30 protein-coding genes and 2 pseudogenes are annotated in these 52166 nt (G+C 45.4%); 23 read left to right on the top strand and 9 right to left on the bottom strand.

Annotation, left to right across the window (positions count from 1 at the left end; genetic code table 11):
- A partial coding sequence (locus NLX73_RS24615) for a non-ribosomal peptide synthetase (RefSeq protein ID WP_302055553.1) occupies positions 1-10983 on the top strand: 10983 nt, incomplete at its 5' end.
- 279 nt (positions 10984-11262) lie between these two features.
- Here the strand turns inward: NLX73_RS24615 and NLX73_RS24610 are convergent.
- Positions 11263-12648 (bottom strand): MFS transporter, encoded by a 1386-nt coding sequence (locus NLX73_RS24610; protein WP_254327589.1) that lies wholly within the window; start codon positions 12646-12648, stop codon positions 11263-11265.
- Positions 12649-12759: 111 nt separating this feature from the next.
- Here NLX73_RS24610 and NLX73_RS24605 point away from each other — a divergent pair, with 111 nt between their 5' ends.
- Positions 12760-13647 carry a LysR family transcriptional regulator gene (locus tag NLX73_RS24605; protein ID WP_235306330.1) on the top strand — a complete coding sequence of 296 codons (888 nt, stop codon included), beginning with the start codon at positions 12760-12762 and terminating at the stop codon, positions 13645-13647.
- 171 nt (positions 13648-13818) lie between these two features.
- Here NLX73_RS24605 and NLX73_RS24600 read toward each other — a convergent pair whose 3' ends face one another.
- The gene (locus NLX73_RS24600) at positions 13819-14661 is read right to left on the bottom strand and encodes a helix-turn-helix transcriptional regulator (protein WP_254327588.1); all 843 of its coding nucleotides are present in this window, start codon (positions 14659-14661) and stop codon (positions 13819-13821) included.
- A 149-nt stretch (positions 14662-14810) separates the two neighbouring features.
- Between NLX73_RS24600 and NLX73_RS24595 the strand changes: the two genes are divergently transcribed.
- The 3 genes from NLX73_RS24595 to NLX73_RS24585 all read left to right on the top strand — a co-directional run bounded on the left by NLX73_RS24595 (position 14811) and on the right by NLX73_RS24585 (position 20105).
- Positions 14811-16871, top strand: coding sequence for a beta-galactosidase (locus tag NLX73_RS24595; RefSeq protein WP_254327587.1), 2061 nt, complete (start codon positions 14811-14813; stop codon positions 16869-16871).
- Positions 16872-17134: 263 nt separating this feature from the next.
- A complete protein-coding gene (locus tag NLX73_RS24590) occupies positions 17135-18064 on the top strand; it encodes an ArsR/SmtB family transcription factor (RefSeq protein ID WP_254327586.1) in 930 nt (309 codons plus the stop codon).
- A gap of 280 nt (positions 18065-18344) precedes the next feature.
- Positions 18345-20105 (top strand): glycoside hydrolase family 2 protein, encoded by a 1761-nt coding sequence (locus tag NLX73_RS24585; RefSeq protein ID WP_254327585.1) that lies wholly within the window; start codon positions 18345-18347, stop codon positions 20103-20105.
- Between the two features lie 153 nt (positions 20106-20258).
- Here the strand turns inward: NLX73_RS24585 and NLX73_RS24580 are convergent, their stop codons facing one another.
- On the bottom strand, positions 20259-20600 hold the full coding sequence (locus tag NLX73_RS24580; protein WP_013310350.1) for a winged helix-turn-helix transcriptional regulator: 342 nt from the start codon (positions 20598-20600) through the stop codon (positions 20259-20261).
- Positions 20601-20706: 106 nt separating this feature from the next.
- Here NLX73_RS24580 and NLX73_RS24575 point away from each other — a divergent pair, with 106 nt between their 5' ends.
- On the top strand, positions 20707-21621 hold the full coding sequence (locus tag NLX73_RS24575; protein WP_254327584.1) for an arginase family protein: 915 nt from the start codon (positions 20707-20709) through the stop codon (positions 21619-21621).
- 233 nt (positions 21622-21854) lie between these two features.
- The gene (locus NLX73_RS24570) at positions 21855-21959 is read left to right on the top strand and encodes a DUF6254 family protein (protein WP_023988604.1); all 105 of its coding nucleotides are present in this window, start codon (positions 21855-21857) and stop codon (positions 21957-21959) included.
- A 423-nt stretch (positions 21960-22382) separates the two neighbouring features.
- On the opposite strand, the gene dapA is transcribed toward NLX73_RS24570, so the two are convergent.
- A complete protein-coding gene (gene dapA, locus NLX73_RS24565) occupies positions 22383-23267 on the bottom strand; it encodes a 4-hydroxy-tetrahydrodipicolinate synthase (protein WP_367997121.1) in 885 nt (294 codons plus the stop codon).
- A gap of 108 nt (positions 23268-23375) precedes the next feature.
- Between dapA and NLX73_RS24560 the strand changes: the two genes are divergently transcribed.
- The 5 genes and pseudogenes from NLX73_RS24560 (at position 23376) to NLX73_RS24540 (ending at position 26666) form a co-directional block, all read left to right on the top strand.
- Entirely contained in the window at positions 23376-24248 is an 873-nt protein-coding gene (locus NLX73_RS24560; RefSeq protein WP_103048591.1) for a LysR family transcriptional regulator, read from the top strand.
- Positions 24249-24603: 355 nt separating this feature from the next.
- Positions 24604-25024, top strand: a pseudogene (locus NLX73_RS24555) (SDR family oxidoreductase); the annotation flags it as partial.
- Between the two features lie 107 nt (positions 25025-25131).
- Positions 25132-25632: a PDDEXK family nuclease gene (locus NLX73_RS24550; protein WP_254327583.1), complete on the top strand. Its 501-nt coding sequence runs from the start codon at positions 25132-25134 to the stop codon at positions 25630-25632.
- A gap of 448 nt (positions 25633-26080) precedes the next feature.
- Positions 26081-26371 (top strand): hypothetical protein, encoded by a 291-nt coding sequence (locus tag NLX73_RS24545; RefSeq protein ID WP_254327582.1) that lies wholly within the window; start codon positions 26081-26083, stop codon positions 26369-26371.
- Entirely contained in the window at positions 26352-26666 is a 315-nt protein-coding gene (locus NLX73_RS24540; RefSeq protein WP_254327581.1) for a hypothetical protein, read from the top strand. Before NLX73_RS24545 ends, NLX73_RS24540 begins: the two co-directional genes overlap by 20 nt.
- Positions 26667-27195: 529 nt before the next feature.
- Here NLX73_RS24540 and NLX73_RS24535 read toward each other — a convergent pair.
- From NLX73_RS24535 to aiiA, 5 genes are all read right to left on the bottom strand, one after another.
- The gene (locus NLX73_RS24535) at positions 27196-27807 is read right to left on the bottom strand and encodes a TetR/AcrR family transcriptional regulator (protein WP_254327580.1); all 612 of its coding nucleotides are present in this window, start codon (positions 27805-27807) and stop codon (positions 27196-27198) included.
- 158 nt (positions 27808-27965) lie between these two features.
- Entirely contained in the window at positions 27966-28157 is a 192-nt protein-coding gene (locus NLX73_RS24530) for a hypothetical protein (RefSeq protein ID WP_029515917.1), read from the bottom strand.
- Positions 28158-28186: 29 nt separating this feature from the next.
- A complete protein-coding gene (locus NLX73_RS24525; protein WP_029515916.1) occupies positions 28187-29575 on the bottom strand; it encodes an Asp-tRNA(Asn)/Glu-tRNA(Gln) amidotransferase GatCAB subunit A in 1389 nt (462 codons plus the stop codon).
- Between the two features lie 45 nt (positions 29576-29620).
- Positions 29621-30943: an MFS transporter gene (locus tag NLX73_RS24520; protein WP_254327579.1), complete on the bottom strand. Its 1323-nt coding sequence runs from the start codon at positions 30941-30943 to the stop codon at positions 29621-29623.
- A gap of 14 nt (positions 30944-30957) precedes the next feature.
- A complete protein-coding gene (gene aiiA / locus NLX73_RS24515; protein WP_165179822.1) occupies positions 30958-31716 on the bottom strand; it encodes a quorum-quenching N-acyl homoserine lactonase AiiA in 759 nt (252 codons plus the stop codon).
- Positions 31717-32566: 850 nt separating this feature from the next.
- Between aiiA and NLX73_RS24510 the strand changes: the two genes are divergently transcribed.
- The 11 genes and pseudogenes from NLX73_RS24510 to NLX73_RS24460 all read left to right on the top strand — a co-directional run.
- Positions 32567-32815: a hypothetical protein gene (locus NLX73_RS24510; RefSeq protein WP_254327578.1), complete on the top strand. Its 249-nt coding sequence runs from the start codon at positions 32567-32569 to the stop codon at positions 32813-32815.
- A gap of 129 nt (positions 32816-32944) precedes the next feature.
- On the top strand, positions 32945-33550 hold the full coding sequence (locus tag NLX73_RS24505) for a hypothetical protein (protein WP_254327577.1): 606 nt from the start codon (positions 32945-32947) through the stop codon (positions 33548-33550).
- A 56-nt stretch (positions 33551-33606) separates the two neighbouring features.
- Positions 33607-33867: a hypothetical protein gene (locus NLX73_RS24500; protein WP_250268339.1), complete on the top strand. Its 261-nt coding sequence runs from the start codon at positions 33607-33609 to the stop codon at positions 33865-33867.
- Positions 33868-34722: 855 nt separating this feature from the next.
- Positions 34723-34950, top strand: a pseudogene (locus NLX73_RS24495) (NAD(P)H-binding protein); the annotation flags it as partial.
- Positions 34951-35124: 174 nt separating this feature from the next.
- Positions 35125-36147 carry an NADH:flavin oxidoreductase/NADH oxidase gene (locus NLX73_RS24490; protein ID WP_254327576.1) on the top strand — a complete coding sequence of 341 codons (1023 nt, stop codon included), beginning with the start codon at positions 35125-35127 and terminating at the stop codon, positions 36145-36147.
- Positions 36148-36715: 568 nt separating this feature from the next.
- Positions 36716-37126, top strand: a complete 411-nt coding sequence (locus tag NLX73_RS24485; RefSeq protein ID WP_013310356.1) for a MarR family winged helix-turn-helix transcriptional regulator — start codon at positions 36716-36718, stop codon at positions 37124-37126.
- A 74-nt stretch (positions 37127-37200) separates the two neighbouring features.
- The gene (locus NLX73_RS24480) at positions 37201-38964 is read left to right on the top strand and encodes an ABC transporter ATP-binding protein (RefSeq protein WP_254327575.1); all 1764 of its coding nucleotides are present in this window, start codon (positions 37201-37203) and stop codon (positions 38962-38964) included.
- On the top strand, positions 38957-40807 hold the full coding sequence (locus NLX73_RS24475) for an ABC transporter ATP-binding protein (protein WP_254327574.1): 1851 nt from the start codon (positions 38957-38959) through the stop codon (positions 40805-40807). The genes NLX73_RS24480 and NLX73_RS24475 overlap by 8 nt, the downstream gene beginning before the upstream one ends.
- A 120-nt stretch (positions 40808-40927) precedes the next feature.
- The gene (locus tag NLX73_RS24470) at positions 40928-41236 is read left to right on the top strand and encodes a hypothetical protein (protein ID WP_254327573.1); all 309 of its coding nucleotides are present in this window, start codon (positions 40928-40930) and stop codon (positions 41234-41236) included.
- Positions 41237-41505: 269 nt separating this feature from the next.
- The gene (locus tag NLX73_RS24465; RefSeq protein ID WP_254327572.1) at positions 41506-41706 is read left to right on the top strand and encodes a hypothetical protein; all 201 of its coding nucleotides are present in this window, start codon (positions 41506-41508) and stop codon (positions 41704-41706) included.
- A 1968-nt stretch (positions 41707-43674) separates the two neighbouring features.
- On the top strand, positions 43675-52166 hold an 8492-nt coding region (locus NLX73_RS24460; RefSeq protein WP_254327571.1), incomplete at its 3' end, for a non-ribosomal peptide synthetase.

Here is a 52166-nt window from a genome sequence, read left to right as displayed (position 1 = left end):
ATTGGACTATTCATTAACACGGTCCCCGTCCGTATTCAAGGCGGACAAGCAACAGCATTTACAGAGCTGATGAAGCAGACTCAGCGACAGGCGCTTGCTTCGGGAACATACGAAACGTTCCCACTCTATGAGATTCAGGCACAGGCAGAGCAGAAAGTGGAACTGATTAATCATATTATGGTATTTGAGAACTATCCGGTGGATGAACAAATTGAGCAATTAGGTGAAAGAGAGGAAGCTGATTTTAAAATAACCGGAGCAGGAGCGGTTGAGCAGACGAATTATGATTTTAATATCGTGGTGTTACCGGGAGAGACGCTGCGAGTTCATTTTGGTTACAACGCCCAGGTATATGACTATGAAAGGGTAGAACAGATCCGGGGGCATTTGCTGCAACTGCTGGAGCAAATCAAGATCAATCCAGCTGGTCGGATTTGCGAGCTGGATATATTAACCCCTCAGGAACGCGAGCAAATGCTGGGTGCTTGGTGTGACACGATAGCAGCATATCCACGTGAGCAGACGATTCACGGGTTGTTTGAGGAGCAGGTCAAGCAGACACCAGAGCAGGTAGCGGTATATTTTGAAGGAGCACAAGTGACCTACCGTGAATTAAATGAGCGAGCGAACCGTCTGGCGCGAACTTTACACAGTAACGGTGTGATAGCAGACGGCCTAGTCGGCCTGATGACAGAGCGATCGATTGACATGATTGTCGGCATCTTGGGTATTTTGAAGGCAGGGGGCGCCTACATTCCGATCGATCCGACTTATCCGGAGAACCGCATCCGTTATATGCTGGACGATTCAGGTACGGAACTGCTGTTAACGCAGCAGCATTTGGTTGAAAAAGTGGAATTTAGGGGCAAGGTCCTGCTGTTGGATGCAGAACTGGGCGAAGGCAGTGCGGATGCAAGTACGGCTGAAGCAAAAGGAGAACCCGTGTCCGTATATCACAGGGATGGTACGAATTTGGACGCTATATCCGGTCCTCATAACCTAGCATATGTAATCTATACGTCTGGAACGACAGGCCAGCCTAAGGGAGTCATGCTCGAGCATCGTGGACTCTGCAATCTGCATACGTATTTCAGGGAAACATTGCGGATCAGCAGTTCCGACCGTGTTGTATCGTTCGCCAGCTTTTCCTTTGATGCGGCATGCTGGGAAATGCTTCAGGCGCTCTTCAACGGGGCCACTTTATGTATCCCGACATCAGAAACCATTCTCAGCTATGACAAGTTTGAGCAGTATATGGCGGATCATCACATTACAATTGCAACGCTGCCCCCAACCTATGCCATATACTTGAGCCCTGAACGAATGCCGGAACTACGCATCATGTTCACGGCCGGATCGGCGACCAGTACTGAGCTAGTCAGCAAATGGAGAGACGGTGTGACCTACGTTAACGCCTACGGTCCAACGGAAAATTCCATAGCAACGTCTGTTTGGCCAGTACCGGGAGGGTCCGAAGCAGGGGTATCCATCTCAATCGGACGTCCTGTACCAAATCACCGCGTGTATATGGTCGATGCACATGGGCAACTTGCACCGACAGGAATCCCAGGTGAACTGTGCGTATCCGGCCCAGGGTTGGCACGCGGATACCTGCACCGTTCAGAATTAACGGCTGAACAATTTGTGACCAATCCGTTTACAGGTGGGGAAGCGGGCTATGAACGCATGTATCGGACAGGCGACCTGGCGAGATGGATGCCTGACGGCAACATTGAGTACCTGGGTCGGATTGACCATCAGGTCAAAATTCGCGGTTACCGCATTGAACTGGGCGAAGTTGAGTCGACTATGCTGAAGGCAGATCGCATGCAAGAGGTCATCGTACTGGCACATGCCAATAGCCAAAACCAACACGAACTCGTTGCTTATTATGTGGCGGAACGGGAAGTGACGGGGAGCGAGCTTCGCAAGATGTTAAATGAAGAACTCCCGAATTATATGGTCCCTTCACATTTCATTCAGTTGCAGAACGTACCTCTTACACCAAACGGTAAAATTGACCGTAAGGCGCTACCGATACCAGAAGTTCGTTTGGCCGACCATGTTGCACCGCGAACGTGGATGGAAATAAAATTGGCAGACATCTGGCAGGATGTGCTGGGTCTACCGCAAGTAGGCATCAACGAAAATTTCTTTGAAATTGGTGGTCATTCGCTGCGGGCGACGACACTAACTTCTAGAGTTCGCAAAGATTTAAACAGACCGATGGATTTGCAAAACATATTTGAGGCACCGACAATCGAGCAATTGGCGGCCTTGCTTGAAGAACAGGATCAAATCACATATGCATCCATTCCGGTGGCGGAAAAACGCGACACTTACCCGCTTTCTTTCGCACAGACACGGATGTATGTGCTTCACCAGCTGGATCCGGATGGAATAAGCTATAACACCACATCAGCACTGAGAGTAATCGGTCCGATAGATGTGAATCAGGTGGAAGAGGTATTCCGTCAATTAATTTCACGTCATGCGTCACTCCGGACAAGCTTTGAACTGGTGAATGGTGTGCCGATGCAGCGGGTGCACGATACGATTCACTTTGAGTTGGAATATGCCACAATATCAGAACTGCGGACAGAATCCAATGAACTTATGCTTGAAAATTTAGCAGAAGAACATGCCCGTTCCTTTGTACGCCCATTTGACTTGAGGATCGCTCCGTTGCTACGTGTAAAGCTGGTTAAATTGGGATTGGACGAGGAAGGACAGGAGCCGCAGCACTTATTGATGCTTGATATGCACCACATCGTTTCAGACGGAGTATCCATTGAAATATTAGCTGGTGATTTTGCCCGCTTATATAGCGGTGAAGTATTATCTCCGCTGCGTATTCAATATACGGACTATGCTGTGTGGCAGCATAGCAAAACTCAGCAGGAGCGAATAAAGAGTCAGGGAGAGTACTGGCTGAATAGATTTAGTGGTGACTTGCCTCAACTGGATTTGCCAACTGATTTTGAGCGTCCGGTAACACGATGTACGAAAGGTGACGCTGTTGAGTTTGAAATGGGACAGGAATTGACTCAGTGTTTAAAAGAACTGGCGGTGCATACGGATTCTACGCTGTACATGGTACTTATGGCTGCATACACAGCATTGCTGCATTATTACACAGGGCAGGAAGACATCATTGTTGGTACTCCGATTGCAGGTAGACCGCATGCTGACCTGGAGCCTATGCTCGGTATGTTTGTCGGCACGCTCGCATTACGCAATCATCCTCACGCTGAACAGACGTTTTATAACTGCATTGAGGACGCCAAGACGTGTGCACTGCAAGCATATGCGCATCAGGATTATCCGTTTGAGGAGCTGGTGGAAAAGCTCGACCTGAAACGAGATATGAGCCGTAATCCGTTGTTCGACACGATGTTTGTATTGCAGAATGTGGAGAAAAAGGAAGTGAAGTTGGACAAGTTGTTCTTCCGCTCTTTTGACATAGATCAGGTTTCTGCGAAATTCGATCTGACGCTTGAAGTTAATGAGGAGGAAGCATCTATTCAACTCCAATTTCTGTACGCTACATCTTTGTTTAAACGGGAAACGGTAGAAAGCATGGCAAGGCATTTTGTACAGTTGGTTAAAACCGTTGTAGCCAATCCCAATACTAAGCTGGGCGAATTGACGCTGATTTCGGAAGAAGACAAAGGGATTCTAAAAAAACATAGGGACATCCTAAAGGCTTCTCGCTACTGGAGTACTCTGCTCGAAGGCTATGAAGAAGCACCTCAATTGCCATATGCCAATCTGATGGGGCGCAGTCCATATCAGACAGAGCATCTGGAGATTAATTTGGATGTTGAACGAACGGTGGCACTGCAGCGAATTGCACTGAATGAGCAGGTGACGACAAATACGCTACTGCAGACAGCCTGGGGAATTTTATTACAAAAGTATAACGGTACAGATGATGTGGTGTTCGCTTGTTCCATATCAAGTCCTTTGACAGATAAATTGGATTCGAAGCATTCAATTGGACTGGGTAACCACACCTTACCAGTTCGCATTCGAACCGAGGCAGGAGCTAACTTTATCGGGTTGATGAGAAGTGTGCAGCAGCAAACCGATGAATCTGCGGTATATGAACATTTGCCAATGTCTGAATTGGTTACAACGAAAGTGCAACAACTGGCCCTCTTTGGCCATAGAATGGTGTTTGAGACTACTTTGGAAGAGGCCAATACTGAGCAAGAAAGCTACGATTTAAGCATCATAGTACTTCAGGGAGATACGCTACGAATTGATTTTTCCTACAATGCCCAGGTGTATGATCATCAGAGTGTGTCGCAGATTCAAGGACATCTACTGCAGTTGCTGGATCAAATTATAGCGAATCCGGATAGTTTAATTGAGACAATGGATCTGTTGACTAAGCAGGAGCGGGAGCACATCATCCAGGTGTGGGGAAATACCACAGCAGAGTATTCGCGTGAACAAACAATTCACGAACTGTTCGAGGAACAGGTTCTGCAGACTTCGGATCAGACAGCGATATATTTTGAAGGTCAACAATTGACCTACCATGAATTGAACGAGCGCGCAAACCGTCTGGCCCGCACTTTACGCAGCTATGGTGTGAAAGCCGATAGTCTGGTTAGTCTGATGACAGAGCGTTCCGTAGAAATGATTGTGGGCATATTGGGAATTTTGAAGGCGGGGGGAGCATATATCCCGATAGACCCAACCTATCCGGAGGAACGCATCCGCTACATGCTGGACGACTCAGGTACGGAACTGTTGTTAACGCAACAGCACCTGACGGAAAAGGTGCTGTTTGGAGGCAAAGTGCTGGTGCTTGACGGTGAACAGGACGGAGTCGCTTCCGATACAAGAAAAGCGGATGTACGCGGGGAAATGCTGCCCGTATATCATCAGAACGGTTCGAATCTGGAGGCTGTATCGGGTCCAAACGATCTAGCATATGTCATCTATACGTCCGGGACGACAGGTCAGCCTAAGGGAGTAATGCTTGAGCATCACGGTCTTAGTAATCTTAAAACCTACTTCGAGCAAAAATTGAGTATTGGCTTGTCCGATCGGGTTGTCATGTTTGCCAGTTATTCGTTTGATACGTCATGCTCGGAAATAATCCAGTCTTTACTATGCGGAGCGACATTGTATATACCTTCCTCCGAGACTATTTTGAATTATGAACGTTTCGAGCAATACATGGCTGCCTGCAGAATTACAATTGCAACGCTGCCGCCAAACTATGCTGTATACCTGAACCCGGATCGCATGCCTGATTTGCGTGTTCTGCTTACAGCAGGATCGGCCTCTACCGCAGAACTGGTGTCCAAATGGAAGGACCGGGTGGCTTATTACAATGCGTATGGTCCTACCGAAAATTCCGTTGCAACGTCTCTTTGGCCGGTATCGGAAGAAAATTCTGAGTTAGGTGGAATCATATCCATCGGACGGCCAGTATCTAATCACCGCGTGTATATGGTGGATACACACGGAAATCTTTCACCTGCAGGAGTCCCTGGTGAGCTGTGTGTATCCGGTCCGGGGCTGGCACGCGGCTATCTGCACCGTCCAGAGCTGACAAAAGAAAAATTCGTAGCCAATCTGTTTGCAGCAGAGGAAGTTGGCTATGAGCGAATGTACCGTACAGGTGACTTGGCACGATGGTTGCCAGATGGGAACATTGAATATTTGGGTAGGATTGACCATCAGGTCAAAATCCGCGGGTATCGGATTGAGCTCGGTGAGATTGAAGCGCAAATTATCAAGGTGGACGGTGTTAAAGAATCTATTGTCATGGCTCGTGCAGATCAGCAGGGAGACTATCATTTGGCCGCTTACTACGTAGCTGAAAAAGAAATCAGCGGCAGTATGATGTTGAATTTGCTGAATGAGAAATTGCCGAACTATATGGTACCGTCGTATTTTATACAACTGCAGAACATGCCGCTGACACCGAACGGAAAAATTGATCGCAAGGCACTGTCGGCATTCGAGGAACATACTGATTTGACTGCAGAATATGCAGCGCCGCGCACAGCCATGGAGGCGAAGTTAGCACAAATCTGGAGAGAGGTACTCGACATTCCGTCCGTTGGAATTCATCAAAATTTCTTTGCCATTGGCGGACATTCACTTCGTGCGACTGCATTGGCCGCAAAAATTCACAAAGAACTGAATATTGAGTTACCGTTGCGTTATGTATTTGACTTTCCAACAATTGAGCAAATGGCGCAGGCTGTTCATGAATTGTCACCAAATCCATTTGCAGCGATTCCTGTTGCCGAATTGAGAGACAGTTATCCGGCATCTATAACTCAAAATAGACTATACGTTTTGAGCAGCATGAATAACTACAATATGTCTGCCATGCTTTTGATGGAAGGGGAACTGAATTTTTTAAGATTAGAAAGAGCGCTTAAGCAATTAATTCAGCGTCATGATACTTTGCGAACCTCTTTTGAATTCGTAGATGATAAACTGGTACAACGGATTCACGACCATGTCGATTTCACTTTGGAGGCTATGCAGGGACACGGAGAGAACGAAGCAAGAGCAATGATGAGACAATTTATCAGACCTTTTGATCTTGGGAAGGCACCGTTACTTCGAGCTGCTCTATTGCAAGAATCTCCACAGCGTCATTGGTTTATGTTTGACATGCATCATGTGATTTCAGATGGTGTATCCATGAGTATATTGCTGAACGAGCTGCCCGCACTGTATGAAGAAAAAACGTTGCCGGCCTTGCGAATTCAATACAAGGATTATGCGGTATGGCAGCAAGGAGATATTGGTAGCTCATGGATGGAAAAACAAGAAGCATACTGGCTGAAGCAGATGAGCGGCGACATTCCGATTTTGGGTATTCCAGTCGACTTTGAAAGACCTGCAACACGTAGCACCTCGGGCAGCACCGTTTCCTTTGCCATTTCACATCAGGACGTGGACGGTTTGAAACAAATCAGTTTGCAGGCGGGAGCTACCTTATTTATGGTATTACTTGCAGCCTACAAGACCCTATTGTTCAAGTACAGCGGTCAGGAGGATATCGTTGTTGGAACACCTATTGCAGGTAGACAGCATCACGATTTGCAGCCTGTCGTCGGCATGTTTGTCAACACGCTTGCATTGCGGAGCTTTCCTGAAGGGGACAAGTCATTTTACGAATATGTTCAGGAAGTAAAGGACCAGGTGCTTGATGCCTTTGAGCATCAGGATTATCCGTTTGAATTGCTGGTGGAGAAGCTGAATGTACAGAGGGACCTGAGTCGGAATCCGTTATTCGATACTCTTTTTGAGCTAGATAACATGGACTCTGGTACGACGGAATTCCAAGACTTGCAGGTTACTCTGTGCCCAGGCGAACAGAATATGGCAAAATTCGATTTGACACTTACGGCCATGGAAAGCTCTGAAGGTTTGGTTTTCAGCTTCACATATGCCGATAGCCTGTACAAGAGAAGCACGATTAAACGAATGGCCGATCACTTTCTCCAGTTGATTAAAGCTGTTGTAGATGAACCACAGACAAAGCTTTCTGAAATTGAGATCATTACGCCACAGGAAATCGAAATGATATTGGATGTCTGGGGAAATACCGCGGTGAAATACCCAAGTGAAAAAACCATTCATCAATTATTCGAAGAACAGGTAGAGAAGACTCCAGATCAAGTAGCTGTAGTTTTTGGAGATAGCCAGATCACATATAACGAATTAAATGTGCGTGCAAACCAACTGGCTCGCGTGCTAAGAGCAGAAGGAGTCCAGGCGGATCAATTGGTCGGAATGATTATGGAGCGCTCTATCGAAATGATTGTAGGGATTTTTGGTATTTTAAAAGCTGGTGGGGGATATGTACCTATCGACCCTGAGTTTCCGCAGGAACGTATACTCTATATGTTACAAGACAGCCATATCCAGCTTCTGATTGCAAAGCCGGAAATGGCCGTGAAGGTACCGACGGATGTGCTAGTCATTTCACCTGATAGTCATAGGCTATCCGCAGAAGACGGTTCCAATTTGGCTGAAGTATGTGAATCCGGCCATTTGGCTTATGTGATGTATACCTCCGGCACAACGGGTAAACCCAAAGGAGTGATGATTCAACACTCTAATGTCGTTAATATGACAACCGCATTTAGACAACAAGTGTATAAGAAATACAAATCGCCAATGCGGATGGCATGGCTATCGCCGTATGTATTTGATGCATCAGTGAAACAAATTTTCCCATGCCTGCTTCTCGGGCATGCGCTTCACGTGGTGCCGAGAGAGATTAGCACCAATGGTCATCGTTTGGCTGACTATTTCAGATCCCAACGTATTGATTTTACTGATGGTACACCTGCACACATGCATATGCTGACGGAAATGCAAGACTCCGTTGCAGATCTGAATGTACAGCATTTTATTTTTGGTGCAGAGGCGCTACCCGGTCATCTCGTTAAAACATTTTTGAGCACCCGGCCCGGATATCGTCCGCAAATAACTAATGTTTATGGTCCTACCGAGTGCTGCGTAGACACAACTGCATACGACATTGACGGGGAGACGATGACAGCTTGGACACATACGGTGCCGATTGGCAAGCCAATGGCTAACCAGCACGTATATATTATGGATATGAATCGGAAGTTGGTTCCGATAGGAATTGCAGGCGAGATCTACATTGGTGGTGATGGAGTAGGGCGAGGTTATATGGGAAATCGTGAGCTGACAGATGAGAAATTTATAGCAGACCCCTTCCAACCCGGAAAACGTATGTACCGCACAGGAGATTTGGCGCGATGGATGGCAGACGGAAATATTGAATATTTAGGTAGGATGGATCATCAGGTAAAAATTCGGGGTTACCGAATTGAACTTGGAGAAGTAGAAGCGCAATTAATGAACCTGCCTGTGATCCGTAAAGCGGTGGTTATTGCTCGTGAGAATGAATCAGGACAAAAAGATTTATGTGCTTATTTTGTGGCTGATAGCGATCTGACCATTCAGGAACTTAAAGCAGCGTTGGTTCCCAATCTTCCGATGTACATGCTGCCTAGCTATTTTGTTCAATTGGAGAAGATGCCGTTGACCACTAACGGAAAAATTGATCGTAAATCGCTTCCTGCGCCGGACGGAGACATTCAAACAGGTGTTGAATATGCAGCCCCGCGAAACGGCATGGAACGGCACATGGTAGATATTTGGAAGCAGAATCTGGGTGTCAGTATTGTTGGCATTGATGATAACTATTTTGATTTAGGCGGACACTCCCTAAAAGCCATTCAATTGGTTTCACAGGCTCAGGCTATTGGCATTGAAATAGGGATTAATCAGGTGTTTCAATATCAGACTATTCGCCAAATATCAGAGTATATGCGAGCAGACACTTCAATGTCGGGTATGCTAACACGTGATATTGCCGAGGCAATCGACATCATCGAAAAGGCTTATGACGTACATGCTCATTTCCAATCAACAGCTGTTGAAGGGCGAGATCAATTAACTTTGCACATAGATCCTTTCGATTCTATACAAGCAGAGGCGCTGAAGGAAGTCATTTTGTCACGCCTTCATCCTGACCTTCATCCACATCATTTGCTTCCTTTTGAAGCAGCTGCTCAAGTACCTGACTGTGAAAAGCTATACACAGATACGATGGTAGACGACGAAGCTGTGAAGCGGCATGCTGAGGAATGGCTGGAACATCTGCTGCGGATGAATGACCAATGGAACAGCACGATGCTGGCAGGGGAGCCTTTACAACGCTATGCGCTTGCTCCCGCTCAACATTATCATTTGGAGCATCCGCAATCCTCAGGAGGTGTCATTCCTTTTGATAGTTACCTGCTGGATGTAGAACGGTTATCTGCAATCATGCAACGCCTGATAGAGCGTCATGAACTCTTTAGAAGTGTGCTGGTCCAAACAGATGTCGGATGGGAATGGGAAATGTTGTCCATGAAGGAGCGCATGGATATTCCAATGATAGATTTATCGAACTACGGTGCAGAGATGCAAAATCGTATACTCTCACATATACTGCCTGTATTCTTTATGAACCCTTATGAAACAACCGGAAACTTGTTATATCGCATTGCGCTTGTTCGCCTTAATTTACGGGATCATTTGCTGCTGCTCCCTTGTTCACATCTCATCTATGATGGCATGAGCGGAGAGGTCGTTAAGAGTGAGTTGTACCGTGCATATGATGACATGAGCAATGTAAAAGAGCAACTAGCAGGAAGCTACCGTGATTATGTGAGTCAGGTTCGCAAAGGACCTCAGGGCATGGGCGATCAAGAGATTGTCGACAAATTTCGCTTGTCCGCATTTGCTGCTGCTTCGGACGCTGTAGTCCTCGCAATTGATGAGCGCAGCCATACAACGGGCACAGATGTGACAGTAGAACTTGCAGATTGGAATGATTCTGACGCAATCGGAGACATGTGGGACTTGGCTATACGACTAGCTAACCGCTTTTTCCGCAGATATTTGCAAGTGGACGAGATTCCTATTCTTCTCACCAATTATGGCCGGGCATACGAGGACAAGCAGTATTTTGATATTATAGGTGAATTTATAGACCAAATCCCTGTACTGCTTACAGATGTGGATGAACATGGGCATGAGATCAGAAACAGTATGCAGTTGGCCGTAGCGCGTAATCTGAATTTTCTAAATCTCATATACAATGATGAAATGGCTTCGTTGTATCCGCAGTCTAACCGGTATCTGAAGCATAGCCTGAATAAGCTACCTATTGTCTTCAATTACCTTGGCGAAGCGTCGGATAAATATCAGCTGTTTAAAAATATCGAGCCAGAAGAGAGGGACATCTATCGGGATTCAATCATTTTCTTTACTGTTCAGCATGTGGAGAATGTATTGCAAATCTCGTTGGAACTTCCTTTTGAAGAAAATCCAGAAATCGTTAAAGCGATGTTGGAAACAGAGCTAGCGAACTTACTAGTAACAGATGGAAATGGAATAATGTCCACCTAATTTTTCACTTTAGGCATTAAAAACAAGCTCCGAGTTCAAAATACGGAAACTGCCCCAAAGCTTTCAAATGGCTTTGGGGCAATCTAAACAAACCACAAAAGCCGCAAGTCTCCAATAACCCCGGAGATTTACGGCTTTTGTGGTTTGAATGTAGTGAAGTTTTATGTAGCAATGTCGCTGAATTAAAACTTGTTGTAGTAGATCTTTACGCCAAATAAATGACATTGGATGCATGATGATTGGTGCCGCGCAATGGTTTGAGATATGAACTTGGTGGGCCTACGACTCATGCAATTGCGCTGACTTCCAGTGCTGCCGACTCATGAATACCAAAGACAATGCAATTACCGTGAGGATAATCCCAAGCATTTGAAATCCCTTGAAGCTAAACGTACCTCCCATTACGATAGCTATCAATAATGAAGAGATAATGGTTCCCAGATATCTGGATGTATTAAATAATCCGGATGCTACACCGATTATTTCTTTTGGAGAACTTTGGAACAGGGCTGCTTGCATACCTACATTGTTCAAACCGTTGCTAATACCGAATGCAGCTAAAGCCAAACACACGCTGATAACCGGTGAAGTTGGATTCAATGTCACGAGCCACACTGACCCCAATGTCATCAGAATTGCGGACACCAGCAATGCCGGTCGGGGTCCTGATTTATCGATCCATTGTCCTGCAATTGGAGAAGTAATTAGCGAGCACAAGCCTAAGCTTAGCATGAGAATGCCTGTTTGGAACTCACTGACATGACGTACCATTTGCAAGTAGGACGGAAGCCCGAAAAAGAGCGAGTAATATAGTACATTAACGAGCATGAATTCAACATTAACCCAAGTCATCGCAGGGTACTTGGCAAATGTACGTAAAGGAATAAAGGGTGATGTCGCTTTTAACTCATGTCGTACGAATATCCCCAGCGCAACGAGACCTATCAGCCCAACAATGACATTTCCTAACGAGATATGCCCAGATGATTTTGCTGAGAGTAATCCAACGAGCAGGGTAACCAAAGCCACTGTGAAGAGGAGAATTCCTAATGCATCAATAAATTCAAACCATTTACGAAAGGACATGTTGCGTGCTACGGATGTTGGCAGTTCGTCCTTAGGAATAGTCCGCCAAGCCAATACAAAGCTGGCCACCACAAACGGAATATTGATGAAAAAGATAGCAGGCCAATTCCACCAATGAATCAAGACACCGCCAATAAAGGGGCCAATCGCTGCTGCTCCAGATAGGAATATGGACAAAACAGACAGCGCAGTTGCTGGTTTCTCTGTAATATGGATTCGAACAATAGCCATTCCAACCCCAACCATCATGCTTGTTCCGATGGATTGCACAATGCGGAACACGATGAGCCACCCGAAATTTGGTGATAATGGAGCTAATAATGATGCAATGAAGCTTACAACAAGCCCAGAAAGAAATATCCTCCTACGACCGAATAAATCGCTGGCCTTTCCCATGACAGGTTGAGCGATGCTACTTGCAATGTAGAAAGAAAAAATAATCCAGGAAACACCTGTAAAGTCAAGTTGGAACACATTTTGCAGACTTGGAATAGCAACAGAAACCATCGAAGAATTTAATGGGTTCAATAGTATCCCTAGACCAACTGAAATCATTAACCACCAGCTGCGAACGCTCATTTCTGGTCCCCCCATAGCGAATTAATGTCATCGTACTTGAAATCGGTTATTTATTCCAACGCATTTGATGTTATAATCTCATTGACTTGAGGGAATGAATGGGGGATCATAATGGAACTTCTTCAACTGCAATATTTTCTGACGGTAGCTCGTTTGGAACATGTGACCGAAGCTGCACGAAGTCTGCACGTTACTCAATCGTCGCTGAGCAAAACGATTCAACGCCTGGAGGAAGATCTGGGGGTTCCTCTATTCGATCGAACGGGGAGGAAACTGCGATTGAATGAGTTCGGAAGCAGATTCCTTCACCGTGCAGAGAGGGCTTTATTTGAATTGGAGCAGGGGAAGCAGGAGCTTAGTGATTTATCCAGCCCGGAACATGGCACTCTCGAATTGGCAGTGACCACCGCAAGCACATTACCCAATATTCTGCGAGAGTTTCGGAAAAAGCGGCCCTATATTCAATTTCATGTGCAAATGCTGACCACGCAGGAAATGGTAACGCTGCTTCATAGAGGAGAGGTCGATTTTTGCTTGTCCTCACCTCCAATAGAGGGAGATGACATCGAATGCCAAATCGTGTTTATCGACCCAATCCTTGTAGCTGTTCCAAAGGGGCATCGGCTGGCGGATCGAAGCAGTGTAACGTTGACAGATCTAAGGGATGAATGGTTTGTCGGTGTAAAGAGAGGCTACGGTACTCGCGATTTAGTGGACTCTGTATGCAAATCGGAAGGTTTTATACCTAAGTATGTGTATGAGGGGGATGAACCTGCAAGGCTTAGTACGCTTGTGGAAGCTGAAATTGGCATAGCCTTCATACCAAGCACGGCAAGAAATTCACGGGAACATCTTAAATATCTTCAAGTAGAAAATCACGAATTGGTACGGGAGATCGCTTTATTATGGCACAGGAGTCGGTATATTTCGCGGGCTGCTCTGGAATTCCGTGAGGTAGTTGTAGAATATTTCGGAGCGATATCCAAACAGACAATTTAATCCCATATATAAACGAAATAAAAAACATTAACAGAAGCGGTAGCGTAGGACATGTTAACCAAACGTCCTAAGCAGCCGCTTATTCTTTTATTCAACTGCAAAATTTGTAATTTCGATTTGTACGCTGCCATACACACATGCCCAGCTATTGAAGGAGTTTTTTAGATTGTACTAACCCATCCTTCTCAGCTGGCGAAACTGCTCCGGCGTGATGCCTGTATGCTCCCGAAATCTCTTGATAAAATAGCTGCTTTGATGAAAGCCAGTTTCCAGTGCAATCTGCTTTACAGTGAATGCCGTGGATACAAGGAGATGTTTGGCCAGCGTTATTCGGCATTGGAGTAAATATTGAGCTGGGGTACTGCCCATGATCTGATGGAAGAGCCGGCTAAAATGAAAGGAGCTATAACCTGACGTCGCAGCCATTGTCTTCAAATCGAGCATGTTTCGACAATGCATACGAATATATTCCGCCGTATGACGAATCCTCTCATGGACGGTGCCGCCGGGAGAGGTTCCTAAAATTTGGTGGGAATGGTGGACTATCTCCAGAAGAACTTCATAAAGCAGGGAAGAGATCCGTACATCATAGTCGTGACGGTAAGCTTCGGCAAGTTGCAGCATTTCTTCCATCAGTGGCTTTAAACGTTCTGGTCGGTGGAGCGAGAACAGATACGGTTCGTGAATGCTTCGACCTTGTAATAGCGAATCTACGTCCTGCCCGTCGAAATGAATCCATCGAACATCCCAGGGATCCTCGGGTTTTGTTCGATATTGCTGTGTCGTATGCTTGTCGAAAAGAAAGCCCATGCCAGGGGTAAGCTCGATTTCCTTCCCATCATGCACAATAACGCCTTTGCCTGCAAAAATGATATGTAAATTGTATTCTTTCAGTAATCCTGCATTCCTTCGCTCCCCATGATTAGGGAAGTTCTTGTAACGCCCTAATGATTCGGGAAACAGCACACCTTTATTTAAAATAGGCGAAGGAAGATAACAATCTATTTTAATCACGTATCCATCTCCTTGAGTAAGTTAGCAAAAAAGTAATTCAATTAGCAAAATCGAGTTATTCTAATCCTTTTATTCTTATATTACAATAGATACGATTATCAGAGAATCACATTTTTGTACTATCACTTCTACTGAAGGAGAATTGGAGCATGCCGAAATCCTTATCTTTAGATCGCTTTCATTTAGGAGTTTGTTATTATCCTGAACACTGGGACGAATCGTTGTGGTCGGACGATCTCATAAGAATGAAGGAACTGGGCTTCAGCATCATTCGGATTGGAGAATTTGCTTGGTCGATCTTCGAGCCGGAGGAAGGAAAGTTCGAATTCACGCTGTTTGACCGTTTCTTGGAGCAGGCAGACGCGAACGGGATTCAAGTGATCATGGGCACACCAACAGCTACGCCACCCGCATGGCTTACTTATAAGTATCCCGAGGTGCTGAACGTATCCATGGAAGGGGTCACGTTCCAACACGGTCAGCGTCGGCATTATAACTACAGCAGTCCCGTTTATTTGGAGCTTTGCGCACGTATTACAAGAGAGATGGCACAACATTACAAAGATCATCCGGCCATCATTGGGTGGCAAATTGATAATGAGCTGAACTGCGAGATAAACGTCTTCTATGCCGAGGCAGATCATCAGGCTTTCCGGTGCTGGCTAGAGGCAAAATACGGTACGTTGGAGCAACTCAACAAGGCCTGGGGGGCTGTATTCTGGAATCAAACTTACGACAGCTGGAATCAGGTCCATCTAACTCGTCCGACCGTATCCGGGTCAACGAATCCTCATCAGGCTTTGGACGAGAAGCGATTTATATCCGATAACACCATTTCGTTTGCCAAGCTACAAGTGGACATAATTCGGTCAGTGGCGCCTAATCAGTGGGTGACAACCAACGGTGTATTCGGGCATTTGGATAGCCATAAAATGACGGATCAACTGCTTGATTTTTTCTCGTACGATTCTTACCCTCAATTCAGTACCATTTATCCGGACCAAGGGGAGACGCCATTGCTGGATCGCAAGTGGGGGCTTTCTTTAAGTAACGTCAGAGGGATTTCACCAAATTTTTGCGTGATGGAGCAGCAATCCGGTCCGGGAGGATGGGTGAACAGGATGGAGATGCCATCTCCACGCCCGGGACAGATGCGATTGTGGACCTACCAAAGCATTGCTCACGGGGCAGACATGATTTTGTATTTCCGCTGGAGAACGGCAACATTTGGTACGGAAATGTACTGGCATGGAATTAATGATTATCACAATCAGCCGAATCGTCGGGTCGCAGAAGCAGGCCGCGTCGGAAAGGAGCTGCAAAAGGTCGGGGGGCGGATTCTTGGCAAACGCTACGTGGCAGAGGTTGCTCTACTTCGCGATTATGATAACGAGTGGGATGGCGAGTTGGATAAATGGTATGGTCCCTTGACAAAGCAAAGTGAGCTCGGCTGGTACAAGGCACTGCAGTATGGACATATACCTTCGGATATGGTTACAATCCGTCCGGGTATGGAATCAGAACAGCTGCGGGAACTGGCCAATTACAAGGTGCTGGTATACACGCATCCGGCGATCCTACGAGACAGTACGGCAGCTATGTTACAGAAATATGTAGAGGATGGGGGCATCCTGATCTTCGGCTGCCGCACCGGTTATAAGAACGAGTTCGGTCACTGCCGCATGCAGCCACTCCCAGGCCCTGCAGCCGCAATGAGCGGCGTCCACGTAGAGGACTTTACGATGATAAATGGGACGGCATCACCTGTATCGGTGCGATTTAAGGATCAAGCTCTTGATTTTTGGGCTCCAGGCTTCAACGATATATTGAATGTTCATGCTGATACGGTAGAAGTACTCGCAGAGTACGCATCAAGCTACTATGAAGGGAAACCGGCCTTGACCGTCAACCGTGTCGGCAAGGGACTGGTCTACTATTGGGGTGCAGCTTTTGACCTAGCATTAGCGGCTGAGCTCCTAAGACAGCTGCCGGTGACATCTCCGCTTGCGGGGTGGTGCAAAGCTCCTTCGACGGTAGAAGTCGCTATTCGTGCGGATGTACAAGAAGAGCTGCTATTTCTACTGAATTACAGCGGAGAAACGGCTCAGGTTAAACTGAGTGTTGAGACGGAGGAACTCCTTTCCGGTAGCAGGCTTACTGGTACCGCACCATTGGAACCGTATGGAGTATGGGTATTAAAGAAAGTTTAAAATGATGAGAGCATCAGCCGCTGATCTTAGTTCGAAGATCAGTGGCTTTTTATTGCATAAAGCAAGGGAATAACGTGTTGCTTTTGTGTACAGGGTTCGGCTCAATAATCGTTGTCTTTCTTATGGGTTCTTGAACCAGAAAAATCGAACATGATCGGTATTTAATACAAAAATAATGATTTAATACAATATTATTGACTATTTCAAAGCATACAAGTAAACTTACTGTAATATAATCACAGTAAAATGAGATGAGTGATGCAATGCTTGAGCTTAGTTTTGATGATCCGGACAAGCTGGTAACGGTTACGCATGCTTTATCCACCCGTTCCCGAGTTGATATTCTCCGCCTCTTGATTTCCAAAAACCTTAATATTGTAGAAATAGCGGAAGCTCTTCAACTTCCGGTATCTACGGTAGCCAACAATATCAAGGTTTTGGAGGCAGCTAGACTGATTAATACAGAGCTTCTGCCTGCCTCTCGCGGCGCGATGAAGATGTGCAGCCGCAATTATGATGACATTCATATTGCGCTAAATCTTGAAAAAGCAGTACCCAAAGGGGATGTACAGATCTACGAAGTGGACATGCCGATCGGTCATTATAGCGATTGTGAGGTTTCACCGACGTGTGGTATGGCCAATGCCGACGGGATGATCATACGTGAGGACGAACCGGCGAGTTTTTTTCACCCGAAGCATATCGGAGCCCAGATGATATGGTTCCGCAAGGGCTATGTAGAGTATTTAATGCCGCTCGAAATACCGGCAGGAGCGCGAATAGAATCGCTTGAGCTATCGATGGAAATGTGCTCAGAAGCACCGAACTACGACAACAATTGGCCTTCCGATATTTCCTTGTGGATTAATGGCGTGGAGATTGGTATGTGGACGTGTCCCGGTGATTTTGGAGACAGGCGCGGCAAGCTGAATCCTGCCTGGTGGTATGAGTGGTCTACCCAGTATGGTTTGCTCAAGACCTGGCGAGTAGATAAAGAGAAGACTGCGCTGGATATGGAGAAGGTTTCCTCGGTTACACTGGATCAGCTCAACCTGCAAAACAGCCACAAGTTGCATCTACGGATCGGAATTAAGCCAGATGCGGTGCATCAAGGTGGGCTCAACCTGTTCGGAAAGCAATTTGGAGATTATGATCAGAATATTAAAATGACTGTGAATTATGTCATGAATTGAGATATGGGTAAGGTAGATAGGCTTTAGTTGCAGGTGTTCTGTAGCTAAAGCCTTATTCAGTTTATTAGTTACATAAAATTAACTTGAAAGCGTTGACATTAAAAACGCATCGCTATATAATCCCCTAAATATACAAAAATAGTGTAACAAATTGATTTTATTGTTTGTATTTCAAAGCGGAAGTAAAGGATGACGATCGGACCTACAGATGATAGCAATACACTGTAAAGTCATCAGGCTAAGGTGACTAATTATATATCAAAGGATAGGTGGAAACTGTATGACTACAAACGCTTATATCAAAAATTATCCAAGGCCGCAATTTGTCCGCAAAGAGTGGCTGGATTTGAATGGGGAGTGGGATTTCGCCTTCGACGACGGCAAAGTGGGTGAAAGCGAGCAATGGTATCATCATTTTCCGAAGGGAGCCAAAATCCTCATACCTTTTACTTATGAAACCAAGGCAAGCGGGATCGGAGTCGAGACCTTCCATCCGGTGGTCTGGTACTGCAGGAGCGTGCAGGTCCCACAGGAGGCAATAGCGAAAAGGACAATTCTACATTTTCAGGGTGTAGATTATAAAGCGAAATGCTGGGTGAACGGGATTATGGTTGGTGAGCATGAAGGAGGTTATGCTGCGTTTTCTTTCGACATCACACCCTATATCACTTACGACTCGGAGAATAGCATCGTTCTTAAAGTGGAGGATAGTCAGAGCTGCACGCAGCCTCGAGGAAAACAGCGCTGGGTAGATCAAAACTTTGAATGCTTTTATGTACAGAGCACCGGGATCTGGAAAAGTGTGTGGATTGAATATGTGAATGAGGTAAGAATCAATGAGGTCAAGATAACACCGGATATCGACCGTCATATGATCCGCTTTGACTTTCAGCTCATGGGTATTGAGGCTAAAGATAATTTACGCCTGGAGACACGGATTGCGCTGAAAGGACAGCATGTGAAAAAGGTCAGCTTGTCTGCTGACAGGCCCTGGATAACGGCGGAGGTACATGTATTTCATGAAGCCTGTGGTCCATGGAAGCAGTGCTTGTGGTCACCGGAATCGCCCAACTTGTTCGATGTAGAGTTTGCTCTGTATGAGGATGAGAAAGAGAGCGACAGGGTGTATTCTTATTTTGGCATGCGGAAAATATCGATTGAAAACGGGCAGATTCTATTGAATAATGGCCCTCTTTACCAGCGGCTGATTCTGGATCAGGGCTACTGGCCGGAAACTCATCTGACTCCCCCTTCTGAAGAAGCTCTTATCGAAGATATCGATAAAATAGCTGCGATGGGATATAACGGGGTTCGTAAACATATGAAGCTGGAAGACCCTCGCTTTTTATATTGGTGTGATGTGAAAGGCATGCTCGTCTGGTCAGAAATGGCGTCGACCTTTGAGTTCAATGATCAGGCGGTTAGCCGCTTTACGAAGGAATGGCTGGAAATCGTGCCACAGCAGTACAATCATCCAAGCATCATAACTTGGGTCCCGTTCAATGAATCGTGGGGCATATCGACCATTGGACATGATGTAAGGCAGCAGCAGTTCACGCAAACCATCTATCATCTGACGAAGACGATTGATCCGTATCGTCCGGTGGTTACCAATGACGGTTGGGAGCATACGGTCTCGGATATTTTGACCCTTCATGATTATGTGGAGACGGGCGAAGAGTTTTTGGATCGATATCAGGACAAGAAAAGCATCGTAAACAACAGCATCTCCTTTAACAATTGGAAATATGCCTTTGCAGAAGGATATGCCTACCGAGGACAACCGATTATCATAAGCGAATTCGGCGGCATTGCCTTCCAGACGGACAAGGGCTGGGGATACGGAAACCAGGTGGATTCAGTCGAAGCTTTTATCGAACGTTTCCGTGCAATCACCGGAGCAATTAAAGCGACCCCCTATCTCTCGGGCTATTGCTATACACAGGTAACCGATGTACAGCAGGAAGTCAACGGGTTGTTGACGGAAGACCGAAAACCGAAGGTTCCGCTTGAAGTGATTCGGGAAATAAATCTGGCTTGAAGCGATAATTAAGATAATAGAATTTGCAGAACGGTTGCATGCTGTTGTTCAGCCATTGCTGGATTCACTTAACTAGAGAGTTTAAACTTGGAATAGCAATGTTGGAAAACAGGACAACTTTTCGCATGCAGGCTTTTTATTAGAAAACTGGATTTAATTATTTTGGTTTTTTGTTCCCCACTCACATAACCCTTCCAAAACAGGTAATAGCGTTTCTGCTTTATCTGTGAGACTGTACTCGACTTTAGGGGGGACTTGAGGATATTCTTTCCGATTCACCAGACCATCCGCTTCCAATTCTTTTAGTTGTGAACTCAATGTTTTATAAGTAATAGCCCCTATCTGTCTTTTCAGATCATTAAAGCGAACTGTTCGGTTTTCGGCTAGGAGATAAATAATAACCATTTTCCATTTACCACCAATCAGTGAAACTGTATAACCAAAAGGTGTATCTTGAATGTTTTTAACTTTACCTTTAAATTCAGCCATACTCATGTTTACAATATCCTTTCGGGTAGTACCTATCAAAATAGTGCGTACTACGTTTTTATTTGTGTTCAGTTTATACTAACCTTACTTTTGAAGTAAAGGAGAGAAAAACATGACTAAAAAAACAATACGTCTGTTAATGCCACAATGGCAAGGAGGAAACAATCCTAATTACTCTTTTGGAGCCGAACTGCTTGCTTGGCTAGCTCCGGATAATAATCAACCCCTTATTCATGTTCCAATTCAAGCTTATAACGGTACTCCGCTTGAAAACGAAAACGGTATGAATGGGAGAAAACAGCTACTTGAACAGTTAGAGGCTGCTCAGCATATCATTGATGCTCATAAGCCAGATCGTATTGTAATGTTTGGTGGTGACTGCTTAGTGGAACAAGCTCCATTTGCCTATTTGAACGAACGATACGGTGGGGAATTAGGTTTAATTTGGATCGATGCTCACAGTGATTTAGTTAGATATGTGGGCTATGATAACGGACATACATTACCGCTCGGAAATCTTTTGGGAGAAGGAGATGAGGAGTTCGCAAAACATGTGAAAATCCCACTAAAACCTAAAAATGTCTTTATCGCGGGATTAGCGGCTCCTACAGAACAAGAAACAGAAGTCATTTCAGAAGCGTTTCAAAGACTAGGTATAGCTCCTACAGAATCAGACACAGAAGTGATTCAAAGACTAGGGATTAAAACTGCAGGAACCAAAGAGTTAACGAATAGTACTGAATCTATTAGAGAGTGGATTAAAGAAAGTGGCATTAAGCATCTAGCTATTCACCTTGATTTAGATGTGCTTGACCCAAAAGCATTTCGTTCTTTACTGTTCGCCAACCCTGAAGCGCCCTATAATTTTTCTCCTGCGGGAACAATGCAAATGCCTCAGCTACTTAATCTGATTAAGGAACTATCTGAAGAAACAGATGTAGTGGGATTAGGTATAACAGAGCATATGCCCTGGGACGCTATTAACTTAAAGAATCTGCTTGGAGAGATACCTATTTTAAATAAGTAAGTTTATACATGGATTATAATAGAACAATGAGCTGCTTAATCATAAAAATACACCCCCGCAAACATAAAGTGCGTGAGTGCATTTGTATGATTAAGCGATTTTGACATCCTATATTTGGGATTGTGATATGTAGGAGAAAATTCAACGAATTTAGTTTTATGAATGAACAGAGCTGAGAAATGACAACTTAAGAAAGTAGTATACATCACAATTTCCAAAGGAGGATATCTGTTATGGCTCACCAGAAGAAAAGGAAAGAAGCAGCCTGGAAGTCACGAAAGCAAGAGCAGCATCCCCATGGTAAAGTCAAATCGCTCAAGGAGCTGTCCAGCGAATAGGAGTGAGGAGTATACTGCTTGAAAGAGAAGGACTGTCGGTGAAATTCATCGGCAGCCCTCTTTTTGCAATAATTTCGCTTACAGGAAATAATCCTTTTAATGTTGCAGCTGGATTTACTAATAACCATCCAGCTATTGCTTGTAAGCTTTTCAGATTGCAGACCTCATTAGGATGAAGATGCGGAGTGATCTTTCGGACATTTTAAGCTCGATAAAAGACGCGTCTACAAACACCAAATTGCTATGTGTCACATACATTTTCACTTATTTTGGACCAGTAATTTACAACGTTCTACTATAGAGGGTATCTTCTTAAATTCGTTTTTCTAAAGGTTGCCTGTTCCGGCTAAGAAATGAAGCATCTCTTGTTCGGGAGATGCTTCTTCTACGTTATGATTGGGGAGTCTGAGATAAGCTGATTTATCAGGATATGATTGAATTCAGGAGACCCTGCTTCACCTGATCCGACAGGGGCATAAGTGGCAGACGCAATTGCTCGGCGGCAATAATCTCTTGTTGGGTAAGCCACCACTTGATCGTGGCCGGGGCTGGCTCTGCAAATACATGCTGGATCATCGGTTCTAGTAGCATAAAACTGTCTCGCGACCCGTTCATGTCGCCAGCCACAAAACGTTGGTATATATCCACATACTTCTGGATATGGAGATGAGCGGATGCAAGCATACCACCGGTAGCCCCCTGGCATAGCATGGCATGGAAATAGGCATCCTCTCCGCAGAGGACAGGCTTGGTCTCGTACTGGGTCAATTTTAAGAGCAGATCAAGACCGCCCGTGCTGTCCTTGAGCCCAATTATGCCATCCAGGTCCAGCACTTTGCGTATTGTATCTATTGTCATGCGACTACCCGTGCGAACCGGAATCTCATATACTAGCACAGGCAGGCCTACACGAGATACGACACGGAAATGCTCCAATATTCCTTCCTGCGTCGGCCGGTTGTAATACGGAGTGACCACCATGGCTGCATCCGCTCCTAATTCAGCCGCCATTTCCGTCCGATGCACCGTTGAATAGGTATCGTTCGTTCCCGTGCCAATGACGATCGGAATGGTTTTGTTCATGCTCTTCAGAACATCCTGCGTCACATGTACCATCTGCTTCACTTCATCCCAGGATACGGTTGGCGACTCTCCTGTCGTACCGTTAACGACCAGACCCTGGATGTCATGGCCTGCAAGATAGGTAACATACTTCCGGTACGAATCGATGTCCAACTTATAGTCACGCGTAAAAGGTGTAATCAGCGGTATGAAAATCCCATGAATATGTTGTTCGTTCATCATCATCAGTTATCCCTTCCCGTTGAATTAAATCTAATGTAACATAGGAAACAGCATCAGAGTTATCTATAATAAACGATGATTCTAATCAAAATTTTCGATGGGGTGGCCAGATTGGATTTCATTTATCTTCAAACATTTCGGGAAGTTGCCATTCGTGAAAGCTTTACAAGAGCAGCAGAAGTGCTCGGTTACGCACAATCCAGCGTCACGACCCAGATTCAGAAGCTGGAGAAAACGTATCAAGTTAAATTGTTCGAGCGCTACAATAACAATAAGATTCGTCTTACCTCCGCCGGAGAAGAGCTGTTCAAGCTTGCTGGACAAATGCTGGAGCTTTTCGAGCAATCGAAAGAAAAATTGGCCAAGCAGGGCGGAGGCTCCATGACGATCGGTACTATGGATTCCATTGCTTCGTATTTTCTGCCGCCGTATATGCAGGCGACTCGCAAAGAATACCCAGATCTGAACATACGATTGCATACGGATCGCGAAGAGATGATTTTGCACCAGGTGAGGGAAGGGGAGGCCGATGTTGGGTTGATCCTCGCGGACGATTCAAGCAATCCGGCGTTGCAGTGGATTACCATTCGAGAAGAACCGCTTGTGCTGATTGTCCATCCGAACCATCCGCTTATCGCTAAAGAGCGAATCGACCTGAATGATCTGGTTGATGCGGAGTGGATCATGCCCGAGCATACGTGCAACTACAGACAACTGCTGGAGAGAGTGCTTCGAGCAAATGGAATCACCTATCGCGTGAGTCTGGAGCTGGGTAATCCGGAAGCGATCAAACGGAGCATCAAGACTGGAGAGGGTATATCCATTCTACCTCTAATGGCTGCGCTGGAGGAGATCGAACGGGAAGAGCTAAAGGTGTTACCCTTTGAGCATGCCGAGCTCAAACTGGAAATTCAGCTTGTTCTTCATCCCAAGAAGTGGGTGTCCAATGCATTGAGCTTTTTTATGGAGAGCATGAGAATGTAGATTTTCCTCCACATCAAAATCAATATACAGTGTGAGCGCTTCCTAGTGGATACCAGAAGCGCTCAAAGTTTAACGTGCCGAAAGATGAGAACTTAGAAAGCAAAGATGAACTAAAGTTTATTCAAATCATCGACGTATTTTTTCTGAAAAATAAGCAATCAATATTTGTATTCAAAACTTGACAGCAAGTCATTTTTTCACCAAATTAAATGCATGCGCATGTTTTTTATTTGGTAATGTGCTAAACCATTCGGTTACTTAATGTTTAATTAGAACAAGATGATCGACCTTACTGCCAAGAATGGTGATTTAAGTTAATGGGAAAGGAAAAAATATAATAATGAGGAGTGATTAGGTGAAGGTTTTGGTGGTAGGTTCAAATGGACAAATTGGACAACATCTTATCCATTTTTTGAAAGAAAACAAAGAACACACAGTCCGTGCGATGGTTAGGAAACAAGAACAAGCTGATGCTTATCAAAAACAGGGCGTTGAAACGATCCTTGCAGATTTGGAAGGGACTGTAGACTCCATTGCAGAAGCCGCTAAGGGGTGCGATGCTATAGTGTTTACTGCTGGCTCTGGTGGAAAAACGGGATATGAAAAAAACGTTGTTAATCGATCTTGATGGTGCTGGGAAAACAATTGAAGCGGCTGAAAAGGCAGGTATTGATCGTTTTATTATGGTCAGTGCAATTCAGGCGAATAACCGGAAGAACTGGCATGACAATATCCTCCCCTACTATGCAGCAAAACATTATGCGGATAGAGTGCTGGTGTGAGTAACGGTAATAATTGAGACTGATTATTCAAATTTAGGATCATAATTGATACTTTTCGTAAAGGTGGTTTGGTTACGGGTTGGAGAAGTTGGACGTGGAGTTTGGAAGATGAGTTATATCTACCAAAACGAAAAGTAAGTAACCGTGGAAGTCACTACCATCATCATATTATTGGTAGTTTTTTTAGTCAGAAAAACAAACGAACCGTTGAGTATGAGTCATTATCCGAACGTCTCTTTTACTACTATCTCGAATTGGATACAGAAGTGATTCGTTATTATGTACAACCAGTTGAAGTGTCTATCTTTGAGGAAGGGCATGAATGGTTCCATGTTCCTGATGTTTTGGTTTTTAGGCAAGGGCATATTCCATTACTTTATCAAATAAAACTGGAGCCCAAAGAAGAACGAAACAATGATCGAACAGAATTGTGTAATAAATATTGTAGAACATACGCATCAAAAAAGGATTGGGAATATCAAGTAGTTTTCCCAAAAACACCTCCGATATCTCTGTCCCGTAACCTTAAGTTTTTGAAAGGTTTTTTAAAAGAGAGAAAGTACTATTCACAATGGTATAACCCAATACAGATCCCCTCTTAATTAAACCATTGATTTATCACCTCATCGCAAAAGGAACATTAATCACCAATCTCAACGAGCTTATTTCATCCCGTAGCATAATATCACTAAACACACAGGTGAACCCCCAAGTAGAAAAAATAGATGGAGGAATGTTGTATGGCATTTAACCAAATCAGGATATATGCTTAGTGTTGTCTTTATGGGAAAAAGTTCAAGGTGGTTACCATAAATCCCCCTCATGTGTGGCTAAGGAGGCCTGATGGTGAGGATCTAGAGATATTTTTTACTGATTTAGTGAATCACCAGACTTTTGTACCGGAAGCCTCGATGAAACTTGAGAAGCAACAAGAGAAGAAGTCATACGATAATGTACTTGCAAAATTAGATCCGAAAAAAAGAGACGAGGTCAGTAAACGTTTTGATCTGATACAGCCGCTAATTTTACTCGAATGGTAATATTCAAACCGTGTCAAAATTTAATGATAAATATAAGGAACTTCTTCATGAGGATGAAGAAGTGTTTAAACTTAAGCAAGAAGAGTTAATCTCTAAAATTGTGAAAAAGTATGGCGGATCCAGGGCAACCATTATGCGCATTTTGGCAAATTATAGAAAATACGAAGACACATCGATATCCAGAGAACTTGAGAGATTAATATCAAATAAAGGAAAAGGATACACAGGAAGAAAAGATAACAAAGTGATGACAATTTGCCATCCAGAACGGCAAGAAATTGGTGAACGAAGCAGAAGTTAAATATAGCACAATCTCCGATATTATTGACCGAATTGATAAACAGGCAGTAGAAAGACTTCGAAATATAAATAAGGCTAAGACTATTTATGATGAAGTCGCCCGTGGTTATGCAAACAGAGAGGCCATATATAGGTTGGATATTATTCAGATGGATCATACACGCTTGGATATGCAGGTGATTGATGATGTAACAGGTCTTGTAATTGATCGACCCTGGATTACACTTGGAATCGATGTATTCTCTCGTGGGTATGGTGTCTATATTTATCTCATGAAAATCCATCAATCAATGTAGTAAGGAAAGCTATTTTACCATACTTTATATAAATCTATGCCCGAAGTATTACTGTATATCCGTAAGGAGAAAGATAGACTAAATTTTAATAAAATCCCCAAGTGCTGTACAAATCTCTTCAACTGCAATTTTGGAATACATAAGATGAAAACCTGCTTGTTCTCCATGGATTCTCAGGCTACTAAGCCTGCTGCTACGAAGCCTACAGGAAGTAGACGAAAGAGTACTGCTGATGATAAGAAGACCGAATAAGGAGAGCGTGCCATGGAAGTCCGATCCGGACAATTCGCATAGCAGCCATTGGCAGAAAAAAAGGGTTGTCCCATAAGTCATAAAAATGACTAGGGACGTCCTGTTCTCCAATTGTAAAACAATAAGAAACCGTTCCTGGGTAAAATGGAGGTGCCACCCGACCATTTGAAAGGATATGGTTTCTTTGTACATTCAATATACCATTATGAGATAAAAAGAGGAGTTACGCAGGACTATCTCTCATCCATGTTATGTGGCTTTGTGGCCAGCCCCTCATTTAATGTCTATTAGCTCTTAAACCTTCAATAAATATGCGGTGTAATCCATCAAGAACTCGTTGGCTTGTAAAGCCTTCATCTTGGAGATGGTAATCGATATTGTGAAGCAGGACCAGCAGGGCATCAATAGTATATGAAATGTCCACCCCGGATACGTCTCCCTGTTCAACTGCCTCATTTAGCAGATTTCTGCTTATATTGCGCATCCATTGACATAACGGAGATTGTAACGGACGATGCCCGGTTGAGGCCCGGCTGACCTCACAGAGCCAAGGAACTTTCGCCTCTAAAAAAGAGACATATCTTACGATTACATGGTAAAGCCGGTCCAAGGCAGCGGTTTCTGGGGATTGATCAAGAAATGCTTGAACTTCATCAAACAAAGGTTGGTATTCTTCATACGCGATCTCCTGACATATGTCGCCCTTATCCGAGTAGCGGCGGTATAGGCTTGCTTGTCCTACTCCAGCAGTCTTCGCAATCTGATGCATATTGACATTGTCAACACCGTTTTTGATGAAAAGTTCTCTAGCCGCCGCCAAAATTCGTCTTCGGTTTAACTCCTCTCTGGGAATTTTCAGAGAGACAGATTGCGATTCTGAATTCACCATAAACATCTCCCTTCATCATTAATTTAACTGTTATTTAACACGAAAAACGGACAATATGTCCGTTTTTCGTGTATAGGACATGTTGTCCGTCTTCATAATTATAATACATTTCGTGAAAAATTAAAAATACATTCATTTGGGTGACCGATGAGCTTTTTTTATTTCTTGGTATAGTGCTTTTTGTAAATTGGAGGCAAATGCGGTTCAATGCCCGATAGGTCCAGTTCCTTTAAACTTGCGATCGTATGAATAAACTGCTCGTATGCTTTTTTCTTGTCGCTCGTCGTATCTGTTCCGGTTTCGGTTGATGCTTTCCTGCTAACTTCAGAGTTAAGTTGCTTTTGATCCATAGATTACCCTCCATCAAATATAGTCAGGCTTACAAATCCGGATGTCTCTTGTGCCAGTCTGTATTCATTTCATAAGTATTGCCGATACCTAGTACTGTCGCTTCTTCGAAGGGGCGGCCAATCAATTGCATATTAATCGGCAGACCGGAAGGTGAGAAGCCGCAAGGCATGCTCAGGCTAGGCAAGCCAGTCAAATTGGTCGGAACCGTAAATGAGTTCAATCTGAATACACTAGCATCATCATCTGCACGCGGCGCAGTGATCGGTGTTGCCGGCGTCAACAAGATGTCGATTCCGGACAATGCATTCAAAAAATCATTGACAATTAGTTGCCGGGCCCGCTGAGACTGAAGGTAAATGGAAGCCGGAATATCTCTACTGCTTTCAAGAAACATTCGGACGTCCGGTCCATACTGTTCCAATTCTGTCTCAAGCCACTTCTCGTGGTACGAGTACATTTCCGTCATCATAATGGCCATCGTCGCACTTCTAACATGTTTGATCAGGGGCAGGCTAACTTCGATGATTTCTGCTCCCAGTTCTCGGAATTTATTGATAGCGGCCTTCATCGCAGCTTCCACTTCCGGCATCAAATCCTCGTAATAGTAGCTTGTCGGCAATCCGATACGCACACCCCTGAGACCATTCGGATACATCTTGATACCTGGCGCAGGCAGATCGACAGTCGATTCATCCTTTGGATCGAAGCCAGACATCACATCCAAGCACAGGGACGCATCCATGACACAGCGGGTCAACGGACCCGAGTGGTCCAATGACCAGGCCATTGGAATGATACCATACCGACTGACCCGACCGTACGTCGGCTTCATCCCTACGACACCGCACAAAGCAGCGGGTATGCGGATCGAACCTCCGGTATCCGAGCCTGTGCCCAGATAAGTAAGTCCAGCCGCTAAAGCAGAAGCCGAGCCGCCGCTTGAACCTCCCGTTACAAGTTCAGTGTTCCACGGATTGAGGCAAGGACCGAAGTGCGGGCTAGTTGTTGTCAATCCCGCAGCGAACTCGTGAGTCTGTACTTTGCCTAGCAGAACTGTTCCAGCCTCATGTAGCTTAGCTGCAACCGTCGAATCGTAATCGGGGACGAAGCTGTTCAATATTTTTGAACCGGCAGTTGTTCGGATCCCTTTAGTGTAATATAGATCCTTATGAACGATGGGAATCCCGTGAAGGGGCCCTTTGTACCGACCATGCATAATATCGCGTTCCGATTGCTTCGCTTGTTCAATCGCCAGTTCGGACGTTTGGGTAACGAAAACGTTCAGTTTCGGATTCAAACGTTCGATGCGGTGAAGCGCATGTTCTGTAATCTCTACCGGGGATATTTCCCTTGTTCGGATCCCCTCGGCCAGCTCATGAATAGCAGCAAAGGACAGTTGGAAATTTAATTTACTCATCTATTCATCCTCCGTATCTTTCGGACATGTCGTAAGTCTACCGAACTAATTACCATAGCTTCCGCTACGATTTGCTTTTCTTGCGAATAAGTATGTCAGGATTGCCAACAGGGAAATGGTAAAATAAACAACAGAAAAAGGCATCTTTAGATCAATCAGTCGGCCGACCAGCGCAGGGCCGAATGCTCCGCCTAGGAGATAGGCCAGTGTGAAAATACCCATCCCTACACCCAGCTCAGCCGAACGGAGTGTCGTCGAAACTAAATTGCTGCTAGAGGTGAGGACACCGTTGAATCCAATCATAAGGATAATGATCAATAAAGCGTCGATCCATGGCGGCAAATGTACGGATACCCCCAGTAGTATAAATCCGCTGATGACGAGACTTTGCGATATGACAAGCACGCGGGAGCTTCCGAAACGATCTGTCCAACCTCCGATCCGGGATCCGAGCAAGGCTGCACAGGCGGCACCGGGAAGCATCAGCAGACCGATTTTACTAGTTGGTAAATGAAAGGAATTCTTCATCATGACAGGAAGAGTAAAGGTTAACCCCGTGTTGCATACGAAGGTAAGGAATCCAATCCCTAGAATTCGTCGGTAAGGAGCATTTTTCATGAAAGATGCATCGATAAATGGATGTTCTTTTTTATGAATATGAGTACCGAACCATAGAAGAACTGCTGCTCCTGCAATGAGCATAAACCAATAGTTCGTAACCCCTAGCAATACCAACGCCAGTCCCGCGGAGAACAAAACAGCTCCGAGAAAATCGAATGAACCGCGGTCGTGTTTCTTGTCAGAAACATACTTGAATATCAAAGGGATAACAAATAGGCTCAGACTGGACACGATGAACAAAGCACGCCAGCCAAAGTATTGCTCCACGAAACCGCCGAACACAGGCCCGAAGCCGGAAGCAAAGGCAATTGTGGCGGATAAGGTTCCCAGCACCCGTCCCTTGACTGTAGGCTTAAAATACAGGGTTACTGCCGCATAAGACAGGGGAGAGATGGATGAGGCCCCTGCTGCCTGCAGCAGTCTTCCAATGATGACTTGCAAGTATGAAGCTGAAAAAAAACCGATCATAGAGCCGAAAGCTAAAAGGATTAAACCAATGACATACAGCTGGCGAAAGGAAAAGGACTCCGTTAACTTGCCGTAAGTACCGGCGCCGATAGCCATCAAAATGCTGTAACCGACCATAACCCAGCTCACCTGCGAGGAGGTCAGGGCAAAGTCAGCGGAAATCGAAGGTATAGACAAATTAAACATGGTCATATTGATGTTTCCGAAAATAATGAGCAAGCAAAGTGTCCCCATTAATTTCCGCTCATTGCCGGATAAAGCCATTGATTGAGTATCCATAGCCTGTCCCTCCATTACAGGAAGTCAGGAAAGGTGCGGCATTTTTGCGCCTGATCTCTATCGTGTCCCAAGAAAACATAGGACGGCCGAACATCCTGAATTAACTCCTGCATGCGAGTAATCGATTTGGCGGCCATCTCTTGATCGAATGTCAAGAACGGTACGCTATTCTCGAAGTTCTCCCGAGTATAAGCAACATCAATTGTCAGTAGCACTGGACCCGACTTTTCCGTTGTGACAAGGACTGATTGATGGCCAGGGGAATGACCCGGAGTGAATAAAATTTGAACCCCCGGAATCAATTCATGGTCACCCTCAATGATTTGATATTGTAAATCGGGCAGCCTGCACTCTAATGGAGAGTAATCCTCATTGTTTATGGCCGCATCATACTCTGCCCTTTGAATAAGGATCGGCGTATTGCGGAAATGCCCGTTTCCCCCAGAATGATCCAAGTGTAAATGGGAGCTAATGACCATTTGAATATCGTCAGGTCGATAACCTACACGCTTTAACACATTTACGATCGAGTCGCCGTCAGACATGTTGGGGACGACGCGCCCTTCACGTCTAGTCCCCTTGTAGTAATCGGGATTGTTGATAAAAGCGTCGGGCATTCCCGTATCGATGAGTATCGGCCCGCTGGTCGTTTCCAAAAGAAAAGACCACACAGGCATTCCGACTAATTTCCCGGGGGCAAGGGTTCGATTAACTGCCGATTGATCTAGGAAACATTCACCTACAGGTAAAAAATACAACTTTTTTATATTCATCCCAGTTTCACCCTTCATATTATAAATTCGGACAGTTTGTCCGTTTTGTTTTGATTATATCGGACAAATTGTCCGATGTCAATTTGTCATCGGCGGTTGGGCTTCGGCAAAAGCCTTACACCTGCAACAATACGCCAAGCTAAAGAATGTCGCCTAGGTGGAGTGCAAAGAAACAACGGGGCTGCGTTAAAGCCGCAGTGTACAAAAACCAAGGGGATCGCGATATCAAAGTGAGCAAGAGTATTTGCGGCTAAAGAGCCACGCAAGACAAAAGCCAAGGAGCTACGCGAAAACAGACAGCTTTTATTACTAATTTATTCAATACCAATAATATCAACAATAATATGTACTATAAAAATATTCATCTTCAGTACTTTGATTCTGCAAAATCTTTGCGATACTACTTAGAGCAGTTAAAAGAAAATAGTTGGGAAGTAATCGACTATACCAGTTCCAGCTATTACCTTTTATCAATTGATAAGTACTCAGTGGGAAATCGAAACGCTCATCATGTTATTGGACAAGAATTTGATAAAGTTGCCGTTGTAATAAACGAGCGTTTTTATTACAACGATTCTGGGCAGCTTTTGTCTACTAGAGAAGCGGGGGCACCTCCCTATCGTATGGACAAAATGCTGTACCAAATGCTAACGAGAGCACGACAGGAGATTACTGTTGTAATCTATAAAAACAAGGATATGCTGAATGCCTGTTTAAAGATAATGGGCTTAAAATGATTGATTGTAGTCAGGAGATAACAATGTTTCGGTTCAGCCATCAATCCAGCGGGAGAAAATTTTTAGAGGTAAAGATTGATTGAATAACTGCTACGGGCTGTGGAGTCGATCAGTTGGACTTAATTAATAAGGAAAGGATGAGTTTTATGAAACTAAGCCTAAGTCGAAAAGCTAATCTTGAAGGTATGCTGATAGGAGATCAAGTTACAATTGGAGGGCCGGCGGTAGAGGAGAACATCCGGTTTGAAGTATTGAGAAATGAATCGGGATTTGAAAATAAGGTTTTTGATCGATTGGTAAAGTTAGATAAAGAACCTTTTTCGACTGTAGATCAAGTAATCAAATATATTGAAACCTATTGAGTTCAATTGATTGAGGACCTGGAAGCGGCTGCGGAGTCAATCAGATCGATTGGGGAAGTGGCCAGCCTGCAGCCGGGTGCAGGTCGATATGTATGCCAATAATTGAGGACTTGAAAAGGGGGATTTTTTATGGCTGGAACGCAAACCAAGATAGATAATTTTAATGAACAATTACAGAAACTCAAGGACTTTTTTCAACGAATCATGGAGCGAGGGATGAACGGGTATGCGGGTGCCGTCTGGCCAGTTATTGTGCGTCGGTGGATAGATAGATGGGAAGATTCCCCTAAAGCTAAATATGTATACCAATACCCGGAAAGATTCTTTCGAAACCTGAGACACAGATATGATATCTTTTTGAATGCCGAAAAGAAGCCTGACCGTCTCGTAATGCTCAAGTACCTGGTGGACGAGCTCATGGACAATAAGATAGATATTCATCTATATCATTTTGGTATGTATCTGCTCTACCCTTACGCATCCCGGAAGCAAGAAGAAGATGCAGAGGCAGTTGGCAAAAAGCGATCCGAGTTTATTAGTCATCTGCCACGATTTGAATTGAAAAGCAACGATGAATTTGTATCTGAAGTGAGGTCCGATTTAATCTTACGACGGTACCCCGAAGTAGGAGAGGAAATTGTGACAGTGCCCTCTTTTAGTCAGCTTAGAATACTATTTACAGCGGATAACTTCGGAATCACACTGCAACATATTATTAGGATGCGGATTGGATAGAACCGATCCCTGGGTTGGAACTGAAAGTCAGGAAGTGGGTTGGGGAGAAGGACCCGATGACTCCGCAGCCGAAAAAAGATGGAATGATTGAAGATCTGATTACACTTGGACACGAAGGCAGCGGCAATGGCCTGCGGCATTTTGTTGCCGGTAAGCCGATCCAAGCGGGTAGCTACATGGAGGTTAAATTTGGGGACGGCTGGATACCAGGGAGATACGAGTGGTCATTTGAGAAAGATAGCCCGATTAGAATTCACTCCTCTCGGCACGAATGGATTTCGATCCATGAGGGGCATCTAGTCCGGGTAAAAGCTTGAATGTTGTCATGCTGTACACGTTACTGACTTACAGGATCTTGGGGAGTCAGCGGTTACTGTGATCAAATGGTGGAAAAACCACGGCATGGAGACAACTGCAGAGATTTAAAGATTGGTGGGATGAAATGTTTAAGAGATTCAAATTTTGCTTCAGGCTTTATCAAGGGCGTTCGCTTGAAACTGTTTGCATAAGTTTTATATTTAGTTTTCTCGTTGGATTATTCTTGTATTTAGGTCATGCACCGGTTTCATGGTTGTCAATCGACATTATGGCATTCTTCTTGGATTGCTTAGCTTTAACACGAATAGTCTGGTGGCTACGAGTTCCTGGTAAAGGGACGAATATTTACGGCTATTTTCGGTGGGATAATACGATAGAAATTCATATCGGGAAGGTTAAATCACCAATGGAGTTTCAGCGTCGGATTAGAAACACAATCAAATATGCTCGTGAAAAAGGATATCTTATTGAATACACTTCCGGCATATTGACGCAGGTATGAGTTACGGTAATACATGAGACGAATTTAGCTATACTTTTTTTGGTATATGTCTGAGACTTTTTTAGCCGGGCAGATCGCCTACAGTTTACTCAAACGGATGTTATGTCGCTGTTGCGGTTCAGGTAGAACCAGTAGCTAAAAGGAATCTACTGGTTCTCATTTCTCTTCACAGTTATAGAATGACGAGTGATCATATTAGGGTGTGATTATGTTATTGTTGGAGGATAAGTCTCAGTTATAATCCAAAAAAACGTAAAAAGTCTCAGTTATAAAGCAAGAAAGTATCACTTATAACTAGAAAATTTAGGAATGTAAGAATAACTTTTGTCTCAAGTATAGCCATTACTCATAGCTGGAAAGCAGCAGTTTGAACTACACAATCATAAGACTGGGGATTCTTTTGAATGAAATCGGTACGGGAAAAGTGGCTGCCGCGGAGAATATCACCTATGGCAGTATCCCACGTGAGGATGTAGCCCGTGCCATTGTGGCAGCTTTAGATGAGGAGAACACATACAAGCGAGCATTTGATCTGATTACTGGTGACGATTCAGTTGTCGAAGCATTGCAAAAAATCTGAAGATGAATGATCAAGTGTGAATCCAAACAATAAAGAATTATTTTCACCAATTACTTTGAAGTTTTGAAATCATGCCTAGAGTTGACAAATGAAACAAACATGTTAATGTATATGCTTGTGCATGCATTTTATTGATGCATTTCATAATATAAATCAGAGAGGAGTCTTTCTTACATGAAAGATTTATTTAGTCCCTATACAATTAAAGGTTTGGAATTGAAAAATCGCGTAGTTATGCCTCCAATGTGCCAATATTCGGTTGACAAAAAGGATGGGGTCGCCACAGATTGGCATTATATACACTACGTTAGCCGGGCGGTAGGCGGAGCTGGTTTTATCATAATTGAAATGACAGATGTAGAGCCAGATGGTCGTATCTCCGATTTTGATCTTGGTTTATGGTCAGATGAGCAGATTCCTGCTCTCAAACGGATTGTAGATGCTTGTCACAGCTACGGTGCCAAAGTGGGAATCCAGGTCGCGCATGCCGGACGCAAGGCGGAAGATGCTGAAGTCCCTGTAGCACCATCTGCTATTGCATTTGATGAAAATTCTAAACAACCTCGCGCGCTTACAACAGAAGAGGTTAAAGGACTCGTTGAGAAATTTCGTGCTGCTGTAGCTCGCGCTGTTAAGGTTGGATTCGACAGCATTGAAATTCATGGTGCACATGGCTATTTGATTCATCAATTTCATTCGCCGCTTACGAACAAACGGGAAGATGAATATGGTAAAGATCTTACCCTTTTTGGTCGGGAGATCATTCAGGCAGCGAAGGGCGAAATGCCGGAAGATATGCCACTGTTGATGCGTATTTCTGCCAAAGAATATGTAGAAGGTGGATATGGTATTAAGGAAAGCATTGCTTTTGCCAAGGAATATCAAAAGGCAGGAGTAGATATGTTTGATATTTCATCTGGCGGTGAGGGACCTATAGCTGCATGGGGCAGACCAGGAACTCACGCAGCGTATCAAGTCCCCTTGGCAAAAGAGATCAAAGAAGCTCTGGATATTCCGGTGATGGCCGTTGGAAGACTGGAAGATCCAATTTTGGCGAATGCAGTTATCGGTAATGAAGAGGCCGATCTGGTTGCTGTGGGTAGAGGGATGTTGAGAAATCCTTATTGGTCACTGGAAGCAGCATCAAAATTGAAAAAAGAAACTGCAATCCCTACACAGTATACTACAGGGTTTTAAGACTGACTGTATACATTACTGGTTGAGCCTGCTTGGGTCAGTAAAACGATTCGAATCGATTAAGCAAAAAAAGTACGTCCTTTAGACCTTCTGTAAAGTACTCTATCAAGGTACTCTACAAAAGGTCTAATTAATGAACTCTGCGATCACAGAGAGCATCCAGAATATTGTTGCTCAAACCAATTTGCTGGCTGCCTGGGCAGGAGCATGGAAGAAGGTTTCCGATTGTGGCGGGAGAAGTGCGTAAGATTGCCGAATATGCTTTGAATCTGTGGGCGGAATTGATGACCAGACGATTCATCAAAGTACGGCATGTAGAACTTGACCTTACAAACAATAATGAAGATGTTCAGAGGAAGATACATAAGAAGAGATTCAGTTTTAGCTCTGATGTCTTTACATTGGACTTTGTGTAGAAAAATTGGTAAAAATACAAGCTAGTTACGGACGTTTTTTTTGTATTCCATATTTTCTCTAATTGACTTTGTAACCCGACATTATTATTATCTTATACTATAAGATTAATTATCTTATAGTATAAGGTATTAGCGAGAAGGTGTTGTGACCATTGGATTATAAAGCATTAGCGACAGAATTATTCGAGTATATCGTCAAATCGCGGAAACCGGCATTAGAGGAACGAGGGCACTTCTCACGTGGCGAAATGGGGATTCTCATTTGTCTGAATTTCAATAAGGACGGGGTTACCTCTGGCCACTTGAGCGAATACTTGTCCGTCAGTACGGGACGGGTAGCAACGGCACTGAAGAGTCTGGAGAAGAAAGGACTAGTTGTACGGCGTACTGATGTCAACGACAAACGTAAGGTGATTGTATTCATTACGGATTCAGGTAAGCAATTCATGATTGATAGGCATAATGAAGGAATTGCATGGACCGAGAATGTTCTTCGAAAGTTAGACGAAGAGGATGCTAAAGAACTGATTCGACTCATTAAGCTTATTGTCTCTAGAAGCTGAACTTCTATGCAGATGCAGGACGCACCATACTTCACCAAACATCAAAGACTATCAGATAAAAGGAGAGCAACAGAATGCTAAAGATATTCAAATATCTCAAGAAAAATGAATGGATGCTCGTACTTTGCAGCCTAGCTTTCATCGTTGTGCAGGTATGGCTTGATCTGAAGCTGCCTGATTATATGGCGGAAATTACGACCAAGCTGCAAACGGAAGGAACGCCTGTGTCCGAACTGCTGATTCCCGGCAGTTACATGTTGTTTTGTGCCGTCGGCAGTATGATTACATCTATTATTGTGGGCTATTTCGCGGCAAAGGTGGCTGCTGGGCTGGCTATGCGTCTGCGTGCGATGGTCTTTGACAAGACCTTATCCTTTTCTATGGAAGAGATGAACAGCTTTTCGACGGCAAGCCTCATTACCCGCTCCACGAACGATGTTACGCAGATTCAAACGGTGGTTGCGCTGGGGCTGCAGGTGATCATCAAGGCACCTATTCTGGCCGTATGGGCTATTGTGAAGATTGCGGATAAAAACTGGCAGTGGACCGCCTCCACAGGAGCGGCCGTGGCTGTTCTGATTTTAATGCTAAGTGTCATTGTTGTTTTCGCTCTTCCAAGTTTTCAGAGAATCCAGCGTCTCACCGATAATCTGAACAGGGTAACACGTGAGCATCTGATCGGACTTCGGGTAGTACGCGCTTATAATGCAGATCAGTATCAGCAGGAGAAGTTCGAGCAGGCTAACGTTGAGTTGACGAATACAAACCTGTTCGCGAACCGATTAATGACGATGATTGGCCCCGGTATGACCTTTATTATGTCAGGTCTGAGTGTCTCTATTTATTGTATCGGCGCTTACCTGATTAACGGGGCGGCCGTACCAGACCGCATCACGTTGTTCTCCAATATGGTCGTATTCTCCTCTTATGCAATGCAGGTGGTTATGGCCTTTATGATGGTAAGTATGATATTCATTCTGATGCCTCGCGCCTCGATCTCTGCCAAACGGATCATGGAGGTTTTGAATACCGAATCCAGCATCGTTAACGGGCATGAGACGACTGGAGAAGAGAGCGTTATGGGGCAAGTGGAATTCCGTAATGTCAGCTTCAAATATCCGGACGCGGAGGAGGCCGTGCTTCGCAACATTAGCTTTACGGCGAAACGAGGCGAGACGGTTGCCTTTATTGGCGCTACAGGCAGCGGAAAAACCAGCGTGATCAATCTGATTCCCCGTTTCTATGATGTGACCGAGGGAGAGGTACTCGTGGATGGTGTGAATGTCAGGAACTATAATCAGCAGGCACTCCATAACAAAATCGGGTATGTCCCCCAGAGAGCTGTATTGTTCAACGGTACGGTTGTATCCAACGTTTCGTATGGCGATAACGGAAGAGCAGGAGCTTCGGAGAAACTCGTTAAAGAAGCCGTTGGTATTGCTCAAGGAACGGAGTTTGTCGAAAAGATGGATGGTCAATATCAGGGTAGAATTTCGCAAGGTGGAGCGAACGTGTCCGGTGGCCAAAAGCAGCGGCTGTCCATTGCGCGTGCCATCTACCGTCAGCCGGAAATTTATATTTTCGATGATTCCTTCTCGGCATTAGACTACAGAACAGACCGGATTCTGCGCTCCGCTCTCAAAAAAGAAACCGGCCACGCTACGACACTTATCGTTGGTCAGCGCATAGGTACTATCAAAGACGCTGATCGGATTATCGTGCTGGACCAGGGAGAGATTGTAGGGAGCGGCACGCATGAAGAGCTGATGACGAACTGCAGCACCTATCAGGAAATCGCATATTCGCAGCTTTCGAAGGAGGAACTCATACATGGATAAGAATGAACACACCGTCGACAGCCAGCAAATGAAAATGAATCAGCGAGGTCCCATGGGTAAAGGACCCGCGGGGGGCAAGGGTACTGGTGAAAAAGCGAATAATTTTAAAAAGACCATCAGCCAGCTTGTATCCTACAGCAAGGCCTATGTGCCTATGATTATACTAGCTATGGTACTGGCTCTGGTCGGCTCCACCCTCAACGTGATTGGCCCCGATAAGCTCAGCGATATTGCCAACCTGATTCAGGAAGGAATCGTGACCGGGATTGATGTAAGTGCTGTTCAGAAGATTGTTCTTGTATTGGCGCTTTTATATGGATTTGGTCTTATCTTTAACTATTTCCAGGGCTTCATTACAGCAACCGTCTCACAGCGTCTTACAAAGAAGATGCGGACAGAACTGTCTCGAAAAATCGATCATATGCCTTTGAAGTATTTTGACTCTACGAGTTACGGTAATGTGCTTAGCCGTGTAACCAACGATGTCGATACCATTGGACAAACGTTAAACAACAGTCTCGGCACGCTTGTCAGTGCGCTGGCTACCTTCGTGGGCGCCTTGATTATGATGCTGTATACGAACTGGATCATGACCGTTACCGGAATTATAGCTACGCTGATCGGCTTTTGCCTGATGAGCGTGATTATGAAGCATTCACAGAAATACTTTGTAGCACAGCAAGCGGAGCTTGGCCAGATCAACGGTCATATCGAAGAAACTTATGCTGGTCATAACGTAGTCAAGGTATATAACGGGGAACAAGCAGCCAAGGAAGTGTTTCATGGCATTAACAGCCGCTTATATACAAATGCATGGAAGTCCCAATTCATGTCTGGTCTGATGATGCCAGTCATGATGTTCATTGGAAATTTTGGTTATGTTGCGGTCTGTGTCGTGGGAGCTTTGCTGGTCAACCAACAGACTATAACTATTGGAACTATTGTCGCCTTCATGGTGTATATTCGTCTGTTTACACAGCCCTTGTCGCAGCTGGCACAGGCTGCAACCAATCTGCAGTCGGCGGCTGCCGCCAGTGAACGTGTATTCGAATTTCTGGGTGAAGAAGAATTGGCAGATGAGCGTCACAAGACCATAAAGCTGGAAACTGCCAAAGGGGATGTCGAATTCAAACATGTCCGTTTCGGCTATAATGCAGATCGTATGATCATCAAGGACTTCTCCATGAAAGCTGAAGCTGGTCAGAAAATTGCCATTGTCGGTCCGACAGGCGCAGGTAAGACCACGCTTGTGAATTTGCTCATGCGATTTTATGAGCTGAACGATGGAGAAATCTACATTGACGGCACCCCGATTAGCCAATTAACGCGCGAGAATATTCATGAATTATTCTGTATGGTGCTTCAGGATACCTGGCTGTTCGAAGGAACAATTCGTGACAATATCGTCTTTTCCAAAGATCATGTTACCGATGAGCAGGTGGAAGCTGCATGTAGAGCGGTGGGTCTGCACAGCTTCATTAAAACACTGCCGCAGGGCTATGATACAGTGCTGGATGACAAAGCCAATCTCTCTGCCGGTCAAAAGCAATTGATTACCATTGCAAGAGCGATGATTGAAGATTCACCCATGCTCATTCTGGATGAGGCCACAAGCTCGGTCGATACGCGTACGGAATTGCTGATTCAACAAGCGATGGACCAGCTGACTGTGGGGAAAACCTCCTTTGTGATTGCTCACCGACTTTCGACGATCAAGAATGCGGATCTGATTCTGGTCATGAAGGACGGTGACATCATCGAAATGGGTAACCATGAGGAATTGTTGGCTAAAGGCGGCTTCTATGCCGATCTATACAATAGTCAGTTTGAACATGCATCTTAAAAGTAACTGCTTGAAAGCACAATAAATATCCATATAATTCCAACGAAATTGACAGCAGCATGTGGACATTATAAGGTATGAAAGCCAGAATTTTTTAATCATAATTGTGGAGGCAGATCAATGAACCAGCGTTTTCGAATCACCCGTTCCATGCAGGAAAGTCCTGTGGAGCCATCCATTTCCCTGGAGGAGTGCAAAGATTACTTTGCATCCCAGCCAGACTTTTCGTATTCACGAGTACTAATCATACAAGGTGCTGAGAGCACCATGTCGATCGAGGGAGACTTTTTCATGTGGAAGTATGCTGATGTAGAAATACCTTTTCGTCATTACATGGGTGATGTGTATGTGGCTATTTCCGATGAGGCTGTCGTGCCTAAGATGATTGAAATTGCAACAGATTTGCAAGCAGATGTGGTGGATGGGTGAAGAACTATTCACTATTCTTATTCTGCTGAAGGTAGTTGACTTCGTAGTATATCTTTACAGCAAATTGACAGTGCTGATTTCTGCCTGCTGACATCGAGTTACATAGATGTCAGCATTTTTGTTAATTATGTCAAAATACTGGGAAGAATAATCCATACCACAAAATACATATTCCATTGGCTTGATGCTAAGAGACTTAACAGCTGGATCAACTAAAAGGGGAACGATGCTAGGTTAGAGATGTTTCGCTGTTTCTCATTACGGAGGCAGTGCAAGCTGGTAAATTAGGCGAACAACCATTGACGGTAAAAAGCTGCGAATTAATTATTGCTTTGGATGGCGCATTAATAGAGATCTCCAGTTCGGAACAGTTTGGATTGTCAGGATGGGCTGTCAGCGCTCGTTTGTATGGGATGTTTAGCGAGGAAGACAGTAATGAGATTGTTTTGCGTAAAAAAACTGTCGGTTAATGTGAACAGCTGCGGCAAGCCCTTGTCATTTAAAAGACATGATGTACGAGGGTTTGTCTGGATTTCTGATGAGTGGTTTCAAAGGATTCGTTTCCTGCCTGGTCACAGGGCAGAAGCTCACTCGGTTGTGATGCGCTCGGCAACAAAAACGATTCGATTCGTACACAGTATATATCCCACAACAAATGTTTCCGGTACGTTCGCTGTAGGAGTATTCACTTCATTCTTAAGGGTCAAGTCGCCAAAACTTTAAAATAGCAAGTCTCTTGCAACATGGAGACTTGCTATTTTGTATTTTCCGTTCATTAAATTTTGCGAAAAAAAATAGTTCCAAAGTTATGAGTTTTCTAAAAATTTATATTTTTAAAGGGGAATCAAAACGTTTCTATTAATTAAAAAATAAAATTTATAGCTTGAATTAGAGAAAATTTAAGCTGAACTAAAATTTCAGAAGAAAAATTAAAGAAAATTCCGCATGTAAATTAGTTCAAAAGATCTATTAAAAGTCACTATCTATTTAAAAAGTGAAGAGTTATTAATTTTGAATCATTCCAGCTTAATGCAAATAAATTCCATTATATAGGTAATTAAAGAATATTGCTGAAAAAGTTGAAATTTGTCGGATTATGTCAGGATTGATTTGTTATATTTGTGTTAATGGTATGTAATTAAAATTTGTTTTGGCACAAGGGTTTTAGACTTTCTTGCAAGCCTACATCATTTTGATTTTATCAAATCAAAAATTTTGTTTTGAATCACGTTAACGGGTCATGGTCAGTATTCAATTTAATAAAAAAGTAAAATTCTTGCATTTGAAGATATAAAAATAATAGAATAATATGGGTTATTTATTGATTTCATGAAATCCATCAATTTGGAACTTATGTCCCATGCTAATCGGTTTTAAAGTTTGTATATTTAAAATAGCTAGAAAGTATTGGGAGGAAAAAAGGGATATAAGGATTTATTGTGAGATTTTGGACAGTAAGAGGATAAGAGAAATTTATATGTCGACTCGGTCATGTCTTGGTTTTAAAAACGTGATCCATCTGACTGAGAAGATCCAGTTATTTTGTTTCGCCCGACATGGGGGCTTTAAACCTGAATGGCTTACAGAACATGAAAGTTGTTCAACAGAAGCTCCATGGATATCAAACAGAACAACATGCCCTCACGGCTTCCCGAAATGGCTTCATAAGTACATAAGCTGTTTTCTTTTTTAGACACTGTATGGGAGCACTGATTGTAATTGAAACAGCATGGCAGTTGTATAGGCAAAACTGCAAGATTCCCTGTCCATAGCATCATATCTGGTAAATCCGTCTCACATCATTTTCCGTATTCCAAAAGACAGCTCTATTATTTTTAAGGTATGCGAAATATATCCTTAACAGCCTGGGAAGCCCGTTGGCTCGTCCGATGACCATCATTTTTCATCCATGTACAAAATCAGGAAGTTATAAGCGCAGTCGTGAGTATTTTTTTGTCCTTTCATCCTAGAATTACGCTCCTCACCACGCTGCAGCAGCTCATGTATCTCGCAGCATCGATACCCTCCAGCCAAGATTCTAACAGCACACATCATGATACACTACGTTGTTAACACTGCGGCAACCATTCTACAACCCACCACCAAGATGTACTCTCAGCATAATTCAAAAATGTTCTCACTCCATGCACATATTCATACATCCAGAGTCAGAGTTATTTCACTATGTCCGCCCAACTAAAAAAGCTTGCACTGCGAAAGTGTGAGTGATGAAAAAGAGAGATGTGCTTGTTTCTATTCAAATTCAGCTCTTCGAAGACACCCATATCTCAATGGTATATCAGGAGTGGTCGCTTTTGCCGACTGCCATTGGCAATTTAATGCCGGTGAAAAGGTACGCATGACCAGTTCCTTGACAAGGACGGTCATTTATGAGGAGTTACTTTTTACCCACATCTATTTCGCGAGGAGAGATACGTATGACTCAGCACAATGTTCAATTGTTTGCATTAAGCCAACCACAGCAACGTATTTGGTACACGGAGCTTGTGTATCCCAATCGCAACACGTCCACGATTATTACCACTGTTAAAATCAAGGGAACAGTTCGAATAGATGCACTGCAGCAGGCAATGAACCGGGTGATTGCACAAAACGATTCTTTTCGTATCAAAATTACGGCTCGGGACGGCATCCCCTATCAATATGTGGAGCCGTTTGCTGCTCAAAGCATAGAAACGCTTCAGGTTACCCCGGAGGAAGCTGAGCTATGGGTCAGCCATCATAACGCACAGCCGTTCCCCTTGTTGGATTCGCAGCTGTATCGGTTTGTTATTTTGCGGTTGGGGGCAGAAGACACCTGGTTTAGTTTCAAAATGCACCATATTATTTCGGACGGCGTAACCATGGAGCAGGCCATTAATGAAATTACGGGGCATTATATGAATATTGTGCATGGTACAGGTTCAGATGCGTCGGCTCCAGCGAATTCATATCTCGATTTTATTCAGGTGGAGCAAAGCTATGAGCAATCGGACCGCTATCAAAAGGACAAGACGTACTGGACGGAGAAATTTGCCGATTTGCCGGAGGTTACAGGTTTAAAATCATACAATCCGCTTACGGTGAGTACGGCTGCACGCCGGGAGAACTATACACTGGAACACGAATTATATCGTGGTGTCACGGCTTTTTGCGAGGCGAATAACATCAGTATTTTTACATTTTTCCTGGCTGCTCTGTATATTTATTTGCATAAAATGACAGGGGAACAGGATTTAACCGTGGGTACATTGTACGCTAACCGTACGTTGAAGAAGGAAAAAAATACAATGGGCATGTTCGTCAGCACTGTGGCTACACGTCTGCGGGTTGAGCCGGAATCCGAGCTACTCACCTTCCTGCAAGGTGTTGGCAAGGAGCAGGCGTCCATTTTGCGGCATCAGCGTTATCCGTACAACAAAATCATGCAGGATTTGCGTGAACAGCAAAGCGGCACGGACATTCGCCGCCTGTTTGGCGTTACCATTCAATACCGTACACTGAGCTTCTCCCGTTTTGATGAAGCCGTTCAGCAGGTGCATACCGATTTCTGCGGAGATACGGTGAGTGACTTCGATATTGCCATGATAGACATGCTGGATGACGATAAACTTGTATTGCAACTGGATTATCGGACCGAGTTGTTCAGCGAGCAGGAGATCGCCCGAATTATTCGCCAATTCCTGAGTGTGGTAGAACATATGGTGAAAGGGCCACAGAAGCGGATTCAGGAGTTGTCACTGATGAGTGACGAAGAACGGGCACAAATTATGGATGTATTTAATGCGACAGCAGTGCCCTATCCACACAATGTGGGGATTCATGAGCTATTCGAGGAACAGGCAAAACGTACACCGGATCAGACAGCGGTTATGTTTGGAAATCAGTGTCTGACCTATCGGGAGCTGAATGAACGGGCGAATTCATTGGCACGAATGCTTCAAGCACAAGGAGTAGGACCTGACAAACTGGTTGGTCTGATGGTGCAGCGCTCATTGGAAATGATCGTAGGTCTGCTGGCCGTTTTAAAAGCAGGTGGTGCATATGTGCCGATCGATCCCGAATTTCCGTCATCTCGTATTGAATACATGCTGGAAGACAGCAAGGCCGAAGTGCTTCTGACCAGTCGTGATCTGGCAGAAGAACATCATTACATCGCCAATACCATGTTTCTTGAGGATGCAGCATTGTATCAGGGAGAAAGCGGCAACCTAGAGGCGTTTGCCCGCCCAGAGCATCTGGCTTACGTCATCTATACCTCTGGTTCGACTGGAAATCCGAAAGGAGTTATGCTCCAGCATCGCTCGGTACTCAACTTTATTACCGGGATGCGTGAAATCATCGACTTTGAAGCGAACAAAACGATTTTGTCACTGACGACCATTTCATTCGATATTTTCGTATTGGAAACCATCCTGCCCCTGTTGAGTGGAATGACTGTTGTGCTTGGCGACCGCCAGCATCAGGTGAACCCTCAGGCGCTTGGTGAGTTGATTGCTCACCATCATATTGATATGTTGCAAATGACACCATCGCGGCTGCAAATGCTGATGGATCATGAATCAGGTTTCCGCGCGCTGCGAGACGTAAAGGAAATTATGGTCGGGGGTGAAGCCCTTCCGTCCAAGCTGCTCACAGCACTGCAAGAAATAAACGGTCCCCGCATTTATAACATGTACGGACCTACAGAAACGACGGTGTGGTCGACCGTACAGGAACTGACTCATGCTCAAGACATTAATATCGGACGTCCCATCGCGAATACCCAAATCTATATCATGAATGCGAGTGGGGAATTGCAGCCAGTCGGTGTGCCGGGCGAGTTATGTATTGCAGGGGAAGGATTGGCCCGTGGATATTGGAATCGCGAAGAACTGACGGCCGAGAAATTTGTGGATAATCCGTTTGCCGGAGGCAAAGTCGGGTATGAACGTATGTACCGTACAGGCGATTTGGCGAGATGGTCGCTGGACGGCAACATTGAATATTTGGGACGGATGGACCACCAGGTGAAAATCCGGGGCTACCGGATCGAACTGGGCGAGATTGAATCGCAGCTATTGCAGGTGGAATCGGTACGAGAAGCGGTCGTCGTGGCCCATACGGACGAAACGGGTCAAAAACAACTCGTGGCGTACTATGTGGCGAGTCAAGAACTCGGAGCCAGCGAACTGAGAAGTGAGCTGGGGCGGGAGCTACCAAGCTATATGGTGCCGTCGTATTTCATTCAATTGGATCAGATGCCGCTGACACCGAACGGTAAAATTGATCGTAAGTCCTTGCCAGCACCGGAAGGCAGCCTGCAAAGCGGAGCGGATTATGTAGAGCCACGCACTGCAACGGAACGGGCACTCGCAGCCGTCTGGCAGTCAGTCCTGGGCGTGCCAACCGTCGGAATGTTGGACAATTTCTTTGATCTGGGCGGCGATTCGATCAAGGCGATTCAAATCGTATCTCGTGCGTTCCAGGCAGGCTACAAGCTGGACATGAAGGATCTGCTTCGATATCCAACCGTTGCAGCATTGGCACCGCACATGCACGAGGCAAGTCATATAGCAGATCAGGGAGAAGTGAGCGGGGAAACAGCGTTGCTTCCGATCCAGCACGGGTTCTTTGAACAAGAGCAAGTGGATGCGCATCATTTTAATCAGGCGGTTATGCTGCACCGGGAGCAGGGCTTTGACGAAGCTGCTTTGCGTCAGGCGCTTATCAAGCTGACGGAGCACCACGATGCACTGCGGATGGTGTTCAGGAAGACCGAGCAAGGCTTTCAAGCGTGGAACCGCGGAATACAGGAAGGCGAGCTGTATCATCTGGACGTGCTGGACTTTAGGGATTTGACAGATGCAGCCATTCTGAGCGCGACGATTGAGGCGAAAGCAACTGAAATTCAAAACAACATAAACCTGTCCGAAGGACCGCTGGTAAATCTGGGTCTGTTCCGTTGCATCGATGGAGACCATTTGTTGGTAGCGATCCACCATTTGGTGGTCGACGGCGTGTCTTGGCGTATTTTGCTGGAAGATTTGGCAACCGGCTATGAGCAGGCTTTACGGGGCGAATCTGTCCGTTTACCTAACAAAACGGATTCCTTCCGTCTGTGGGCAGACCAGCTATCCGCTTATGCGAGCAGTGGAGCGTTGGAGAACGAGCGTGCGTATTGGGAGCAGATTGAGCAAGCAGGGAAGAGTCAGGCATCCTTGCCTAAAGATTACACTCGTAAATCTCAGGCCAAGCCACAGCTTCGCGATGATCGGACACTGACCGTGGTATGGACTGTCGAAGAAACGGAACAATTCTTGAAACAAGCTCATCGTGCCTACAATACGGAAGCGAACGACCTGTTGCTGACAGCTCTGGGCACCGCAATTCAGGAGTGGGCAGGCATCCGTCAGGTGCTTGTAAATCTGGAGGGTCACGGACGGGAAGCTATTTTGCCGGATGTGGATATTACGCGTACGGTCGGTTGGTTTACCAGCCAATTCCCGGTTGTGCTCGATATGGGCGAGGATCGGAATGTGGGACGGCGTGTCAAGAGCGTCAAGGAAGGGCTGCGTCGTTTGCCGCATAAAGGAATTGGATACGGTATTTTGAGATATCTTTCTGCGCCTAGGGAAGGGGAAGCCCCTTTTATCACCGAGCCGGAAATCAGCTTTAACTATCTCGGACAATTCGATCAGGATTTAAAGAATAATGTCTTTCGCATGTCTCCTTATTCCATCGGAGCTTCCATTAGTGACACGTTAACCAAGCGGTATGCTCTGGATATTAACGGCATGATCACGGACGGTGCACTGGAACTGACGATCAGCTACAGCAACAAAACGTTCATGAAAAAGTCAATCAAAAAGCTGGCTGATCTGCTTCAGGAGAGCTTGCGTGAGGTCTTGGCTCACTGTGTGGAAAAAGAGTTGCCAGAGCTGACGCCAAGCGACTTGTCCTTCCAAGGACTGACGGCTGGAGAGCTGGAACATATTGTAGAGCAGACGGCAGCTGCGGGTGAGCTGGAAAATGTTTATTCGCTCACACCCATGCAAAAAGGCATCCTGTTCCACGGCCTAATGGAGCCAAAATCCGGGGCGTACTTTGAGCAGGCGACATTTGATCTGCAAGGCAGCTTTCAAGTGGAGGCTTTTGCTGAAAGCTTAAATCAACTGGTGGATCGCCATCAAATATTCAGAACGAATTTTTATAGCGGCTGGAATGAGCAGCCTTTACAGGTAGTGTACCGCCATAAAGCGGCTGGATTCCGTTTTGAAGATGTGCGTTCACTGGGACAAGGAGAGCAGGACGCATACATTGCTGATTTTGCTGAGCGTGACAAAGCCGAAGGCTTTAATTTCAGCTCAGGCGAGCTGATGCGGGTGTCTATTTTGCGTACAGGTGAGGAGTCGTACCGTTTTGTGTGGAGCTTCCACCATATTTTGATGGACGGCTGGTGCTTGTTCCTAATTGTAGGAGAGGCATTTAATACGTACTTTGCCATCCTCGAAGACCGCAAGCCGGAGCTTGCCCCGGTAACGCCATACAGCGAATATATTGAATGGCTGGAGCGGCAGGACAAAGCAGAGGCTGAACGGTTCTGGAGTGATTATTTTGCTGGTTTCGAGCAGCAGACGGTATTGCCGCAGGCAAAACAGCTGGACGGTCACGCTAAAGAATATGAAGCGGACAAGCTTTCGTTTACACTGGACCGCGAAGTGACCAAGCAGATGAACAAGCTGGTCAAGCAGCAGCAGGTAACGGTCAATACACTGCTGCAAGCGGCGTGGGGCGTTGTGCTGCAACGGTATAACAACAGTCGGGATGTTGTATTTGGCAGTGTCGTATCCGGCAGATCAGCGGATATTCCAGGCATCGATACAATGGTTGGTTTGTTCATTAATACCGTTCCTGTACGGATTCACAGTGAGAAAGATATGACGTTTGCTGCGTTAATGAAGCAGATACAGGAGCAGGCACTGGCTTCCCGAGCCTATGAAACCTATCCGTTGTATGAAATTCAGGCCCTGACTGAGCAAAAGCAGGATCTGGTAAATCATATTATGGTGTTTGAAAACTATCCAGTGGAACAGCGTATGGAGCACATGGGCAGCCGTGACACGAACGGTTTTACGATTGCCAATGCTTCAATGTCAGAGCAAACGAACTATGATTTCAACATTACGGTTGTGCCGGGGGATGAAATTCATGTCCATTTGGAGTACAACGCGCGAGTATTGGAACGTACAGCTGTAGAGCAAATCCGTGAGCATTTGCTGCATATGATTGAAGAAGCGATTAACAGACCAGATGCACTGGTAGATGAGCTTGAGCTAGTGACTGTTTCGGAAAAAGCGAAAATCATCGACGGTTTTGGATCAGTAGGCGTATCTGCATGGAGTGATGAAAAGCAATCAGAAGGGTTGTTCCACGCCTATGTGGAAGAACAAGCGCAGCTTGTACCGGATCACGTGGCAGTTGTATACGAGGAGCGGCAGCTTACGTATCGCGAGCTGAACGAGCGTGGGAACCAACTTGCTCGTAGATTGCGGAATGAGGGTATTGGACGTGAATCCATTGTCGGTATTTTAAGTGAGCGCTCGGTGGACATGCTGGTTGGCGTATTGGCAGTATGGAAAGCCGGCGGGGCATATGTACCGTTAGATGCGGATTATCCGTCCGAACGTATCCGCTTTATGCTGGAGGACAGCGGCACGACAGTGCTGCTGACGCAAATCGGCTTGCAGGAGCGCGCGCAGGCATGGCTGGAGGAAAGCCGACAGGCTTTGGCCGGAGGGCAGTCTGAGGGCGAGCTGGAAACGGCGGTTAGCATTGAAACGATGGAAAGAGACATCCTTAATGAGGGATTCAGCTTGAAATCAGATTCGTCATCTAATAGCGAAGCAGCAACCGAATCCGCAACGGGTTTGCGTCTGCATACCGTACTGGCGTTGGACGATGAGTCGCTGTACACCGGAGATACGGCAGACGTCGATCACGTCAACGAACCGCAGGATCTGGCGTATGTGATCTACACGTCCGGTACAACGGGACGCCCGAAAGGAGTCATGATCGAGCATCGCAGTCTGGTAAACACAGCCGCGGCCTACCGCCGGGATTACCGTCTGAACCAGTTTCCGGTACGACTGCTACAGCTGGCAAGTTTCTCCTTCGACGTGTTCGTCGGCGATATCGCGCGGACGCTCTATAACGGTGGCACGATGGTCATCTGTCCGAAAGACGATCGCATCGACCCAAGCCGTCTGTACGGCTGGATTCGCGACTATCAGATTACGGTGTTCGAATCGACCCCGGCCCTGATCGTACCCTTTATGCAGCATGTGTATGAACAGGGACTGGACATGAGCAGTCTAGAACTGCTGATCACCAGCTCGGATAGCTGCAGTGTGACAGACTACCGGGTGCTGCAAGAACGGTTTGGCGCGGATGTTCGTATTATGAACAGCTACGGCGTCACGGAAGCGGCGATCGACTCCAGCTTCTACGACGAAGAACTGTCGAAGCTGCCAAGTAGCGGCAATGTACCGATTGGTCAGGCGTGGCTGAATGCACGGTTTTACATCTTGGATAGCCAGCTGAATCCGGTGCCGATCGGCGTGCTGGGCGAGCTGTGCATTGGCGGTGCCGGGGTGGCACGAGGCTACCTGAATCGTGCGGACCTGACGGCCGAGAAGTTCGTGGCAAACCCGTACGTACCGGGTGAACGATTGTACCGCACAGGTGACTTGGCGCGGTGGATGCCGGACGGCAATGTGGACTTTATCGGCCGGATGGACTATCAAGTGAAAATCCGGGGCTACCGGATCGAGCTGGGCGAGATTGAAACGGCGATCCAGCGGGTGCCGGGTGTGCGTCAAGCGGTAGTCATCGACCGGACGGATGAGCGTGGACACAAGTATTTGTGCGGATACATCACAGGAGAAGCCGAGCTGCGGATCGAGGAGGTACAGGCCAAGCTGGAAGCAGCACTGCCAGCACATATGGTACCTGCACGCTTGATGCGACTGGAGGCGATCCCGCTGACCCACAATGGAAAAATCGATCGCAAGGCCTTGCCGGAACCGGAAGGAAGCATCCATACCGGTGCAGCCTATGTGGCACCGCGTACCACGGTGGAGCAGGTACTGGCTGCGGTATGGGCCGGAGTACTCGGCGTGGAAGCGGTAGGCACGCAGGATAACTTCTTTGAACTGGGCGGCGATTCGATCAAAGCGCTGCAAGTATCCTCCCGATTGCTGCAAGCAGGGTATCGACTGGACATAAAGGATTTGTTCAGCAATCCGACGGTAGCGTCACTCAGTCCTTTGCTTCGTACAGATGGCAAGATGGCCAGCCAGGAAGAGGCCGTAGGCAAGGTAGAACTGACACCTATTCAACGGTGGTTCTTCGAGCAGCAGCCGGTTGATCTGCACCACAGCAACCAGGCGATGATGCTGTATCGAGCTGGGCGCTTTGACATAGACGCGTTGCGCCGTACGATGGACCGTATTGTCCAGCATCATGACGCATTGCGCACGGTATTCCGTGAGACGGAGCAGGGTTATGTCGCTTGGAACCGCAGTGTGGAGGAAGGCGAGCTATACACGCTGGACATTATAGATTTTAGCGGAGTGGAAGACGAATTCACCGCTGTAGAAGCTAAGGCGAGTGAAATTCAAGCGAGCATTCATTTGAGCGAGGGTCCGCTTGTGAAGCTTGGTCTGTTCCACTGCGCTGGGGGCGACCATTTGCTAATCGTCATTCATCATTTGGTTGTGGACGGTGTATCGTGGCGTATTTTGCTGGAGGATTTGGCATCCGGTTATGAGCAGGCTGTTGCAGGTCAAACAGGCACAGCTATTCGACTGCCGCATAAAACAGATTCTTTCCAGGTATGGGCCAAACAGCTGTCAGCCTACGCGAATCGTGCGACGATGGAGCGGGAGCT

This window comes from Paenibacillus sp. CH40, from assembly GCF_024213605.1.
Lineage (GTDB): Bacteria > Bacillota > Bacilli > Paenibacillales > Paenibacillaceae > Paenibacillus > Paenibacillus polymyxa_B.
The sequence above is the reverse complement of the archived record's forward strand: the minus strand, read 5'-3'. Positions and strand labels throughout refer to the sequence as shown.

Excerpts from the sequence above, each read along its gene's own strand:
- NLX73_RS24610 (WP_254327589.1), bottom strand. The coding sequence starts at position 12,648 with ATGAGCGTTCGCAGCTGGTGGTTAATGATTTCAGTTGGTCTAGGGATA.
- NLX73_RS24605 (WP_235306330.1), top strand. The coding sequence starts at position 12,760 with ATGGAACTTCTTCAACTGCAATATTTTCTGACGGTAGCTCGTTTGGAA.
- NLX73_RS24595 (WP_254327587.1), top strand. The coding sequence starts at position 14,811 with ATGCCGAAATCCTTATCTTTAGATCGCTTTCATTTAGGAGTTTGTTAT.
- NLX73_RS24590 (WP_254327586.1), top strand. The coding sequence starts at position 17,135 with ATGCTTGAGCTTAGTTTTGATGATCCGGACAAGCTGGTAACGGTTACG.
- NLX73_RS24585 (WP_254327585.1), top strand. The coding sequence starts at position 18,345 with ATGACTACAAACGCTTATATCAAAAATTATCCAAGGCCGCAATTTGTC.
- NLX73_RS24580 (WP_013310350.1), bottom strand. The coding sequence starts at position 20,600 with ATGAGTATGGCTGAATTTAAAGGTAAAGTTAAAAACATTCAAGATACA.
- NLX73_RS24575 (WP_254327584.1), top strand. The coding sequence starts at position 20,707 with ATGACTAAAAAAACAATACGTCTGTTAATGCCACAATGGCAAGGAGGA.
- NLX73_RS24570 (WP_023988604.1), top strand. The coding sequence starts at position 21,855 with ATGGCTCACCAGAAGAAAAGGAAAGAAGCAGCCTGGAAGTCACGAAAG.
- dapA (WP_367997121.1), bottom strand. The coding sequence starts at position 23,267 with ATGATGATGAACGAACAACATATTCATGGGATTTTCATACCGCTGATT.
- NLX73_RS24535 (WP_254327580.1), bottom strand. The coding sequence starts at position 27,807 with ATGGTGAATTCAGAATCGCAATCTGTCTCTCTGAAAATTCCCAGAGAG.
- NLX73_RS24530 (WP_029515917.1), bottom strand. The coding sequence starts at position 28,157 with ATGGATCAAAAGCAACTTAACTCTGAAGTTAGCAGGAAAGCATCAACC.
- NLX73_RS24525 (WP_029515916.1), bottom strand. The coding sequence starts at position 29,575 with ATGAGTAAATTAAATTTCCAACTGTCCTTTGCTGCTATTCATGAGCTG.
- NLX73_RS24520 (WP_254327579.1), bottom strand. The coding sequence starts at position 30,943 with ATGGATACTCAATCAATGGCTTTATCCGGCAATGAGCGGAAATTAATG.
- aiiA (WP_165179822.1), bottom strand. The coding sequence starts at position 31,716 with ATGAATATAAAAAAGTTGTATTTTTTACCTGTAGGTGAATGTTTCCTA.
- NLX73_RS24505 (WP_254327577.1), top strand. The coding sequence starts at position 32,945 with ATGGCTGGAACGCAAACCAAGATAGATAATTTTAATGAACAATTACAG.
- NLX73_RS24500 (WP_250268339.1), top strand. The coding sequence starts at position 33,607 with ATGACTCCGCAGCCGAAAAAAGATGGAATGATTGAAGATCTGATTACA.
- NLX73_RS24490 (WP_254327576.1), top strand. The coding sequence starts at position 35,125 with ATGAAAGATTTATTTAGTCCCTATACAATTAAAGGTTTGGAATTGAAA.
- NLX73_RS24480 (WP_254327575.1), top strand. The coding sequence starts at position 37,201 with ATGCTAAAGATATTCAAATATCTCAAGAAAAATGAATGGATGCTCGTA.
- NLX73_RS24475 (WP_254327574.1), top strand. The coding sequence starts at position 38,957 with ATGGATAAGAATGAACACACCGTCGACAGCCAGCAAATGAAAATGAAT.
- NLX73_RS24470 (WP_254327573.1), top strand. The coding sequence starts at position 40,928 with ATGAACCAGCGTTTTCGAATCACCCGTTCCATGCAGGAAAGTCCTGTG.